We start from the raw sequence: 57671 nt of genomic DNA on the forward strand, positions 1-57671 counted from the left end.
ATATACAAGGAAACTATGGTTTAGATATTTAAAGAGAAAAACGAAGAGGCGAGGGTTCACTTCATCCCCTACCTAAAGGAAGGGGTATTCGTGACCCTCTGCGCTCCCGTTGTAATAAATAGAAGTTTAACTTTTTTCCACCAGGATTGAAGGGCAACGCTTAAAAATGATAATTGCCATCTGGATTAAGTTTGAATTGATTATTTCCCAAGGATGCAAAGATGATTACGAAGTTAATTCCCAGAAAAGTATTCTTTACAAGTGGAGCTGGTACACACCCCGAACATCTTGAATCATTTGAAGTTGCACTCCGGGACGCGGGTATTGAGAAATTTAACCTTGTAACCGTAAGTTCGATCCTGCCCCCTAACTGTGAGATCGTATCCAGAGAGGAAGGCCTCGAAGAGTTGAGTCCCGGAGAAATCGTATTTTGCGTAATGTCCAGGATCTCTTCCAATGAGCCAGGAAGGATACTCAGCGCATCGGTTGGATGTGCACTCCCGAAAAACGTAAGCAAGCACGGTTATATTTCAGAGTATCACGCCTATGGAGAAACCGCAGAGGATGTAGGGGATCATTCAGAGAAACTTGCGAAAAGCATGTACAGCACCTGGATAAATGAGGCACCTCTCAGGAGCCTGAGTTTTCCCAGGTCATCTTCCGTAGATGAACATGGAGACTGGATGACCGTAATATCTTCAGCAGTTTTTACTATCTGAATATTAACAGGTATGCCTGTAATAATTTCTGAGATTGTTTACAAGCACCAATCTGGGAATCTCAAAATCGCTCATCATGCTGTCAATTCATACTCTTTGCTCCTGATTCAAACCTGGTAAATTAGTTTTCCTTAAGAAGACTCGTCATTGTCGGATATCGTCCAGTGGAAGAGTCCGCATATATTGATATTTAATAAAAAATATATAATTACCTAGCGCTACTTGCATTTCTTACCGCTTGTTGCCGAATGCCTTCAGGTGTTAGAAATCACATGCAAAACTATCATTATCTGCTTATTAGGAGAATGGTATGCGTCTTAATGTATTCACAGATAACCCAACCGTTCCGATAGATGTAAAAGACAGGTCCGTAAGTGAATTGATGGACGGGATGCTCAAAACGGGCTTCCAGGGAAGGAAGCTGGCCGAATCCGTCCAGGCCTGGCACAACATGCTAAAAGAAAAGGATATGACCGTGCTTATGGGCCTGTCCGGAGCTATGGTTCCTGCTGGCATGCGCAGGATTATTTCCTATATGATCCGGGAGAGGATGATAGATTGCCTTGTAAGCACAGGGGCGAACCTGTTCCATGACTCACACGAAGCGCTCGGCAAGAAACACTATGTAGGCTCACATCTGGCTAACGACGAAAAACTCTTCGAGCACGGCGTGGACAGGATTTACGACGTTTTTGCAGTGGAGGAGGAGTTCAGGACCGCAGATAACCTGATTGCGGATTTTGCAGAAGAAATAGGGGAAATTTCCTGTTCATCAAGGGAGTTCATGCACCTGCTCGGAAAGGAACTGGTAAGGCGAGGAGCTGCAGAGGATTCCATAGTTGTAAGTGCATACAGGCACAATATCCCTATCTTCGTTCCTGCACTTTCGGATAGTTCCATCGGGATCGGGCTTACAATTGCAAGAAGAAGAGGACTGAAACTTGAGATCGACCAGATAAAAGACGTTGACGAGGTCACGCAAATTGTGGAAAAATCAGGAAAAACCGGCGTTGTCTACATTGGAGGCGGAGTCCCGAAGAATTTTATCCAGCAGACCGAAGTAGTAGCTTCCATCCTTGGAATGGACGTTGGAGGGCATGATTATGCAATTCAGTACACTACCGATGCTCCGCACTGGGGAGGACTTTCAGGCTGTACTTTTGACGAAGCCGTTTCCTGGGGAAAGATCGCAGCCCAGGCAAAAAAAGTGCAGGTCTTCGTGGATGCTACTATCGCTCTCCCTATTGTTGCCCATGCACTGCATGAAAAATGCCGTGAACTGAAACGGAATGCCCCGATTTTTGACTGGGAAGGGCCTGAAGGGCTTGATATCGATTACAAAAAGTAATCAAATTACAAATCTTTATTATATTTGAAAGCTTATAACGTAAGACGAGAAGGAGAGGAGTAAATGGGTAAAAGAACTCGAATAATTAACGATCCTTCCTATTTAGTACCATTACTCAGGACTTTTGGGTCAAGAACTCATAAAAAGATATTCGACGCACTTTCAAACAAATGGATGACCAGAACAGAAATCGACGAGTTTATAGGTTCAGACTCGTCAAAAAGCCTTCATATTCTGAAAAAAGCCGGACTCCTTGAGAGCCAGTGGAGAGTTCCGGAGGCAGGACAGAAACCCTCCAAAGAATACCACAGCTCCTATTCCAAAGTTCAGGTTAACTTCCAGTGTTCTTTTGAAGATCTGAGTGACATTATCATGCTGACCTTCAAACCGTACGAGGAGGTCAAAGATGCAATGGAAGAACTGGAAAGGCTGGTAGAAGAAGGCAATACATCCATGAGCAACCTCACACGGACCCTTAATAAAAACCCGTTTTATATCTGTGCTGTTGCTCGCAGATCTGAAAGGCTTTCGGTAATGGGACAGAGGTTAAAAGTAATTGAAGATGTAGAGGAGAACTACGATTGATGATCAAAATCCTCCAGACTAAAAGCGGAGTAACCAAATTTCAGGTCCTTATCGAAATTGCAGCCCACCAGCCGAATGTAAGACAAAAAGAAATTGCCGCAAAGATTGGAATAACTCCCCAGGCAGTTTCCGAATATATTAAAGAACTTGTAAACGATGGGCTCATAGTTACTGAGGGCCGGGTCCGGTACAGGATTACAAAAGAAGGCGTAGAATGGGTCCTTGAAAATGCCACCGAAATGAAGCAGTACGCCCGCTTTGTCATGGAGGATATAATCAGCCATGTTTCAACCTGGACAGCAATTGCAAAAGAGGATGTAAAGGAAGGCCAGCAGGTATACCTGAAAATGGAAAAGGGACTCCTGTACGTTAGCAGCACGGAAAAAACAGGCGCATCAGGCAATGTAATTTCCGATGCCGCGGCAGGGGAAGATGTGGGAGTAACAAGCCTGAAAGGCCTGATCGACCTGGAAAATGCCACAATTACAATCTGTAAGGTTCCGAGGATTGAGCGCGGAGGGTCAAGAAAAGTAGATATTGAACGCCTGAGGACTCTGGCAAGCTCAAAACCCTATATAGCAGCTATCGGCGTGGAAGCGCTTATCGCCCTGCGCAAGATCGGCATAACCCCGAATGTTATGTTCGGAACAAATGAATCAGTTATTGAGGCTGCATACCATGGACTGTCATCCCTTGTTGTCTCAGTGGATGAGCAGGTTCCTTCCCTTCTTAACAGGCTGGAGACCGAAAATCTTGAGTACGAACTCGTAGACCTGACACTGGAATAATCCGTGCTAATTTTTGAATAATAAACCCCAGGCCTTCGGGTTTGGGTCAAAAACTCTTATTTTTCCAGAACACAACCATTGAAGCCGTAACCGTTGAGCTGCAACCGCTGGGCCACAACCGTTGGGCCGCTTGACCACGCCGTCGCCAGGGTTTTCGCTCAAGCCTTTTTTGAAAAGGCTTGCGATCAAGCATATTTTTGAAAAGGCTTGCTGCATAGATTTATCTTTAAATGGCTTATTTTATATAATCAGGAGATTTCCCATGAAACTGATTGTGCTTTCCGATACTCATCTGAAAACCGGAGAAATTCCTCAGCAACTCCAGAAGCTCCTTGAGGAGTGTGACCTTATAGTCCATGCAGGGGATTTCAGTACTGTAGAGGCATATCAGGCCTTCAACGCCGGCGGCAAATTAAAGGCAGTCTTTGGAAACGATGATGTTTCCGAACTCAAAAAGCTCCTTCCCGAAAGGCTGAAATTCGAAGTTGAAGGGGTAAAGATCGGAGTTGTACATGAAGGAGGGCTTTCGGTTACAGATACAACTGCTCAGGGTTACCTCGCAAAAGAAATGGAGGTAGATATCCTGATTTTCGGGCACCTGCACCGGCCTTTGATAGAAAAAAGGGATATTGTGCTTGTTTGCCCTGGCTCTCCTACCAAACCCAGGATGTCAAACCCAAGTGTCGTGGAACTCGTGATCGAAAAAGGAAGTATTAACGGCAGGATAATTACTCTTGAGGGAGATAGCTGTGAATATATAAAGTTCCGCGATGCTCTGAAAAAAGGCAAGCAAGAAAAGAATCTTTGAGACGAATGAGCGCCTGGATTTAGTAGGGAGACCTGAAAAAGGAAGAACTAAAAGATACTTACCTAAATCAAGCCTCATAATATTTTTATAGTAGTTTAATACAGCTTTGAAAATGGTATCTGAAGCCTGGACTCTAACACAAGCCTAGCTAAGTGATGTATAAGGAATTCTATTTTCTGCGAGCCTTACAGGTTCACATTGTTTCCATTTTGAACATCACACCCGAACCCTGAAGGCTCAGGTATACCTTATCTCCGAACTCAAAAATTTTGTCGATATCCACATTGCTATTCCAGTCATACACGAAATCATAGGTGCCCTGCATGGACTTGAAACCCAGAGACAGCAGTCTCTGGTTGATTTCTGACGGGCGAGCCCCTTCACTGCTGAACCAGACCAGAAGATAAGTTTTCACAGGATCATCTCACATCTCAGTTTAATTATTTTATCACTAAATTTCATTCAAGCACACGTTACTCATTTTATACCATGTTTCGTTTATTTATCTATATTTTGCCTCTTCGGACTTTATGGTCGGTGAAAATAAAAAAAGTTTACTTAATGCAACAGATGTCCTGAAATTAAATAAAAGAGTTATAGAGAAAAAGGAAAAAGGAGAAAAAGAAGTAAATACCCCTGAAATTAGATAGCATAGAAATTAGATAACAGAAAGGCAAAAGAAGAGAAAGAGAGCCGAGAGAAGATGGAAAGAAGATTCCTGAGAATAAAAGCTGATTTTATGAATAAAAAAGAAATAAGGGGCATTTGACCCCGGTTTTAACTATTTTATGGTTCTCATTTTTTGATTTCATTTTTCTTCTTTGAGGGACTCAAGGGCCTTTTTGACCATTGCACGGTAGGAATCCGTATCAGTCGAGTAGTGTTCTTTTGCAAGCTTTGAGTTCGGGTCTTCCTCTGCCTCAACTGCCCTTATCCTCTCAAGAGTCTGCTTTGCGGTATCGAGCACCCAGAGGTTCCGGGTAAGTTCGTCTACCTGCTGGATGGACTCGGGGCGGATAGAAGTAAGGACGTTTCCGTCGTCTGTAGTATAGGTGCTTGTCTTGCCCACAACTGCCACAAAAGCCGGCAGTTCGCAGTCAGCGAGGAATTGAGCTGCCTCAGGCTGGTACTGTCCTGCATAGACCAGGAAGGAACCTGTTGGGTCTGAAACCCTTCCCCTCCAGTATTCGGAGTCAGTGCCGATATCTTCCTTTTCGATAAGTGTGCCAACAAGGAAGATACGGTTTACCTTAGCCCCTGTGGGAGTCAGGACATACTGCGGAGCATACTGATCACTTTCGTCCCTCGAAGTCAGGTTAGAATCCTTCAGCTCCTGGGCAAAAACCCTGCGGGAAGCTTCTCTGAAAAAGCCTGGCATTTACTGCACCTCCAGTTCGGTAAGCATTTCATCAAGCATCTCTTTATCCAGAGAAGTTCTGGGAGTAATGGAATCCACAAGAATGTAACGGTCAAGCTTGTGCCCGGTTACAGTATAATACCTGCCTACCAGTTCGTGTTTCAATTTATCCAGCACAACCCCGGGATCAAGGGCATCTGCTGCCATTGCAATTGCAGTATCAAGAGAAAGTCCTGCAAGCTCTTCAGTAAGTTCTCTGTTAATCAGGGCATCCTGAGTGGAAGTTCCGGAATCCAGAACCGCTTTTATCCTCAGGTCGTATTCCCCTTTTACTTTCCCGTGCTCTGCACAGGCACCCTTAACCAGAGCCCTCTTACACTCAGGGCAGCGTTTTATGAGGCCTGAGCCGGTCTGGATGTCCACCATTGCTCCGAAATATGTGGAAGTTGAGGACCCGACTTCGATATCTTCATCAAGCTCTTCTATGGAACTTGACCGGTTAAGCTGGATCTGGGCCTTGCCACCCCATTCATTGACAACTACATTTTTCAACATGTAGCTCTTGCCTTCTTCCATGTCCGGAAGTTCGGAACTGGCCCAGTTAGTAAATTTGATAACACCTGTGTGGTCCCCTAGAAGCCCTGCCTGCTCAATCGATTCGTGAGAGTTTTCCCAGAGCTGGACCACTTTTCCTTTGACTGTGGCCCACTGGCCTCCTGCAAGGTCGGAGATGTCCCTGAGTTCGGATTCTCTCGCAGACGGCGTGAAATCCCCTCCTCCAACCCCAATGGGTTCATCCAGCTTTTCTACTGAACTGTTCTTGTTGAGCTGAACCTGGAACCTGCCATTATACTCCCCTACGACAACGCTCCTGAAGAGGTAACTTTCTCCCTGCTCAAGCTTAGGCAGTTCAGCATTTTTCCATTCAGTAAATTTTATGATTCCTGTTTCATCCCCCAGGAGCCCTACCTGAGAGATGGACTCGTGAGTATTTTCCCAGAGCTGGACAACCTTTGCCTTAAGATTTGCCCACTGCCCGTTTTCCGAGATATCCACGATCTTCGTAAGCTGGGGCTCAGCCTGCCTCACGTAAAATTCATTCTTAGGAATAGAATATTTCTTCAAAAAATAATTGGTCACGCTGCGCTGGGCTTCGTTTGAAGGAACTTTAAATTTCGTAATCAGTTCATCAAGTCTGCTTTCGACGTCCTCTACAGGTACATCGATGCCAAGCTTCAAAAATCGATCTCGAATAGATTCTGCGGTTTGCTTCATTCTTTCTACCTCAAGCCTCTTGTTTATCTTTATTGTATAGAGAGGCGTTCTATCATACAACGCCACGGCATATAAAGTTAAGGAAAGCGGAGTGAAAGTATTCATCTCAAGGCCGTTGCCAATATGTGAGAGAGCTCGTTTTAAAGGCTGCAAAGTCCTGAAGGATTGTCCCCTGAGATCTACTCTTATGCAAGGGAATAATTACTTTTTTGAAACCGTTTTTAAATTCCCGACAGCAATAATATCTGCTTCCTGCTTGAGTTCAACTTCGAAATCATTCAATCTTTCATTACGATTTTTTTTTGATAGACATATAATTCGAATCTATACTTAAACTTATTTGTTGAGAATATCTGAAGCACGTTTTCCCACGTCTCCTTCCCCAATAATCGTTACAATGTCACCGGATTCAAGTATCAGATTACTATATGCGATAATAGATCTTTTTCCCCGCTGTACCATGACTACAAGGCTTTTTTCCGGAAAATTAATTTCCTTAATGGCCCTTCCCATGACCTTCGGATTGGTGACCTTGACTTCCATAATATTGCCTCCTCCACCCACCTCACACATGGAGAAAAGATGAGGCCTTCCTATCATATTGTCAATAACTGCTGCAGTTGTTATGGCAGGGCTCATGGCGCGGATTCCAAGATCCCAGAAGGCCTGAAGGTTCTCTGTGTGATTTACCCTGGCAACCAGCTGGTCTCCTCTAAACCCAAAACTTGCCTTTGCAATCTGGCAGAAGAGGAGATTCGTATCGTCTTTGTTTGTAGTTGCAACAATGTATTTGGTATTCTCGATCCCGGCTTTTTTTAGAGTATTTATGTCTCCTGCATCTCCCTGCACAGCCCTGACCCCCATATTCAGGCACTTATTACACGCTTCTTCGGAACTGTCTACAACCACTACGTTTTCCCCCCGTTTGTCAAAGCGTTCGGCGAGAATCCGGCCTACTTTTCCTCCTCCGATAATCAAAATTTCCATAGGAATTACCCCCAGTATCTGAGCCACTCTTTTTGACATGCTTCCTGTCAGGAAGACTGTGGTAATGACTGTCAGGAAGACCAGGCCCACAATAGTCTGCCCTCCCGGAACGCCCAGCTCATCCAGTTTGATAGCGAAGTAAGTTGCAACCGAAGTTGGAACGACTCCTCTTGGTCCTATAAATGAGATAAATAACTTTTCATTGGTGCGGAACTTTGATTTCCACATCGAGGCAAAAACAGAGATAGGACGGACGAAAAAGACCATCAGTAATACCAGAGCAACCCCTTTCCCCCCGATTCCCATAATATATTCGAATTTCAGCATTGCTGCTAACAATATGAAAAGTAGAGAGATCATTACAGTTACCAGGTCACCCTTGAACTCCTTTATGGTTTCTTTGTAGGGAAACTCGGAAGTCCCTATAATGATTCCAAAGACTGCCAGCGCAAGGATTCCAGACTCATTCCCCATAAGTTCTGACAACACGAAGCAGGCAAACACCGAAGTGAGAGTAAGCATTCTGGCAGTCTGTTTGCTGATGAGTATGCCCCTGGTAAAGAACCAGCGAAGGGTGAAACCACTTATGCTTCCTACGAATAAACCGATTCCAACCCTTTGCAGGATAAAAAAGACTGCATCCATCCCGGAAAGCTCTGCTGCAATCCACTCAAAAACTACCGCAGTAAGGATTACACTTGCAGCATCGTTCAGTACGCTCTTAAGTTCCAGAACCTTGCCAACCTTATGGCAAACCTGGATATTTCTTAGGATTGGACCGACTACCGTTGGTCCGGTTGCAGTAACCAGAGCCCCGAAAAGTGCAGCAATCTGAAGAGGAACATCTATAAGTAAATTTGTAAGTACGGTTATCCCGAGAAAAGTTATGAACACTCCGATTGTGGTCAATTTAAGGACACTTTCATGATATCCTCTCAGTTGCTTCATATCAATATGAAGCCCTCCGTCAAAAACTATCACGGATACTGCGATTGCCACTATGGCAATGAGCTCCTCGAAATAAACGGCAGGGTTTAGCAGATTGAGAACTTCGGGTCCTACTATTATTCCTTCAACTAATAGAAAGATTATAAAAGGAACTTGGAAATGGCGGCTAAGGGTCTGTGCCAGAAGTGACATGACCAGCACAGCAACAATCAGCCCCAGGAAATTTACCGAATCAATCATGAGGTTCTCTATCAACTTATGTAACTCTTTATTAAAAAGATTAGTGTGTATTCCAACTATTTTAAAAAAGAAAATTGTTAAAACATCATATGCAAAGACTATTTTACTAAAAATAGTCAAAAAAATCCAGCGAGTCTTTTAAGTAAAATTTAATAGGAAGGTAATCTCAAAAATGTGATATTGTAATAACATAAAGCTAGTTCAGGGATATGAAGTAGGTCAAAAATCGGAAAGAAGTTTTAGGAACGAAAACAACTAGCCTGCAAGAACAATCTTTATTATTTGGAAAGTAAGTGTATTCACTAGATAGAAAATCCAGTTCATTTTCTAAGATATTCCGGAGTTAACCATCGCTCTATCCTCGAGAAGGAAAAGTCAAGGAAAAGCGCTATGCCTATGACAGGCAGAACTCCTGCAAGGACTTTAGCCGTATTAAAATTCGTAAACCCTTCGAAAATCATGGATCCGAGACCTCCACCTCCTATAAGGGCCGTCAGGACTGCAATACTGTTTGCAAGAATCGCGGCAAATTTTATTCCGGCAAATATAGCAGGATATGCATTTGGAAGCTTTACATTTCTAAGTATCTGGAGATCGGTCAGTCCGATACCTTTTGAGGATTCGATAAGTGCAGGATCTACATTGAAAAGCCCGATATAAGTATTTTTGATAATCGGAAGCATTACCCTCAGCATTATGGCAATGACTGCGGGCGTAAAACCGATTCCTATAAGAGGCACAATAACAGCTACAACCGCAAAACTGGGGACTGCCTGGAAGAGGTTTGAAAATCGCATTATTATCGAAGCTAATCCTGCACTGTACAGGGAAAGGAGTATTAATGGAATTGCGACAAGAATTCCTGCGACAAGTGCAGTGTAAGTTAAAACCAGATGCTCAAGCGTGGCCTGCAAAAGCTCTGCTGTTAAGACCATCTTCCGTACCTCACCTGAAGAATATGTTCTATTGCACCCGCAGCCCCGTCAAGAAATACCGCAAGTATTCCTACCCAGGTACCTGTGACCAGGATTGTTCCCATATCGTAGAGCTGGATTCCGTTCTGAAGGGCTGCCCCAAGCCCACCTGCAGCAATTAGCCCTCCGAGGGTTACAACTCCCATTGTAAATACCACTGCGATCCTGATGCCGCCTGCAATTAGAGGCAGAGACAGAGGAAAACGGACTTTGAGCAGGATTTCCCGCCGTGTCAACCCCATAGCTTCCGCGATTTCAAGATATTGCCCGGGCACGTTAGAAAGGCCGGTATAGGTATTCCTGGCAATCGGAAGAATTGAATAGAGAATGGATGCCACAATTGTTGGCCCTTTCCCGATTCCGAAGACCGGAAGCAGGATCACAAGAAGCGCAACGTCAGGAATGGTCTCCACGACATTCAAACCGTTAAGGACAGGGTCTGCAAATCTCGGATTCCTGTAGGTCAGAACCCCAATAAGCACACCGGCAAGAACTGAGAAGAAAAGAGCAACCGCAAACATGTACAGGTGCTCAAGTGTGCGCAGGGTGAGCAACTGAGAAGTCCAGACTCGCAGGATTTCCGCAAAAATCTCATTAAAGCTCCAGGTTGTCAATTGATCACCTTTCAAGGCTTAAGACCGACTCAGACCAGATTCTGGAGAATCCTGTCCGAAAATAGAATATTCTCAGGCTTATCACCTTCAAGGACAAGCCCCATAGATTCCCCCTCGGCCTTGAGCCGTATAAGGGCTTCAAGAAGTGAAGTTTCAGGAGAAAATAACGGCAGGGGTTTTAAAGCTTCTTCAAGGCTTTTTCCCGAGGATGCTGCTTTCACGACATCGGTTAAGCGTACATACCCCGCACTTTCCGGGCTTTTAAAAACGAGTGCGATTTCAAGCCCTTCCGCGGACATATAGTCAAGAGCCGATGCTGCAGACACGCCGGGATCGAGAATATACCGTTTATCAAGGGGCTGCGCCAGATCCTTCACTTTCAGAGCATCGATATGCCTGTACTTTCTTTTTGAATCGACAATCTCGGCAACCAGTTCATTGGCTGGAGAAAAAATTAACTCCTGAGGTGTTCCCACCTGGACAAGTTCAGCGTTATCTATGATCGCAATCCTGTCGCCAAGCCTGAAAGCCTCGTTGATATCATGCGTGACAAATACAATGGTCCTTCCAAGCTCCCTTTTGATCCTGTAGAATTCATCCTGTAGCTGCGCCCGAAGGAGCGAGTCAAGCGCCCCGAAGGGTTCATCCATCAGAAAGAGAGGCGGATTCATTATCATAGCTCTTGCAAGCCCGACTCTCTGCTGCTGGCCTCCACTCAGCTCGTGAGGATAGCGGTCCATAAAAATCTGCGGAGGGAGAGAAACAAAGTTTAGCAAATCCCGCACCGCCTCGCGGATTCTTTCATCCTTCCAGCCTTCCAATTTCGGAATGAGCCCTATATTCCCGGAAACCCGCAGGTGGGGAAGAAGCCCGATATTCTGGATCACATAGCCGATGTTCCGCCTGAGCATGATCGGGTCAAACTTACTGATATCTACCCCGTTTATCGAGATGCTGCCAGAATCAGGTTCTACCAAACGGTTCATCATCCTGAGGGCAGTCGTCTTTCCGGAACCGCTTTTCCCTATAAGGATTAGGACCTCTCCTCCCTTAATTTCAAGGTTCAGGTTTCTGACGGCAAAGTTTTCTCCATACCTTTTTGTGACATTTTCAAGCCGGAGGAATTCAATCCGCTCAAAAATCTTTCTGGATATCATATTCAGGCGCCATATCAGCCTGGAAAAGCTCAGGCTGAAATCAAACTTTCATTTACCAGGAAATCGTGAGCAATATCTCTTGCTTCCCTGCCGCTTATATCGTATTCTGAATTAAGGCCCCTCATGGTTTCCTGATCAATCCTGCCGTCAAGCTGTTTCAGAGCTTCAAAAGCTTGCGGGTTTTTCTGCGCAAAGTCTCTGGAAACAAGAATTACGGTATCATAGGGAGGAAGTGCGTTCTTATCGTCCTCGAGCACCTTTAGCCCGTACAGGTCATTGCGGGTGTCTGTGGTATAGGCACTGATCGCATCGACTTCTTTATTTTTGAAGGCTTCATACATAATGCCTGGAGCCATAGAATTATAGCTTTTAAACGTGAATCCGTAAACCCGGGCGATCTGCGGAAGCCCGTCCTCTCTTGTAGCGAATTCGGGGTCAGTTCCCATTATCAGATCAGGCGCATAAGGAGCAAGATCACTGATCCTGGAGATTCCATTAGCCTCAGCCCAGTTCCTGTCAACAGCTATGGCATAAGCATCCTCAAAGCCCAGGCGAGCCGCAATTACAATCCCATCGCTGTTAAGCATACCCTGCTCGGATTCATTGTATACTACAGCGGGATCCCACTCTTCAAGAGGCGGTTTTTTTAAAATCTGACTGTATATGGTTCCTGTGTACTCAACATAAGACTGAATATCCCCTTTTTTCAGGGCTTCGTAATTTACAAGCGTGCCACCGAGATTTTCTTTTACCTCAGTTTCGTACCCTTCCTCTTCAAGCAAAAGCGAAATCATGTGGGCGGTAATATAGGATTCCTGAAAAAGTTTAGTTCCAATTACAACTGTTTCCTGAGCCTGAGTGGAATTTTGTTCATTCGGAGCATTTTCCGTACAGCCGCCTACCAGAAGCGAGGTTGCAAGCAGCAAAAATACCATAGCACGAAACTTCGTTTCAATCCCTCCGGAATAATCCTGACCCCTTTTACCAGTTAATATCCTTTTTGATGCATTGCCTAAATTTTACTGTCGATACTAGTTATAACTTATTATTTTTCAACTTTTTATAAAGACAAAGGGGAACAAAAGAAGAGTAAATGTTTAAACGTGTTATAGCAACCCAGTGTTTTTACAGGGCTTTGCGGAAGAAATCGAATGCATGAATGCAAACTTTCAAGGCTGGACGTAAAAATTTCATTTCAGAGCCGATTGTAATTGCGGCAGAATGAAAATAAGTGAGTAAAAAGGCGTCCAGGAATTACCGGTGTACTGACAATCCGTAAACCTGAACTTGCACGATAATTCTCAAAGTATAATTCTCTCATTGCCAAAGACAATTATTTTCATTGCCAAAGCACAATTATTCTTGGAGTACGATTTTCATATTAAAATGTTTGCTTATAGATACGTTAATACTATTTAAATTCCTTTGTTTTGTGGCATTATAGAAAACTATAGAGTGCTTAGAAAAATTCTAAGAATTACACCAGTGTTTCCTGGTAGTCGCCGTAACTATTTATTAAATGTGTAAGATATGATGAAAATATTTATATAAGTCAAGCTTCAAGAATTGCCCTAACTCTCAAGCCTTAAGAAGCATAAGGCATAAAAAGCAGGAAATACATATCTGAGTTATGAAATAAATATTTTTCTGCACTTTCAAAAAGATAAAATACGTTGTAAAAGCTAAAATCTGGAGGGAATTCCTTCAAAATTCTCAGATTTATGTTCCGGAGGTTGTTTATCCTGTATGGAGAACTTATTTAGTAATAATAAAGGGATTACTTTTTTATTGTTAGCTGTCTCTTATACAGGTATAACACTCTAGATATATTTAGACAAAGGGATTTTGTTTAAAACTTTCAAAGGTAATGTATAAATTCTAAAAAAGGTTCATTAAATCTATGAAAGCTATTATCCTTGCAGCAGGAGAAGGGCTGCGCTGCAGGCCTCTTACTCTTACTCGTTCAAAAGTAATGCTTCCTATCGCCAACAGGCCTATTCTGGAGCATGTAATAGATTCGCTTGAAAAAAATGGAATAACTGATATTATATTGATTGTCGGATATAAAAAAGAACGCATAATGGACTATTTTGAAGACGGGCTGAACTTCGGAGTAAAAATAAAGTACATCGAACAGAAAGCCCAGCTTGGTACTGCACATGCAATCGAGCAGGCAAAAAATTTGATCGGCCCCGAAGACTCGGAATTTCTTGTTCTCAATGGAGACAACCTGGTGGAACCTAAGACCATAGCGGATCTTCTCAATAACTATGAAGGGGATGCAACCCTTCTGACTGTAAGGATGGAAGAGACCGCAGGCTATGGGGTGGTTCTAAAAGAAAGAAAGAGAGTTACAAGGATCCTGGAGAAAAGGCCTGGAGATCTGAGCCGTATCGTAAATACGGGAATTTATGTATTTACGCCGCAGGTCTTTGAAACCATCGAAAAGACTCCGATATCCGAAAATGGGGAATATGCAATAACCGATACCCTCCAGCTTATGATTGATGAAGGGAAAATCATTACTTCCGTTCCTACCGAATCAAAATGGCTTGATGCTGTCCATGCCTGGGATTTATTGAAAGCAAATGCCATAGTCTTAAATTCTGCCAGGAACTTCAAGCTTGAAGGAGAAGTGGAAGAGGGAGTTGTCATCAGGGGAAAAGTAGCAATAGGAAAGAATACCAGGATTCGTTCCGGAACTTACATTGTAGGCCCTGTTGTCATAGGAGAGAATTGTGATATCGGCCCCAATGTAGTTATTCTCCCCTCCACAACAATAGGAGACAATGTATCGATCCGGTCATTTACCGAAATCCAGAATAGTATAATAATGAACGACTGCAGGATATATTCGCACGGGCAGATCTCGAATTCCATATTTGGAAGTAACAATACAATTGGTTCGGGTTTCTTTGTTGAGGAAAAAGAAGGCCTGTCGATCATTATGAACGGAACCATTCATCGAGCCCCCAAACTCGGTACCATCTTTGGAGATGACAACCGGATTGGGAACAGCGTACTTGTGAAGGCCGGAGTAACGATAGCTGTTGACTGCCAGGTTGAATCTGGAAATACCATATACAAGGACCTGTCCCGTCATTCGGTGGTTCTTTAATCCCAGGAAGGTGAAAAAATGTGTGGAATCGTAGGATATGCAGGGGAAAATTCTGCTGCATCTGTCATTATAGAATCCCTCAAAAAACTCGAGTACCGCGGATATGATTCTGCTGGGATTTCGATTCTGGGCAGCGGAGTCGATACTTACAAATCGGTAGGCAAAATCGTAAACCTTGAAGCCACAGTCCCAAACAAAATAAATGGCAGTATAGGAATAGGGCATACCCGCTGGGCAACCCACGGGCGCCCCAGTACAGTAAATGCTCATCCGCATAATTCCGGAAACCCGTGTAAGATCTCAGTTGTGCATAACGGAATCATAGAGAACTACATGGCATTGAAAGAGCGGCTGACTTCAGAAGGATACGAGTTTAAATCGGAAACCGATACAGAAGTGATCGCACATCTCCTGCACAAACACATATACAGGGAGCCCGATGGAAAAGAAGCAAAGTGCGAACTCCTTACAGGACTCCGGGAGGCACTAAAAGAGATTGAAGGTTCTTATGCCCTTGCGATTCTCTGTGCTGACGAACAGGGAAAACTCGTACTTGCCCGGAAAGACAGCCCACTTGTTATAGGGCTTGGCAGAGGGGAGAACTTTGCCGCATCGGATGTAACTGCTTTTTTGAATTATACAAGGGATGTCATTTTCGTAAATGATTTTGAAACCGCAGTTCTGACTCCTACCAGTGTAGAGATTTTTGATAGAGAAGGAAAAATCCGGGAAAAGAAGATAGAAAAGATCGAATGGGACTTTGAAGCTGCTGAAAAAGCCGGTTACGAACACTTTATGCTGAAAGAGATTCACGAGCAGGTGAGTGCGATTCATAACACGCTTGCAGGTAAGGTCTCGGAGCTTGAAGGAACCATATATCTCAAAGAACTTAATATGAGCGAGGACGAGATAAAAAAGCTTTCGAGAGTTCAGATTCTGGCGTGCGGAACCTCCTGGCACGCAGGGCTGCTTGGAAAGTACCTCTTTGAGCAGCTGGCAGGAATCCATTGCGATATAGATATTTGCTCGGAATACAGGTACAGAAGCCCGGTTATGAATGACGGGACTCTTGCCATTGCAATTACGCAGTCTGGAGAGACTGCAGATACCCTCGCAGCCGTGAGGGAAGTAATGTCCTATAACTGCCCTACGCTTGCGATTACAAACGTTGTAGGAAGCACCATTACAAGAGAAGCTAACAGTGTGCTCTACACCAGAGCAGGGCCTGAAATAGGAGTTGCCGCGACCAAGACTTTCAGTACCCAGCTCACACTGCTTTATCTGCTCGCCGTAAAGTTTGCCCTCTCAAGAGGCAAGCTAAGTCCGAATTATGTTAAAGGGTTCATCACGGATCTCAGAAAAGTACCTGGCCAGATTCAGCAGATTCTTAACCAGAAAGAGACAGTAAAAGAATGTGCAGAGGTTTTCGCTCATGCAAAGAGCTATTTCTTCCTCGGCAGGCACCTTAACTATCCGATTGCCCTTGAAGGAGCTCTCAAACTAAAAGAAATTTCATACTTGCATGCTGAAGGTTTTGCAGCAGGCGAGCTTAAGCACGGGCCAATTGCCCTGCTTGAGAAAGGAACTCCTGTAGTTACCATTGCAACAAGAGGGCAGACCTATGATAAAGTACTGAGTAATATAAAAGAAGTAAAAGCCAGGGATGCGACGGTTATCGCGGTGGCCGATAATAAAGATACCGAGATCGGAAAATATGCAGATGTCGTGCTTACGATTCCTCAGAGTAGCGAACTGCTTTCTCCGCTGCTCAGTGTTGTAGTTCTCCAGTTGCTTGCTTATTATACTGCACTTGCTCGGGGATGCTCGATTGACAAACCGCGCAATCTTGCAAAAAGTGTCACCGTTGAATAATGGAAAGACTGAAAATTTAAAAACTAAAAATCAAAAGAATTAAAGAAAATACACTTCAGAAAACTTCGGAGTGGGACATATGAAACTCTTCGGATCTTCAGGAATAAGAGGGATAGCAAACAAAGAAATCACGCCCGAACTTGCACTTAGTGTAGGGCTTGTATTGGGAAGCCGGAAAAAGACCGCAGTTATCGGGAGGGATCCCAGAGTTTCGGCCCCTATGATCGAACATGCCCTGATTGCAGGAATGACTGCGGCAGGTTGTGCTGTAACAGAGATCGGCCTTGTTACTACCCCAACCCTGGCATATGCAGCCAGAGAATACGAATGCGGTGTAATGGTTACAGCCTCCCACAACCCTTCTGAGTATGTGGGGATCAAACTCTGGAATCCTGACGGCATGGCTTTTGACTCGGCGCAGCAGGACGAAATTGAAAAAGCTATTGAAGATGCGGACTTTTCAAGGGTTCCCTGGAACCTGATAGGCAAATTCGAAGAAGACGGAAATGCTATTCGGGCCCATATGAATATGATCAAAAAGCTCGTCGGAAGTTCCAGCCTGAAGGTAGTACTGGACTGCGGATGCGGAGCAGGAGGGACAATCAGCCCCTATCTCCTTCAGGAACTGGGGTGTGAAGTAATAACCCTGAATGCCCAGCCTGACGGCCACTTCCCCGCGAGAAACCCGGAACCGAACGATGAAAATCTTTCCATGCTCAAAAAAGCTGTTGTGGATTTCGGAGCCGATCTTGGAATCGCGCATGACGGCGACGCAGACCGGATGATGGCAGTTGATGAGAAAGGCAATTTTGTTTCGGGAGACGAGCTGCTTGCAATTTTCGGGCGTTTTGAATGCAACGGCAGAAAAGGTACAGTCGTTGTGCCTGTGGACACTTCAATGATGGTCGACGATTCCCTTAAAGATTCGGAAATCGTGAGGACAAGAGTGGGGGATGTCTATGTCGCAGAGGGCATAAAACAGTGCGGTGCTATTTACGGAGGCGAACCGTCAGGAAGCTGGATTTTCCCGAAGATTTCCTACTGCCCTGACGGGATTTACGCAGCCGCAAGACTTGTGGAGATTGTAAACGAAAAGAAATTAAGCGAGCTTCGAGAAGAGCTTCCCAGATATGCCACAAAAAGAGGAGCAGTCCCATGCGCAAACGAGAAGAAAGCAGAGTTTATGGAAAAAGTAAAGGTTAAACTCGAGCCCCTGGGAAAAGTCCTTGATATTGACGGCATTCGCGTTGAAATGGACAACGGATGGGTACTTGTCCGCCCCTCAGGGACGGAAGCAAAAGTGAGGATCACGGCTGAAGCCCGGGAAAACGTAGATGAGATTTTCGAGATGGCTGAAAAGATGGTAAAGGAGGCGCTTAAATGAAAGCTGTTGTCCTTGTGGCAGGCAAAGGCACAAGGATGGAACCTCTGACTTCCGACTGTCCTAAAGTAATGCTCCAGGTTGCAAATAAGCCCATCCTTGAGCATATACTTAATTCAGCTATAGAAGCAGGCATTGAAGGCTTTGTCTTCATTACCGGTTATCTCGAAGAGCAGATAAGGGAGCACTTCGGGGACGGAAGCAGATGGGGAGTAAGCATAGAGTACGTGCGGCAGAAAGAGCAGTTAGGGACTGCAAATGCGATAGGCTGTGCAAAAGGGTATGTTAATGGGGCTTTCCTTGTACTCAACGGGGATATGCTCATAGGACAGGAGGACTTAAAAGCTCTGGTTTCAAGGACAGAAGAAGCTGTCATTTGCGTAAAAGAAGTTGAAAACCCGTCGGATTTCGGAGTGCTTGAGACTGAGAATAATAAAGTTATCAGGATAATAGAAAAACCTAAAAATCCTCCCACTAACCTTGCAAATGCCGGAATATATCTTTTCAGGGAATCTATTTTTGATTTTATTGATAGAACCCGGGCGTCAGTGAGAAACGAATTCGAGATTACGGACTCACTCCAGATGCTGATCGATAGTGGATCGGCTGTGGGCTACAGTCCCCTCCAGGGCAGATGGATAGATATAGGGTATCCCTGGGACCTCCTGAAAGCAAATGAATACCTCCTGAAAGACCTTAAGGGCAGGTGCGAAGGGATCGTGGAACCGAATGCAACCATAAAGGGGGAGGTTGTAATCGGGAAAGGCACTCTTATCAGGAACGGTTCTTATATCGAAGGCCCTGTGATAATGGGGGAGAACTGTGATATCGGGCCTAACTGTTTTATCCGCCCTTTCACTGCAATCGGGAACCATGTCAGGGTAGGAAACGCCGTCGAAATAAAGAATACGATTATCATGGAAAATACCCATGTGGGTCACCTGAGTTATACAGGAGATAGCATTATCGGACGGCGCTGCAACTTTGGGGCGGGTACGAAGGTTGCAAATCTCCGGCATGACGGGAAAAATATAAAAGTAATGACGAAAGGTAGGATTCTTGATTCGGGCAGGAGAAAACTCGGAGTGATTATGGGAGATGATGTGCATACCGGTATCAATACAAGTATAAATATCGGCGTGATGATGGAAAAAGGAAGGTATACGTATCCCGGAGAGATTGTCAAACATTAACCTGTAACAAAATTCGGAAAATAGAACCAGGAATTCAGAAAGTAGAACTGGAACCATAATCCTGAACGCTAAAATTCTGAAAGACAGAATCAGGAATTATTCTGAAAACAAAACCAGGCATTCTGAGAATAAAATTGGAGCCCTTTTCCCGGAAAGGGATATTTCAAATTAATTTTTTGTCGGGCTCGGGAAAAGCTGTTTTTATTTATAAAATTTTTTTAAAGTCCAGAGCACTGTGCCTCGGAAGTATCCTTCGGTTTCCACCTTTAAAGAGCCGTCATTCATGCTTTTTACGGCTTCCTTCAAGGGCTCCTTCGAATCAAGCGCTTTTCTTACAGTGTTTTCATCGGTTTCCACTGTTATGGAAGGCCCGAACTTTGAGTTAGGGTCATTAGGAGTCTCATACATGTAAAAATCTCCTATTTCTCCTCCTCTCATCAGTATAGTCACATAAAGCATCTCGCCGCTCTCAAGCTTAATTTTCCCGGCAATTTCCTCACTGGCTACAAATCTTTTAAGGACTTCGGGAACTTCATCGGAATTGTTATTATAAAGTTCGGCTTTTGTACTCAGTTCTGCAAAGAGCTCGTTTTCTATAGTAGAATTCTCAGGTGCTTTATAAGGCTCGGCTTTTTTGATATCGCCTGCACTTGAGGCTGCGCCTGCTATCGGGGCAAACAAAAGCATAATAAGAAGGAAAATACTCAAAATTCTGGTTTTACTGCGAGAAAACATAATTGAAAATAAGAGGCAGGGATATAAAAAAGTTATCGATATAAGTTAAACCTGAAACGGGACAAAAGAATTAGAAGTTCAGGTATAAAATCTGCAAGTAACGAAGTATATAGATAGTTAACGGTGAAGTTAGTGAAAGAGATAGGTAGAGAAAAATAAGGTAATGAAAAATACGGTAACGAAAATACAGGTAATGAAAATACAAGTAATAATAATACAAGTAATAATAATACAATTAATGAAAAATAGGGTAACGAAAATATAGGTAATGAAAAGTATATGTGATTGAAAGTCTAATTGGAATTTAAGTAATAAAATAAAAAAGAATAAAATAAAAATTTACCGACCTTGCGTTTACTAACGGTAAACCCATTACGGCAAATTTTTAAAGTTTGAGAGAGGGCCTGAACACCTCGGAACAGTATTTGTCGAAGACCTGGTCTTCAACCTGTTCGAATAACTTTTTGTAATCTTTCGATTTCGGATCGTGCTTGCTCATCGTTTTCTTGACTTCAGAATTCATCTTATCAAGAGTTTTCTGGTCGAAACCTTCCGTATTCTCCATAGTAAACATAAAAATCATACTCTGAAATTACCTTATTAGGCACTAAATTTTTAAGTCGCTAGTCTGCGGTATTACCGACACAATATTACTGTATAATCTTAAGAAGTATACATAAATATATTAGTCAGGTAATTTACTCAACGTTTTTGATAAATTTTCAAATCTGTTTGAAGATAACTTTTGATCAATAATTAAAAGTTTTATATTATTTATCTAATATATTAGCTTTCTCTTTTAAATAAGACTTTCACGCGCGCTGCAAAGGTCCGCAATCTCAAAATTCTAACATGAGAATCTCTGGAAAGCCTGTTACTTACATTAACCTTTGATTCAAGTCTCTTTCAAATGACAAATCACTTATTTGTTTACTCATATAAATATTTTACACTCAGGTAATGTCCCAAAGGACATATACATTGTTACATTGAAGACCGGAATATATAATGATTACCTGAATCTCCTGAGAACAGACCTGGCAGATAGTTATCCCACAAGCTTTTTTTAAAGCTTGATCAAAAATTAGCCTGAGAGCAGAACTGGTAGATAGTTACCCGGGAGCGGCTTAAAGACAGGATTTTCAGAAGATTGTTTCTCAGCTCCACGAAGAAGGTGAGCCTTTCGCAGTCGAATATTCTCCGTAATTTAGGGGTTAATTTTATTAGCTCTTCGGATTACTATAGAGGTATAGAAAAGTATTCGAGTTGATAACAAAGTGCGACCAGTCTCACAAAGAGTGAACGCGAAAAAGACTCATGAAAACAACACCGAGTTTGGAAAATCTACCTCCGAGCTTCTTATCCTGAAGCCTGAAGGTTATCCGTTAAGCGGCATGATGGACGAATATCCTGTTATTGAAAATCGGGATGTTTTCGAATTCTATGCCCGGGAACAGTGGAATGGATATGTTGCCCGCAAGGGAGATTATCTCTTTGACCGGCGGATGTTCCCGGATTTTGCTTACCGCATTATAGATGTGGAACCTGCAGAATCCATAATCGGAAGTTCAACCTCAATTATCGTAACTGAAGAAGAAAACGGTCTTCCCTCCTCGGCAGAAATAAAGAGTAGCGTTAAATTTGAAGATGTAATCGGGCAGGAACTTGCAAAGCAAAAGTGCAGGCTGATCGAACGCTTCCTTGAAGAGCCCGAACGCTTCGGGAAATGGGCGCCAAGAAATATCCTCTTTTTCGGGCCCTCAGGCACCGGAAAAACCATGCTTGCAAAGGCTCTTGCAAATAAAACTGATGTGCCCATCATTCCCGTCAAGGCTACCCAGCTGATAGGAGAATATGTGGGAGACGGATCCCGCCAGATCCACCAGCTCTATGACAGGGCAGAAGAAATGGCTCCCTGTATAATCTTTATCGACGAACTTGATGCCATAGCCCTGGACCGAAAGTTCCAGGAGTTGAGAGGAGACGTAAGTGAAATTGTAAATGCTCTACTTACCGAAATGGATGGTATAGTGGAACGCGATGGAGTATGTACCATCTGCTCCACAAACAGGATTCATACCCTGGACTCAGCTATAAGAAGCAGGTTCGAAGAAGAGATCGAATTCGTGCTACCCGGAGAAGAAGAAGTCCTCAGGATATTCGAATCGAATGTAAAAACCTTCCCCCTGCAGGTAGAGGACTGTAACTTCCGGGCTCTTGCAAAGAAATCAAATGGGCTATCAGGCAGGGATCTTGTAGAAAAGGTTTTAAAGACTGCTCTTCACCAGGCAATAATAGAAGACAGGGAAATCGTAACAAAGAAGGATTTTGAAAACGCACTTGCAAAACTTGGCAGAAAAGACCTCCCTCAGGGTCCGTCTGAACTCTATATTTAAGCTGAAGACAGGTAAGTTACTGTTAAATTATGGTATTTTTAGGTACTTAAAATAAGTACCTGTTTTAAATTACCATACTTCTTGATGACTCATTTTTGAGGATCATTAATTTTAAAGTAATCTTTTTACTTGCTTCAGTAGAGCATTTTACCTGGCTTTAGTGGAACGTTTTTACTTGCTTCGGTATAATGTTTTTATTTTCTTCGGTATAATGTTTTTACTTTCTTCTGTATAAATGTTTTTACCTGCTTTTCTTCTGCCCGGAAAAGCAGGAATAATTTTATGTATAAAAATCGTTATTTTCTAACAGGAATGATTTAAATAAAGTCTTAACCAGACATCAAATAAAAAAATAAAGGGATCCCCATGAATCAAATACGTGAAGTCGACAGGTTTGAGTGCAGAGTTGTAAACATTATTCAGAACTTGATGTGGAAAGGTGTCACCGTCGAAGAAAAAGGTACAAAAGGCAGGGTATACTTCAGCAGAGTGAACGGTGAGCTCAATATTAATTATGGCGATACTCTTTATTTAGGTATCAAGCCGGTTTATGAAGTCGAAGACAAAACCATGCAGGTCACACTTTACGATGCTGAAAACAAAAAACTGGATTGGACTCTCGTCTGAGTTATTCTGATCCTGTTTCGATGCAGATTATATCTGCTACAACTTCTTTTCCGCTCAGATGCCCGGATACAAAAACTCAAAACTTTTTAATCTTTCTTTAAAGAACGTTTCTAGTTTATTAAAGATTAAGACTAGATTTTAAAGATCATTTCTGGTTTTTAAAGGGCACTTCGAATTTCTATATTGTATTCTACGCCACTTCTCAGAATAATCTATATTTTATTTTGAATATAAATTCCCCTAAATAAAAAAATTAAGCCTTATTCCGACCTGTAAGGGATTTCGATTTCCATCAGGTCTTCGGCTATAAGCACGTTTTCAAACACTTTTTTTGAATCGCTAAGGAGAGGTGCAGCATCATCGGTATATCGGGAGCTTATATGGGTAAGGATCAGCTTCCTGACCCCCGCCTTCTTTGCAAGGGCTGCAACTTCCCCTGCTGTCGAATGTTTGGACTCTTCCGCCCAATCTGCCATCTCATCCGCAAAACTGCCATCATGGATCAGTACATCTGCACCCCTGCTGGCTTCGAGAATGGGCTCACAGGGCCTGGTATCTCCACTGTAAATAATGGTCCTTCCGGGTCTCAACGCCCCCATTACATCTTCAGGTTTTACGAGCTTTCCATTGACTTCTACCGGATTTCCTTTTTGCAATTTTGCGAAAAGAGGGCCAGGAGGAATACCCAGTTCAACTGCCTTTTCCCTGTTGAAACGCCCCGGACGGGGATTTTCTATAAGGGCATATCCGAGGCTTGGGATACTGTGTTCGGTTTTTAAAGCCCGGATAACATATTCCCCCTTTTCCACAATATCTCCGGGTTTCAACTGGATGCCGCGTACTTCATATTTAAGATTGAAATAGCCAAGGGCTTTAAAAAGCTCAGTAAATTCCCTGGTGCCCTCGGGGCCGTAAATCAGGAGAGGCTCTTTTCTTCCCATGAAAGACATGGTCTGGATCAGGCCAGGGATTCCCAGAAAGTGATCTGCATGAAAGTGACTGACAAAAATAGAGGACAGACTCATCATCCCTGTCTTTGCCCGCATCATTTGCTGCTGGGTGCCCTCTCCGCAGTCAAACAGGATAAGCTCCCCTTCCCGATTGACCATTACTGCGGATGGATTTCTGTTGCGGGTAGGCAGAGAGCCTCCAGTACCAAGAAAGATTATGCGAAGCATATCGAACCCACTAAGTACTTAAGAGGTATTTATTGATTACCACTTAAAGGTATCAGAGGAACCTATAATAAAGTCAAGCTTTTTAAGCTGAAACCCCGCCTTCAGAAATATCTCTATATTAGCGTATTTATTGGATTTCCACCGTCCAGATTCTTCCGTAATTGCCTGGAATATTAAGCTGGACTTCCCTGCTTGCAGAAACCCCCATTAAATTTTCCAGTCCGTGAAGCTCTTCCAGGTAATTGCCACTAAACGGGAATGTGAAAGGCACTACCTGATCATGAATTCCAAAGTTTAAAGCTATCAGGCTAAAAACTCCTTCGTAACTCCGGGAAAACAGCATAATATTCCGGGACTGATAGAGGACAAAATCATTATAAAAGAAATGTTCTCCCCTGGAAAACTGAGGGTTATTTCTCCGAAGCTTGACGAGTTTTCTGACGAGCTGAATCAGGGACCTGCCTTCAGAAGTATAGAAGTATTCCCAGCGTACAGGTCTGTACAAAAGCACTCTTCCCCACCCCTCCTGAGGAAGGAAGTAGTTCTCTCCAAACTCCTGCCCCTGCCATAACATGGGGATTCCTTTTGCCGTAAACAGACCTATAAGATAGGGCTGGACTCTGTACCAGAGCGTACGGTCACCCTCCTTCAGAAGTTCATTATCACTGACAACTGTTCCAAAGTTACAGATAAAACGGGAGTGATCGTGATTTTCCAGATACTGGAGGGCAGTTTTTCGGATACTATCGCCGTTGTTCTGAACTTCTGCAGGATAACCTGAGAGCCCGAAGAGGAAGCCCAGGCTGGTCAATTGATCGGAATTTCCGGCCGCTTCCCTTGCCGCATGCAGAGTTCCGTTTTGCCAGGTACAGTTACTGAAAGTTTTTTCCAGGATCTCTAACGGTTTTTGCAATTGCTCTGCGCACTGGATAAGGTTTACGGAGCCTTCATTGAAAAATCGCTGCCAGTGGTCGGAAGAGCCCTTTTTTTCTTTGACCAGCTCGTAAGTCTCCTGTACCAGTTTCGCATAGCCGTTTTCCGAATTCTCAAGCCAGTATCCTGGCACATAATCATACCTGAAACCATCTACATGATAAGAGTCGAGCCAGTGATGGTTAACTGTCAAAAAGAAATCCCTGGTAAATTTGCGGTTGAAGTCCGTACTCATTCCAAATACATCTTCAGCAAAAGGGCCCATGAAAGGATTTTTATCAATACCCCAGCCAAGTTCATTATAAACATAGAAATAAGGAAAAAGGTGACTCGTGTGCGCATAGACAGAGTCAACTATAACTGCGATGCCTTTCCGGTGAGCCAGATCGATTAATTTTTGCATATCTTTTCTGTTTCCGAAGCGCTCATCCACGCCAAAATAGCCGATTGGCATAAATCCCCAGTCCACTCGTTTCTCAACATTGGAAAGAGGCATCAGTTCTATGCAGTTTACCCCAAGGTCTGCCAGATAACCCAGTTGATCAGTTACCCCCTGTATGTCATCTGCAAACTCATTTATCATTAATTCATACAGAATAATATCATTTATCGAAGGTGTTTTCCATACCAGTTCGTGTTTGTCCCATTCATATTGTTCGTACCCGAGCGTGAATGCGGATAACTTGCCGACTCCAAACTCTCTGGCAAAAGGATCGATAATCCAGTCAATGGGACTCTGTTTATCCGGGTTTTCGAGACAATACCGATAGACATACTTTCCCGGAGTTCCCCAGGCAGAATAGGGTTCTGGCTTATCTCCGGATACGATATTTATTGTTGCAGACCAGTAATCCCCATATTCTAAGTCCTCTGAATGTTCCACTTCAAATTTCATAGGCAGTATATCCTGAAGGAACTGGTCCTTTTCATGAATTACCCTCACCCATAGCTTATTGCCTTCATCTGCCGACACTCCCGGTAAAAAGAGCCCGAAGCTAATAACTCCGGAGTTCTATTTATCCTCCCTGGCTCCAAGCTTATGAAGCGGCAGAAACGCAAATTTATTCTGCAAATTACTCACACCCCGCACCTGTTTAGAAATTAGGAAAAAGTAGTCCGTATTTATTCTTTGAAATTTTTTTATTGAAAGGGACACTACAAGTAGAAAACAATAGCTGTTAATCTATACCGAAGTAGCTTTAACGTAGAATTAAATGAATGTTTAATGTAGAATTAAATTCAAGAATCAATATAGTTTTGGAAATTCAATTTCTAAAAAATGATTCTGAGTTATTACTTTCCGAGGTTTGACTTTTTCTTTACAGAGATAAGGATAGGTGAAGCTTTTAAGTCAAGGAAAAAAACGAAATGGTTCTGTATAAGAAGAAAAACAAAATATATTAATTCGGTCTGAATTTTCAGAAATTACTGCCTTAATTTTCAGGATATTATATATTCTAAAAACTCGTTAACCTTCTCCAGATTACACATTTCTACCCAAAAATGATAAAGGAACCGTCATCACATGTCAGGAAATTACGGAAAAGTTTATCTTGTAGGTTCGGGTCCCGGAGACCCTGAGCTTCTTACCCTGAAAGCCCGCCGTCTGATTGACAGTGCTGAAGTAATTATCTATGACCAGCTTCCTGGAAAAGCTATTCTGGACTCAATGCCTGAAAATGCGGAAAAAATCGATGTCGGGAAATATGCCGGCAACCACACCATGACCCAGGCTGAGATTAATGAGGTGCTTGTGCAGAAGGCAAAAGAAGGAAAGATGGTGATAAGGCTTAAAGGAGGCGACCCCTATGTATTCGGGAGAGGGGGAGAAGAAGCCGAGGTACTTGCAGCCGAGGGAATTGAGTTTGAAGTCGTGCCAGGGATTACGTCTGCAATTGCAGTGCCTGCTTATGCCGGAATTCCGGTAACCCACAGGGAAAGCACCTCGATGGTCACTTTCATAACCGGGCACGAGGATCCCACAAAGCCGGAGAGCTGGCTTGACTGGGAAACCCTGGCAAAATTCGGGGGAACAATTGTAATCCTAATGGGCGTGAAAATGCTTGGCAGGAATGCAGAAGAGCTAATGAAGCATGGCAAAGCCCCTGAAACCCCTGTTGCAGTCATTGAGAGAGGAACCAGGGCCGACCAGAGAGTTACTGTAGGAACCCTCTCAAATATCTCAGAACTTGCAAAGGAACGTAAAGTGAAGGCTCCTGCCATTACAGTTATAGGAGACGTGGTCAAACTTCATGAGGTCCTTGGAGAACAGCGCACAGGGATGGAATTTTAACAGACGCAAAGGGATCAGGATATGACAGGAGAACAGGAGAAGGCAAAAATACCGGTCCTCGCAATTATGAGGCCGGAAAGCTACAGGGAAAAGTCCGAGGCCCTTGCCAGGGACTACGGCTTTAAGCCGATATATGCCCCTATGATAAAGCTTGAAGGCGTAAAAGATGAGGGTTTTGAGCCCTTTTTACAGAGAGTCCTTGCCGGAGTTTCTGACTACGTGGTCTTTACCAGTGCAAACGGGATAACCTTTACCCTCGAAAAGCTCTCTGAAACCGAAAAGGAAAATTTTATTACGGCACTTAAAAAAACAAGGGTAATTGCAATCGGGCCTAATACGGAAAAGGAACTTATAAAAATAGGAATTGACAACTCTTTCCTGCCAGTAGATTATAGTTCAGAGGGAATTGTAGAAGCTCTTTGCCCTGAGGTAAAAGGAAAAAAGGTTGACCTTGCGAGGAGTGTGTTTGGGGCTAAAGCCTTAATAGAAGGGCTCGAAAAGTGCGGAGCTACGGTTTATGAGACCCATGTATACACCCTCAGCATTCCTGAAGGAACAATTCAGAAAGAGCTGATCGAGCGCACGCTTGCAGGGGAAGTGGATGCTTTTGCTTTTACAAGCTCGATGATGGTTAAAGGCTTTATGAAGCATGCGAAAGGGCTGGGAGCAGAGGAAACCATAAAAGAGACTCTTAACAGGGTCGTGGTAGGAGCTATAGGAACGCCTACAGGAAATACCCTGAAGAAGTATGGAATTAACACAAACGTAATTCCCGACGAGTTCACCTTTGAAGCACTTTTAAAGGCTATAAAAAACCAGGTTTGAGATTTTGAAGGATCGACATGATAGGCATTTCAAAACTTTACTGCGGAACCGTGGAACCTTCCGATGCCCTTCGCTATGGAAGGGAATCAAAGAAGCTTCCCTCTCACCTGCTGCAGTTTTCAAAAGATAAAAAGCCAGTCGTGGTCTGGAACATGACCCGCCGCTGCAACCTGAAGTGCGTCCATTGTTATGCCCAAGCAAAGGATATCGAATTTGAAAACGAGCTTTCGACTGAAGAAGGTAAAGCTCTTATCGATGACCTTGCAAGTTTCGGAAGTCCGGTAATTCTTTTTTCCGGAGGGGAACCAACCCTGAGAAAAGACCTGCCCGAACTTGCGGCCTATGCCCGTGAGAAAGGGATGAGGGCCGTGATTTCCACAAACGGGTCGCTGATAGACAGTAATATGGCAAAAAAGCTAAAGGATGTCGGGCTCTCTTACGTAGGAGTTTCCCTGGATGGAACAAGAGAGACAAATGACAAATTCAGGGGGATGAAGGGAGCATTCGATGCGGCACTCAGGGGGCTTCACAATTGCCAGGAGGAGGGCATAAAGGTGGGCCTTCGTTTTACCATCAACAAGCAAAACGTTATGGATATTCCTGCAATCTTTGACCTGCTTGAAGAAGAAAAAATTCCAAGAATATGTTTCTATCATCTGGTTTACGCAGGCCGGGGCTCGGAAATGGTGAACGAAGACCTTTCCCTCGAGGAATCCAGGCAGGCTGTAGACCTTATACTCGATAGAACAAGAAGGCTGCACGAGAAAGGTTTTCCTGCCGAAGTCCTGACCGTGGACAACCACTGCGACGGTCCCTACCTGTACATGAAACTCCTCAAAGAAAATCCGGAAAGGGCCGCCGAGGTATTTGAACTCCTTTCCATGAACCAGGGCAATTCCTCAGGAATAGGTATAGGATGCGTATCCTGGGACGGTTCGGTACATGCTGACCAGTTCTGGAGACATTATTCATTTGGGAATGTGCGGGAACGCCCATTCAGTGAAATCTGGAATGACCTGAGCGATGAACTCATGGCCGGGCTCAAAAACCGGAAACCCCTGATAAAAGCCAACGGGGACCGCTGTTCCCGGTGTAAATGGCTAGAGGTCTGCAATGGGAATTTCAGAGTGCGGGCTGAAGCCGTATACGGGAATGTCTGGGCCGATGACCCTGCCTGCTACCTGACAAAGGAAGAAATCGGATACGAGGAGGCCTGAAACTTCTCAGGCTTTATTAAATTTCAGATTTTCTTAACTTCTATTATTTTCTTAAATTTTTCAGATCATTATTTTTTAAATTTGTTTCTCTGTAAACTTGTCACCTCACTGGCGTTTTTCCTTCAGGTTATAGCTTTGTGATTACTCATTCAACCGGGTTTGAGATATACCATTTTGGGATGAATGTTTCAAATCCGTCATACCATTCCAAAACATTTTCGGCTTGTCTGAGCATGGTACTGACCTCTTCGTGTCCGAATTTAATTGCCCAGGGAATTGATGAAAGCTGATTACTTGCAATATATAGAGCCATTAACCTGAAAAATAAAACTGGCACATTATGTTGAAAATATCCGTTTATGCGTCCTGACGCGAATGAGGCGCTTATATATGCACACCAGGTAATGCGATTAAATTCTTCCCAGGGGTCACCGTAATCAAGCCTGTTAAAGTCAATGATTCCTAGCTCTCCAGACTTTGTAACAATCATATTTCCGGCATGATAGTCCCCATGTTGAAAAGACTGAGGGCGATTTTCCAATAGATATCGATTTTGTTCGATAGATTCAATTATTTTATCTGCTCCCTCCAGGCGAATCCTGCAAGCTTCATAATCGGTAATATTTCTGTTTATTTTTTGATTGAAACGCTCCGACCATGATACTTGATTTTTTGCCGCAGGAACCTTATGCAGAGTTCTTAATATTTCCCCCGCTTTAACACCAAGCCTGTATTGCTCTTTGCTGTTCAGTTCCGGAAGGAGGTATTCTGCATCCCTCCCTGTAATCCAGGTTAGTAAAGAATATACGGATTGACCGTTATTACAAATTCCGAAATCGACTGGACGCGATATCAAAATATCAAGGTTATCAAGCCGTTTTATTGCTTCAAAATCCCGTTTCTTGTTCTTATATTGGGAGATGTCCGATATTCTTAACAATAATTCTCTGCCATCTGCAGTTCGAATATAATATTTCTGATCATTTGACCATCCTTTATTAATTGGCTCAACTATTTGTCATTTACAAGCATCAGGGATTTCATTACAGAGTTTAATCACGCTAACAGCTCTATAAAAATCGAAATATGGATATTGCCGTTTATTCAGTCACAACTTTAGAGTTTTCTTTTATAAAGAATCATTTATTCGTATTGAATGCATATTTTCAAGAAAGAACATGTAAGAAAAGTGGTTGAGGGAGGAAAGCAAATACATGAAACCGATCCATTTGTTCCTGATCTTTTTTAGTGTTTTTATCACTGTTTCAGGTTGTGTCTCCGAAAGGGGAGAGCCAGGAACCTATGACAACGAGACTGAAAATCTTTCCTACGAGGGGGAATCGTTAACCCCAATCGCACAGCAGCGAAACAATGCCATAAGGGGAACTCAGTATATTGACAGGGAAAGCTACAGGCTGCAGGTTGACGGGCTGGTAGAGAATCCTTTAAACCTTAATTATGAAGAAATAACCGGATTGCCTCAGACTTCGAAAGTTGTGGACCTGAACTGCGTGGAAGGCTGGAGCTTTACTGCGAAATGGACAGGAGTGAGAATTGAGGACCTTTTTGAAAAAGCCGGAGCTATGGAAAATGCGACTACAGTTATTTTTTACAGCGCGGATGGATACTCTACCTCTCTTGATAAGGATTACCTCTTAGAAAACGATATAATCCTAGCATACAGGCTCAACGATGTAACCCTGCCTCCTGACCGGGGTTTTCCTCTTCAGCTCGTAGCCGAAAACAAATACGGGTACAAATGGGCGAAATGGATCGTAAGAATAGAACTCAGCGACTCGCCTTACAGGGGATACTGGGAGGAAAGAGGATACAATAACACGGCTGATGTCGGGGGGCCTGAACTTGAGAGAAGGGAATAAACCCCTTACCGTTAAACACCAATAACAATATAATATATCCAAACTATAGTATACTGTTGCCAGCATTGCAGAATCAAAACGTAAAACTGGCAACTTCTTTATCACAAAATTAACTTTGAGATGAGAGTATACTGTGGGGAAAATATACAACCTGGGAAGTATTTCCGGAAAAGTGGGGGTAATTTAAGATGGCATCTCGCCATGTTAATACTTTAAGCCCTGGGGACCCTTTCAGGGACTGGCTTGTTGAAGAAGTTGTCGGGCACAGGCTCCGGAATAAAACGTGTTCTGTTAATGTTTTTAAATACAATTCCTCCCATACCGTCTGCAGGTATCAGTTCAGGGGTGAGAACTTCAGCGTAATGGCAAAGTTTTTTGCCGAACCTACCGGCCGGCTGAAAGATTATAACCCTCATAAAGGCATGATGAATGAATATCGTAACCTTAGAAAGGCTGCTTCCGTAATAAATGTTGCAAAGCCTCTTGCAGTCAATAAGAAGTTCAATTGCGTCCTTGTAACCGAACATATACCTGGAAAATCTCTAGCCTGGTACTTCAGCCATGAAGAAAAACTTTACGAGAAGCTTGCTGCAGTTGCACACATGCTCCGACAGCTTCACGAGAACACAAAATCTTCTTATAATAAGGAAAACGAATTCAGAAATTACCATGACGTGCTGGACCATCTGAAACTGGATCACGATACCAGAGAGAGTTTTAATAAATTGCTCGGACAATGGTGGTACAGTCCCCTGCTCAACAGGGAGCACGGTTGTATGGTTCACAGGGATGTTACGCCCTCTAATTACATTTTTTGCAAAGGTAAACCCTATGCCCTCGACTTTGAAAGTTCCTGGTTCCAGGCGCATCCTGTTAGAGATCTCGGGATTCTTAGCGCAGAACTTAAAAATGAATTCGAACTGCACAAAGGAAGTGGCTGGAAAGCCGAACCTTACATAGGTAACTTTCTCTGGGAATACAGCAGCGATGAAAAGGATTTTAAATATATTACCGGAGTTTTGCCTTTCTTCATGAGCATAGGACTCCTCCGCTCGGCCAGGCTGCATCAGGACAACTATAGAGATTATTTGATTAAAGAAGCACGTGAGTGTTTAAAAGCAATTAATTAACTGGGATATGGGGAGGTAAGAGTATTTCTGAAAAATATGAATCTGAGGCAGGTGAAGATGAAGTTACACTTCTAAATGATCTTGCCGGAAAAGGTGAAGAGGTATTTAAAAGCTGTCAGATAAAAGGAGTTATTTTTGACTGCTACCAGACCCTCATAGATATCGATACTGATGAACACAGGTTGGAAACATATGAGGTTGTAAGCAGGTGGCTTGCCTACCAGGGAGTAAAAATAAAGCCGGAAAAATTGTGGGACACTTATATGTTTAAAGTAAAAGAAAGAATGGAAGATTCCAGGGAAATATATCCTGAAATCAGGGTAGAAGAAATCTTTGCCGAGATCTGCAGGGAAAATTCGGTCTGGAAAATCGATGAGAAACATCTTGGAGTTGAAACTTCAAGAGTCTTTCGGGCAGCTTCTATCCAGAAACTTCGCCCATTTCCCCAAAGCATAGAATTAATAGAACAGTGTATTAACATTCCAAAGTGCATAATCTCCAACGGGCAGAGAGTGTTCTCCGAACTGGAACTGCGGTTCCTGGGGCTCTTCGATTATTTCGACTTTGTTATTTTCTCATCGGATGTTGGGTACAAGAAACCGGACCTCAGACTTTTTATGTCTGCGCTCAAAAAGATGGGCCTTGAACTCGAACCCAACTGTGTCATGTCAATAGGAGACTCTTACGAAAACGAGATATTACCTGCAAGAAAACTGGGGATGCGCGCTATGCGTATTGAAGAAGCCTGGAAACATTTCGATTTGACAGACTGATTTTCATAAAATGAATTTTTCTTCTTTTTTCGCTTTTAATAAACGCAAATCCAGAACATTTACATTATTAATAGGAAGAAGCGTAAAATCCCCAGGTATTTAGCCAAGCGGTAGTTCACTTTAGCAAATTTAGAATACTTTTATTCTTTTTAAGATTCTGTTTCCAATCTCTGTATTTTCTGGAATAATCAAAATCTGTGATTTTTTCAGTTATGGTCGATATTAGAAGAATTATACATAGAAATGGAAACTATATACTAGTATTTACGAACAATATAGATATTTGCATAAAACCTATATAACAAGAGATCAATCTCAATAGTAATTGCAGAATAGTATAGCAAAAATCAAAAATTCATAAAGACTTCGAAAAATAAAAGGAGGACCCCTATGCTCCAAAACGGAAAAATTAAAGGCTTAATCTTTGATTGTTATAAAACTCTTATTGATATCAAAACTGATGAAGGAAGTAAAGAAACAAACGAAAGGGTAAGCAGATGGCTACTTTATCAGGGAGTGAGGATAGAACCCAACCGGCTCAGGGAAGAATACAGGTGGAAGGTTATAGGCAGGTTGGGCAATTCAGGCCAGCAGCACCCGGATATCCGTATAGAAGAAATTTTTGCAGAGATCTGTGCCGAAAATGCGTTTAGAGAAATCGATCCTTATTGGCTCGGAATTGAAACGGCCAAGGTATTCAGAACCGCATCTTTAAGAAAACTCGAGGCCTACCCTCAGAGCCTGCGCCTGCTTGAAAAATATAGACATATTCCGAAGTGCGTTGTCTCCAATGCCCAGAGAGTCTTTACTGAACAGGAACTTCGCTTCCTGAACCTATATGATCGCTTCAATTTCGTAATTATATCTTCGGACCACCGTATCAAGAAACCTGACACCCGACTCTTCAGGATGGCTCTTGACGGCCTGGGGCTTGAACCCTGGGAAGTGCTCTCAATCGGCGACACGCCAGAAAACGATATTCACCCACCCCAGAGTCTCGGAATGAATGCCATGCATATCCGTGAAGCATGGAAGTATGCATAACTGGAACAGATAATAAAAAGGAAAGAATTCAGAACGTAACACAAAGGAAACTAACTTCTTTAAGCTGAATCCAAACTGAATTTGAGCTGAAACCAGGCTTAACTTCATCTTATACGTTTTTAGCTCGCAACTATTTCTTCCCCTCTTTTCTGCCACTTTAAAAGTTTTCAGAATTTCTCTTGAGAACTATCATTTTCTGATAGCATTACTATATTCTGATTTCCTTACTGTTCAGTAAACTGTGAGGTACCACTAAACTGATTATAGATATTTTCCTTCCTATGAATTGGTTTTTTAGATGAAAATGCAATGATGAAACTCAAATGTGTTATTTCTGACAAATATTGAATAATTACTGAATAGTAAAAAATTTTTACTTCATCCAAAACCAGATATATTTAAATAATCGCAAGCACTCTAAAACCCCAAGAAATTCTTACACTATTTCCCAATCATGGAGTGTCTTTATGACAGAATCAGAAATTCCGAAAGAATATAACGCAAACGAGGTTGAGGAAAAGTGGATGGAGAAGTGGAACCTCTCCATGTACCATTTCAACTGGGGAGAGGATACCCGTCCCCAATATATTATTGACACCCCACCTCCCTATCCTACAGGCAATTTCCATATCGGAAACGCGCTTAACTGGTGCTATATAGACTTTGTTGCCCGATACAAACGTATGCGCGGGTACAATGTGATGTTTCCCCAGGGCTGGGACTGCCACGGCCTGCCAACCGAAGTCAAGGTTGAAGAGATTCACGGGATAACGAAAAACCAGGTTCCTCGTGCAGAATTTCGCAGAATGTGCAGGGAACTGACTGCAGGAAACATCGACAAGATGCGCAAAACAATGTTGCGCCTGGGCTTTTCCGTGGATTGGAGCAACGAATTCGTTACCATGGAACCCTCATACTTTGTAAAAACGCAGAAATCCTTTGTCAGGATGTACGATGATGGACACATCTATCACGAAGAACACCCTGTCAACTGGTGCCCCCGATGTGAAACTGCCATTGCTTTTGCAGAAGTAGAGTATGAAACAAGGCAAACAAAGCTTAATTTCGTCCATTTCGACAAGGTAGATATTGCAACCACCAGGCCGGAACTTATGGCAGCCTGTGTCGCAGTTGCGGTTAACCCTGAAGATAAGCGTTACAGCCAGTATATCGGCCAGGAGATCACAGTACCAATCTTTGGGCAGAAAGTGACTTTGATTGCCGATGAGGATGTTGAGCCTGAATTTGGTACAGGCGCTGTAATGATCTGTACTTTCGGGGACAAGCAGGACGTTCGCTGGTGGGTGAAATATGGGCTGCCGCTTATAAAAGCCATCGACAAGCAGGGCAGGATGACAAAAGCTGCAGGCAAGTATGAAGGCATGAACATTGCCGAATGCAGGGAAGCTGTCATTGCTGACCTGAAAGCCGCAGATTTTCTCTATGACCAGAAACCCCTGGAACAGAATGTCGGGCTCTGCTGGCGCTGCGACACCCCTATCGAAATCCTTTCGGAGCCCCAGTGGTTCGTAAAGATCGACAACGACGGCATCCTGAAAGCTGCAGATGAGATCAACTGGTATCCCGAGTACATGAAAGTCAGGCTCCAGAACTGGACAGGCACTATGGAATGGGACTGGTGCATTTCCAGGCAAAGAGTCTTTGCGACTCCGATCCCGATCTGGTATTGCAAAGAGTGCGGGGAGGTAATGATTGCAGAAGAGAGCTGGCTCCCGATTGACCCGAATGAAGCAGCCCCGAAGAAAGCCTGCGCCTGCGGTTCAACCGAATTTGAGCCTGAAACCGATGTGCTGGACACATGGATGGACTCCTCGATTACGGCACTACATGTCACGGGCTGGGAAAGCGAGCATGAGCTCCGCCTGCCTGCACAGATCCGTCCTCAGGGCCATGATATCATCAGAACCTGGGCCTTTTACACGATCCTGCGGAGCCTTGCCCTTGAAGGAAAAAGGCCCTGGGACTCCATAGTTGTTAACGGCATGGTGCTCGGGCCTGACGGACATAAGATGAGCAAGTCCCTTGGAAATGTTATTTCCCCTGAGGAAGTAACCTCACAGTACAGTGCCGATGCTTTCAGGCAGTGGGGTGCAGTTGGCGGCTCCACAGGCTCGGATGTAATGTTCCGCTGGAAAGATGTGGTCTCAGCTTCTCGCTTCCTTCAGAAGATGTGGAGTATCTACCGTTTCTCAATGTCTCACCTGAAGGACTTTGGGCCGGAAGATGCCGGGAACTTCCCCACGGATTCCCTGCTTATAATTGATAGGTGGCTGCTGAGTAAACTTAACAGGCTTGTAGACACTGCCACAAAAGAGCTTGACGCATACCAGTTTGATTCCACTTTCAAGGCAATCAGAGGTTTTGCCTGGGAAATCCTTGCTGATAACTATCTGGAGCTCGTAAAAGGCAGGCTTTATGGCGATGAGCCTGAGGGCAGGAGAGCAGCCCAGTATGTGCTTTACAGGACGATGAAAACTCTCTCGCTTCTACTTGCACCCTTTATACCCTTCTTTGCGGAAGAGCTGTATTCCAGGTTTAGCGATGAAAGTGTTCACACGCAGGCCTGGCCGGCAGTCGATGAAACCTTCATAAATGAAGAAGCCGAAGCCGCAGGGGAATTGATCAAAGATATCACAGGTGAGGCCCGCAGATACAAGTCCGACCTGGGAATGGCGCTTAATGCCCCCCTGAAAAAGCTTGAGATCTACAATGCAAATATCGATACAGGGGATATTGCAGGTGCCACAAACTCGGAAGTCGAGTTGATGGAAGGTGCCCCTTCATTTGAATATATGCCAGTGGAAGTTAAGCCCAATATGGGTATCCTGGGCCCCCGATTCAGAAAAGACGCAGGTGCTGTCGTGAAAGCTCTCAAGGCAGAGGACCCTGCTGCGGTTGAAGCCCAGGCAGCTTCGGGAAAGATAACCATTACTGTAAACGGCGAATCGATCGAACTCGAACCCGAAGCCGTAGAGATAAGGAAAGAAGTGATCTCAGGCGGCAGGGAAGTCGATGTGCTTGAAGTAAGAGGTGCGATTGTTGTAATTGTAAGGTAAGCTTTTCGGCTTACCTTTTTTCAGAAAAGATATCCGTTATGATTCAAACAATGCTTATTTTTCCAGCTTTTTAAGAACATCTGAAAGCAGGATATCCTGCTTTCAGATTCCATAAATTCAAATTTTGATTTTAATTCAAATTCCGATCTTAATTAAACTCCGGATTTAATCCTGCGCAAAAGGTGTAAAACCGATTTTCTGATATTACTTTTCCGATTATTACCGGAGTGTTATTTTTTAGGCCTCAAGACTAAACTCTTAGTTTACAACATGAACAAAAATTTATAAATTGCTCAGCTTAGGTTAAGGATTCCTGCGAAGTCGAAATCTCGAAAACCGAGCATTTAGAATTAGCCTCTCACTTTAAAAGATTTTTGGCGTCATAAAAGCTCAGGATAAATGGGGAGTCGTAAAGTGACTATCTAACTTTACATTGCGATGGAATTAGTTAATCAGATGTAAGTATCCGGACTTTGCCGATTTCCCCAAAGATAGGTAGAATTATTTAAATAAAGTGAAAAAATATGAACTCCCCTTTCCAATGTGAAAGTTTATATACATCTAGGTAATCTGTTTCAGAAATGTATTATTTAGACCTGGAGTTCTTATGACAAAAGTAGAAAAGGTACTACTGCTGCTCAAAAATATGGTGTACGAAAGCACCAGCCCGCAGGAAACCCTCAAATTTGCGAAGTATTACCGGAGTAAGGGGCTCGATGTGCTGGTTATTCTATGGGGACCTATGGGAGTGTTACTCGCAAAGAAAGATAAAACAAGAGGATCGCCCAAATACGATGCCACTGTTAAGGAGTGTATCGATCTGGGAGTTGAGTTCCGATGCTGCCAGCTTGCCTCAGATATGATCGGGCTTAAGGAGGAAGAATTGATTCCAGGGATCGAATTCATCTGCTCAAAAGATGTGGCCGAACTCTTTCTGAGATACACCGAAGAAAACCAGCTAATCATTAGTTTCTGAGCCTGAAAGATTTCTAAAAATTAAATCAGGTAGTTAAGGAATAATGGTTTTAAGCAATAGATATGTTTTACTGTAGCTCTTTCTTAAGTAAGGTTTTCTTCAATCTAATTATATCCTGCCCAACTGGTCCTTCAACCAGGGGATACGTGCCTGAAATCGGCCTGTAGAATGTTTGATCTGCATCTCAACCCAATTTTAGCTATTTTAAATCCTGTTTGCTCTTTTACCTGTCTCGGCAGAGTTGCGGCTCTGCAGTGCGCCCCGAATTGCGCCTCGCCCGAATTGCGCCTCGCCCGAATTGCGCCTCGGGAGTACGCGGCCCTTTTCGCTCACTTCGTTCGCTCAAGAGGGCTAATTTGTAATAAATATACTGAAGTGAGCTCAAAAGGGCTGATTTATCCGCATTTATAAAATTGTAGTTATTCTGTCTGAAATCCACCTGGAAATCACAGGAATTCGGGGAATTTTCTGGGAGAGGGTTAATTCGCAAAGTTTCGGCTTTTCCGGGTTGCAGGTTGGTTCCGTGGTTTGTGTTATCTATATTGGATTTTCTGTGCCCGTTATAAAATGAAAGTTGTACTGAAAAGTGTACCGAAAATCGTACTTAACTCATTAGTTGACTGCAGGCTTGACTGAACTGCAAGTTTGACTGAGCTATTAAGCTGGGTCTGAGAATCTTCCTGTAAATCTTAAGTGTCATGAAGAGAGATCTGCAAATATTCTTTGCAATGTTTGTGTGAACCGATAGAGCTTTTTAGATTTGGTGCCTATTTTTAGACAGTTTGGAAATAACAGAAAGTATCACATTAAGGAATGAATTATATGTCAATATGCACATAATTAGGATAAAAATGGATTTAATATAAAAATACAACTTTAAAATAATGAATTAATCCTGAATATTTCAGCCCTTCGGTTAATTGATTTAAAGGTATGGAAAGAAAATAATTTAAGCAGGTGATTTCATGTTTTTACAGGATTATGAGTTAAGTGAGGAAGAGAAAATTCTCTTACAAAAGGTTCTGGATGGGGATGTGGCGCTTCGCAAGATTGAGGAGTTTGCAGACCCGATAACTTCAGTAAAACTTAGACGGCTTGCAATACAGGAGTTTGCAAAACTCGAGTTCGAGCACATCCAGAATTTTTCCCTTGATGTGGAAGCCGTATCGAAAAAGAATATAGAAAATATGATAGGCGCAGTTCAGATTCCGCTCGGGGTTGCCGGGCTTCTGAAGGTAAACGGAGAATATGCAAATTCCGAGTACTATATCCCGCTTGCTACAACCGAAGGAGCTCTTGTTGCCAGTGTAAATCGCGGCTGTTCGGTTATCACGAAATCGGGAGGAGCAAACGTCAGGGTTTTTGAAGATGAGATGACCAGAGCGCCTGTTTTTAAGCTTGAGAGTCTTGAGAGAGCCAAAAAATTTTATGAGTGGGTAAAATGCCCTGAGATTTTCGAACAGATGAAAGAAGTTGCCGAAAAAACAACTCGTTTTGGAAAATTGCTTTCCGTAAAACCCTTTGTGACCGGCACATACGTATACCTGAGGTTCTCGTACGATACAAAAGATGCTATGGGCATGAACATGGTGACTATAGCTACTGATGCAGTTATGCACCTGATAGAAGACGAATTCGGCGCACACCCCGTTACACTTTCAGGAAATATGTGTACCGACAAAAAGCCGGCTTCCATAAGCACAATTCTGGGAAGAGGAAAAACAGTTGTAGCCGAGGTTACCATTCCAAAAGAGCTTGTCAAAGAGACTCTGAAATGTACGCCTGAATCCATGTTTGAGGTAAATTACAGCAAAAACCTGCTTGGCTCGGCGAGAGCAGGATCACTTGGTTTCAATGCCCATGCTGCAAATATTATTGCTGCGATGTACCTGGCATGTGGACAGGATGCTGCCCACGTTGTCGAGGGAAGCACTGCGATTACGAGCATGGAGCTCACAAAATATGAGGAAATTAACTGTTCTGTTACTCTGCCTGCCCTGCCTGTGGGAACCGTTGGGGGGGGCACTGGCCTTGGAACCCAGAGAGATTGCCTGAATATCCTTGGCGTTACAGGCGCAGGTGATGTTCCAGGGATAAACTCCAGGAAATTTGCAGAAATCGTAGCTTCTGCCGTGCTTGCAGGAGAAGTTTCCCTTATCGGAGCCCAGGCTGCAGGACACCTGGCCCGTGCTCATGCCCAGCTTGGCCGTGGAAAGTTCTAACGCAAGCCTTTTCAAAAAAGGCTTGAGCGAAAACGAAAACGGCGCAAAGTTTGTGGTCAAGCGGCGCAATGCAAGCCTTTTCAAAAAAGGCTTGAGCGAAAACGAAAATGGCGTGGTCGGGGTGGTCACAAGCCTTTTCAAAAAAGGCTTGTGGAGATCTTACGAGCAAATTATGAATTAAGAATTTGTTAGTAAAACTGAATTTCCTCTGAAGGGTTTTCACTTCAGGCAAGAGATTTCCGTTCTTGATGCAGAAATGAGTCTAAGGAACTATACTTCTGACTTACCTTTTACCGGAAGCTTATGTTTCTTATTTTTTATTGGGAGATTTGTATCTTATTTCTGCCAAAGAACGGTGTTTCGTATCTTTTATGTAAAACTTGTATTTTCTTTTTACAGAGTTTAACATTACTGAAGTTCAGGCAAAATGGAAAGTTATATTGCCAGATTTTTATACAACTGTCAAATAAATTAGAAATCCTTATTAGAATGTAAATTTGTAAACTTAACATAGAGATGGCATGAGCAATCCTGTAGATCTCCTGGCCTGTGCGATTACCTCACTGCTTTGCTTTTTAATAGTATATACTGTGTTGCAGGCAGATATATTGATACTCGGAATTGCTCTCGTAGGTTGTATTCTTTTTGGGAAGATTCTATATTTATTTTAAAAATCTTTCAGTTTCCGGATTTGTTCAGGCGGTAAAACAGAGTAGTGTACTTAAAGTACCGGTATCCTAAGTGCCTTTTTTGATAGTATTTTTTAATTTCATTTTAATAGTATTCCCTTTTTGCGAATTTTCCATTATGGAGAAGAAGCAAGATTATTTAAGGTTTAATAATAATATTTCCTCGGGGAATTCAAAAGAAGGGAAGGCTAACAGGGTCAGTGCCAATGGGATAAAGAAAATTGGCCAATAAAGTTTCTATTTTGCTGTTATTGTTTAAACAGCTTGCAAGCTTAATTTTAAAGCATTCCATCCATCGTAGAATGCTCATACGATACTCACACAATAAAACTCGTACAGTTAAGACTAACTCGTACAGTTAAGACTGATACAATTAAGACACATGCATTAGGCTTATACATAACTCTCACAGGATAAGATGAGGTTAACTGAGCAAGCAGATGAGGTTAAACTGAGCAAGCTAGAAAAGCTGAAGATAAATAGAAAATTAAGAAAAATATTGGGGGTTAGGTTTCTGGACTATACGCTTCGAATAGGAGGAGAGGCCGGACAGGGGCTGCAGACAATAGGAGGAGCTCTTGCAAAGGTCTTTTCTCGAATTGGATATCATGTATTTTCGCACCAGGACTACATGTCCAGGATACGAGGGGGGCATAACTTTTACCAGATCCGGCTTTCCGACCAGAAAATATCGGCCTCTAAAGAGATGCTCGATATTCTTCTGGCTCTTGACCTGAATACCATTGAAATCCACAGGAAAAGTGTGAAAGACGGAGGATTTATTCTCTATGATTCCGAAATTGCCAAGAAGAAATTTGAAGAGCCGGAGTTCATAGATATCCCTTTCCGAAAGATAGCACTGGATGTCGGAAAGAATAGCGTTATGGCAAATACCGTAGCAACCGGGGCCGCGCTTGGACTGCTTGATCTGGGGCTTGAAGCCCTTAAAGAGATTCTGAGAGAAACTTTCAGGAGAAAAGGGGAAGAAGTAGTCCAGAATAATATAGCCTGTGCAGAAGCGGGGTATAAATATGCCCTTACAAATTGCCCCAGGTGCGAAGCCTTCGGAATCCGTGAGCCTGATAACAAAAGACTCATGCTCATAACCGGGCTGCAGGCAGTCGCGATGGGAGCAATCATGTCCGGATGTAAGTTTTATTCGGCATATCCTATGTCGCCTTCAACAGGAATTATGGAATACCTTGCTTCAAGGGCAAAAGAGTATCATCTTGTAGTTGAGCAGGCTGAAGACGAAATTGCAGCTATAAATATGGCGATAGGAGCTTCTTTTGCAGGTGTAAGGGCTATGACCGGAACGTCCGGAGGAGGATTCGCCCTTATGGTAGAAGGCCTTTCCCTCGCAGGAATGACCGAAACTCCTCTTGTGATTGCAGAAATGCAGCGCCCCGGACCCGCTACAGGCTTTCCCACACGCACCGAACAGGGCGACCTGCTTTTTATTCTTCACTCAGGCCACGGAGAGTTCCCAAGAGTTATTTTCGAGCCAGGAACTCCAAAACAGGCTTTTTACCTGACTAACAGGGCTTTCGAACTTGCAGAAAAATACCAGATTCCTGTGTTCATCCAGTCCGACCAGTATCTTGCAGAATCCGAGTGGACCTTTGAGAGCCTCGATTTAGAGAACCTGATTTATAACGATTACCGGATGAGGGAAGAGGATCTTAAAGGCATTGAGGAGTATAAACGTTACAAATATTCCAGTACAGGAATCTCCCTGCTTGCAATTCCGGGAGAAGCCGGAAAACACCTTGTCGTAGCGGATAGCGATGAACATGACGAGGAAGGGCATATCGTGGAAGATTCCGAGACCCGTATTAAAATGGTTCAGAAAAGGTTGCTAAACAAAATGCCGCTTATAAAGAAAGAAATCGAAGCTCCGTTTTTATATGGGGACCCCTCTCCGAAAATAGTGCTTGTAGGGCATGGATCTACTTACGGTGTAATAAAAGAAGTGGTTGATACCGTTTCTAAAGATAAGAAAGTCGCAATGCTGCACTTCAGCCAGATCTACCCTCTTTCCGAGCGGGACAGGTTCGATTATATTGAACTTCTTGAGAATGCCGATCTTACAATTTGCATAGAAAACAACGCCACCGGCCAGTTTGCAAAACTCATAAGGGCAGAGACAGGATTTGAATTCTCCCACCAGGTTAGCAAATATGATGGGAGACCTTTTACAATCGAAAACCTGAAGGAGGAGTTGCATGCCTACATCTGAAGATTATAAAGGCCAGGTTCCGGCCTGGTGCCCTGGGTGTGGAAATTTCCAGATTCTTTCGACTATTAAACAGGCACTTGTCGAACTTGGTATTGAACCCTGGGAAGTCCTTGTGGTTTCCGGGATAGGGCAGGCTGGAAAGGTGCCCCATTATATTAAATGCCATACGTTCAATGGGCTGCATGGAAGAACCCTGCCTGTAGCTACGGCTGCAAAGCTTGCCAACCATTCTCTCCACATAATTGCAATTGCGGGAGATGGTGACTGCTACGGGGAAGGAGGAAACCACTTTCTTCATGCAATCCGCCGGAATCCGAATATTTCCCTGTTCGTGCATAATAACCAGGTTTACGGACTGACCAAGGGGCAGGCGTCTCCTACTACAGCCCAGGGAACCTACACAACAATTCAGCCTTACGGTGTCCTTCAGGAATCAATGAATGCTCTTGCCATGGCGATTTCCCTGAACTGCAGCTTCGTAGCCAGGGGTTTTGCAGGAGATCAGGAGCATCTTAAAGAGCTTATGAAAGCTGCCGTAACACACAGGGGCTTTGCCCTGCTTGATATTCTTCAACCCTGTGTTACCTTTAACAAGATAAATACATTCAAATGGTACAGGGATAGGGTTTACAAGCTTGGCGATGACTATGACCCTTCTGACCGTATGAAGGCATTCGAAAAGTCTCTGGAATGGGGAGATAAAATCCCGAACGGGATATTTTATAAGCACGAGAGAGAAGTTTTTGAGGACAGAGTCCCGGCAATTCAGGAGAAGCCGCTTGTAAGGCAAAAGTTTTCTCTTGAGGAAGTAAAGCACGAGATTGAAAAATTTTATTAAAATCTCACCTTTTCTATTTTATTTAAACCGATTTTATGAAACGTCGGCTTTGTTCAAATGATATCGAACCCAAGAATTGCTCTCATAACTAAAGCTTATTTCTCATGAGATTTTTGTTTGTGAGATGTATTTTGTAAGACTTTTTTATTTACAAGATCTATTATAAGATTCGTTTTTAAGATTCGTTTTTATTGTAGATCCATTTGAGAGGATCATCCAGGAAGTTCATTTCAAAAATTAATTTTGAGATTTATTTGTTAAATTAATTTTTATTTTCTAAAAAGATAATACTGGTTCTAACTTTTCTATATTTTATGTGTTTTTGAAGCAATTATAGTTTTTTAAAAATATTACTATAATAAATTAAGAATTTAGCAGGAAAAGTTAATAAATTAAGAGAGGGTAATTCTGTTTTAAAATTATTATTGTGTTGAGAGACTAATGAGAACTATACAAGATGAGTAATGAATACAGAACCTTCTACAGAACCACGCAAATAAGTTCCTGCGCGTTATCTCCCACAATAAACTTTTTCCAGAGCTGAGAGAAATCTTGGCGATAAAATCTTCTCACCTACTGATGCTTTCATTCAAAATAAAAAAGGAGTAAGATAGAATGAAAGGAATTTCTAGTATTTTTAAAAAAGGCGAAATTGCCTTCACTGCACTTGAATCTGCAATAGTGCTGACTACTTTTATAGTGATGGCTGCAGTATTTTCTTACGTGATTATTGGGGCAGAATATGCTACTTCCGATACAATTACCTCAATTTACGAGGGTGCGGAACGGACAGGTTCTTCCATTGAACTTGCGGGAGGCGTGATAGCAAAAGCAAGTGGCAGTAAAGTAAACAATATCATTCTGACCCTTCAACTCGCGAGAGATCAGCCGCCAGTAAGCGTGGGAGCCGATAGCAGTCAAGGAAGGATGATAATATCCTATTCAGACCGCGCTACATATATAGCAAGTACAGACTGGACCAGGAATTTTGTAGGGGAGAACGATGGGGATGGATTGCTTGAACAATACGAAAAAGTAGAGGTCAATATTACCGCACCACCCGACTCAACATTGCAGAGCACGGAAGCAGAGGATGTGGTTAACAGTGAATTCAGGCTTGAGATAAAGCCGGAGATCGGTCCAATCACGCCTGTATCAAGAATTATACCTCCGCAGATTGACGCTGTTATGAACCTGAAGTAAGCCTCAATGAGTTAAGCCGGTTTTTCCTTACCTTGAAGACCTAAAGCGATACAGATAGTACTCAAATAAAAAGTCGAAAGAATTCCTGGTCTGAGCGAAGGCCTGGAAGCCTGATTCACAAACAAAAAAGAAAAACAAAAGATAGTGACGGGGAAAAGCCCGACACAGGAATATAAAACACCATTTCTTAAAATTTAGCTCTTACATTTTTCCACGGAGATGGAAAAGCCCTTCTTTTGCCTTGTTAAGGTGTTCGTTGGATTCCTCAATTTTATTGGCAGCTTCAAAAATATCCTCAGAAGCTTCGAGAAAACCATCTTTTTTGGCTTTCTGAGCCCATTCCCTGAAGCTCTGTATGTGGCTTTCGTTATGCTCGATCCAGTGTTCAATCAAATTCGTAAGGTTTTCATGACTGATTTCTTCAGTAATAGCTGTCCCTCCTGTTCAAATATATGCGATTCATGGTATAAATGCTCGCTGGATATAATTAAAATTCTTCTAATGTAAGTCGAAAAGATAGAAAATAAATAAAAAGGTAGAAGTGGATAAAAAGGTAGAAAGTAGATAAAAAGGTAAAGTAGATAAAAAAATAGAAAGTAGATAAAGAGATATAAAATAGATAAATATTAGATAAAAATATGGAAGTAGATAGACCGACGGGGATAAGATAATTTGATAAGCAGATAGTTTAAAACCCTTAGGATAAGGATCAGATTTCAAACTATCCCTTTTAAAAGCTCTCATTAAATTATCTGGCCGTAGTTTCTCAGATTCAAACTCTCCTTGGATCAGTGATTTCACCTGATAGTGCCGAGGCTGCTGCGGTTGCAGGGGATGCAAGGTAGATAAAACCGCCTTTTCCCATCCTGCCTTTGAAGTTTCGGTTTGCGGTTGAAATACAGACTTCTCCTTCCCCGAGCACTCCCTGGTGGGCACCAAGACAGGGCCCGCATCCAGGAGTTGCAAGCGTGACGCCTGCTTTGAGCAGGGTTTGCATTGTTCCGTTCTCAATCGCTGCAAGGAGAGTCGTGCGGGATGCAGGAATTACAATAGTCCTGACCGAAACTTTTTTTCCTTTAAGAATTGCTGCTGCAACCTCAAGATCTTCAAGTCTCCCATTCGTGCACGTCCCTATAAACGCCTGGTCTATAGGGGTACCTTCAACCTCTCCCACAGGCTTTACGTTGTCCACCTGATGCGGGCAGGCTACCTGAGGCTCGATATCCTCAGCAGAGTAAGTTAATTCTTTTGCATAGGCTGCGTCCTGGTCGGCGTAAACCGGCTCATAGGGAGCAGCAGCCCTATTATTCAGGAAATCGAAAGTCTTCTTGTCCGGCGGAACAATCCCGGTTTTTGCCCCCATTTCGATTGCCATATTGCAGAGAGTCATCCTGCCGGAAACCGACAGTTCGGAAATCGCCTGTCCGTAAAACTCTACAGCCTTATAAGTGGCACCGTCAATTCCGGTCTTCCCGATCAGGTAAAGAGTCAGATCTTTTGCGTAAACTCCTTCTTCAGGCCTTCCTTCAACCGTGAGCCTGAAGCTCTCAGGCACCTTAAACCAGAGCTTGCCTGTGGCGAAAATCTCAGCCATGTCCGTAGCTCCCACGCCTGTTGCAAAAGCCCCGAAAGCCCCATAGGTACAGGAATGCGAATCGGCCCCCACAACCAGTTTACCAGGGAGGGCGAATCCGTTCTCAGGAAGCACCTGATGGCAGATTCCTTCTCCCAGCTCATAGAAGTTCGGAATGCCCTGCTCCTTTACCCATTCCCTGATTTCTTTTTGCAGGGTGGCTGACGTCTCATTGTTTGCAGGCGCGATATGGTCGAAAGGGATTATGATCCTTGAGGGGTTCCAGACTTTTTTCACTTCCATTTCCTTAAAAGCATTAACTGTAAGTACCGAGGTGCCGTCGTGCGCCATTGCATAATCAATATCTGCCATGACAAAATCGTTTGCCTTTGCCTCTGTTCCCGCTGCCCGGGAGAAAATCTTTTCGCTAATTGTTCCCAAAAGTAAGTCTCCTGTCCGATAATCGAGTAATAATGAAGTGTGAAGAAAAATTAAGATTTGTGAACTCACTATAACGAAATATATATACTTAATGGATTTTAAGCTAAAAGCCTTTTTAAAAGAAGAATTTTGAAAGAAATTTACGAAAAAGATGGATAAATAAGAGGAAATACTGACTCTTCTGAAGCAGGCAGTTCCAATATCTGGTTTTAAAAACAGACTTTAACCAGAAAAACACAGATAATTATTGAACTTATGGGAAAATAATAACTTGAGAAATTTGGAGAAATAAAAAGAATTTTCTTTCCCTATTTTTATATTTTATTATATTTTTTGGTTTAAAAATTATATTTAAAACTATCTTTATCTTTTTCTAAAATTGATAGACTTTAACTAAATTATTAATTTTGAGTTAATAATAAGTAATATTATACAATTTATTTTCAAATCATTAGTATTTATATACAGATTACGCTACATAAGATGAAGGCAAACTATTAAATTTAATATAGGAGGATTTTAGACGAGATTAAAATATTGTTTAGTTCTTTGTTGTTTTATATTTTTATTACTGTATACAGGTACAGCTTTATCAACTTCCGTAGCCCCCGATGTAGAGTGGAGCAGGACATATGGCAAGGAAGGAACTGCGGTAGGAAGATATTACTATACAATATGGGCATGTCAGGAAGTAGAGGATGGTGGGTATATTCTTGCTGGTGATGTCATTAACGATGACCAGTCAGATAAATATGTAGATTTTGTACTAATTAAGACCGACTCTGCAGGAAATGAGGAATGGAATAAGACCTTTGGAGGAGCAGAACTTCAAAGCGCATATTCAGCAAGACAAACCCGAGACGGAGGATATATTCTGGCAGGATATAGCGAAACCAATGGTATGAATGGATGGGTGGTAAAAACTGACTCAGAAGGAGAAGAGGAATGGAACAAAACCTTCGGAGGGCAGCGGATAGACGACTTAAGATATGTACAGGAAACCAGTGATGGAGGATATATATTTGCAGGAAGAACTGATTCTTTCGGTGCAGGTAAATCTGATGCATGGCTGATAAAAACCGATTCAAACGGGAATGAAGAGTGGAACAGGACATTTGGAGGAATATCCAATGAGCGTGCATACTCTGTTCAAGAAACCACGAATGGGGGATATGTACTCGTGTGCGGGACTCCCACATACGTTTCCAGCATAGATACCCATACAGCTTTTTTAATAAAAACGGATTCAAGCGGAAATGAAGAATGGAACAGGTCTTTTGAGAATATGGGCTATGACTATATCTCTTCTGCCAAAGAAACAACGGATGGAGGATATATACTGGCAGGAATTACCCACCCAAGTGACGATTATGGGGCTGGAGGATCCTGGCTGATTAAGATTAACTCAAATGGAGAGGAAGAATGGCGCAGAACTTTTGAGACTATGGCCTATGGCATAGGCTTAGATTCTATCCAGCAAACCAATGATGGAGGATATATATTTGCAATCCATTCATCTTTAATAAAGACAGATCCTAATGGATACGAAGAATGGAATAAAACGTTTGAAAACACTGGTGACATTAGTTTCATAAATTCTATTCAGAAAACAAGAGATAAAGGGTATATACTTGCAGGAACAAGGGAAGATGATAGTTGTGCGTGTTTGATTAAACTCGCAGGAGAAAAAGCCCCAGAAGATCCACTCAGTGAGGTCAAAGAACTCAAAGACTGTGTATCCAACCTTGAAAACGTGGACGAGAGCACTAAAAATATCCTCACCGTAAAACTGGAAAATACAATCCGCAATCTGGAAAAAGGAGAAACTGAGAAGGCGGTCAGCAAACTTGATCAGTTTACTAATTCGGTTAATAAGCTGAACCTTCAGACCAAGATAAATGCTGACCAGGCTAACATTTTAATCCAGAAGTCACAGAGAATTATCGAACTTATAAACTGACAAACTTGAAGAGTTTTGAAAAATAAAGCAAAATAGATTGGGAAAAATTTAATTTGACATTGAAAAACGGCAACTTTTTATTTATTTATCTATTTATCTATTTATTTATTTAATTATTTTTTTATATAAGCTCCCAAAATGTAAAAAAGGTGACAGGCTCAACTCAAAGCCTGAATTTTTAAACTATTCCTTTCTTTTCCAGAAATTCCTCAAGAGGCACGGAATGAGTCTGGAAGCCACATACTTTGTATGGGTGAGCCCCCATGGAAAGGGCTACGAACTGGGCAATATTCATATGAACCATATCATACTTTACGCCAAACTCTTTTTCAATAACCGGCTGGTAGCGGTCATACTGGATATGGCAGTTCGGGCACATATGGATCATAAGCTCCACGCCTGCCTTCTGGAGGCTGTCGAGTTTTGCCTTTGTAACCTGAAGCGAGGTATCTTTGTTAAGGTGGAGCTGGGAAAAGCCCATCCCACAGGTGAGAGTGCGGTCTTCGTACCAGCGCACCGGCTCGGCTCCGCAGGCTGCAGCTATGGTATCTATCAACTGGGGATTTTCAGGATTTCCAAGGACATCGAGATACTTAACTTTATAGTAATGGCAGGCATGATGGGCTGCAGCTTTGACCCCTGAAAAGTCAAACTTCTTCTGCTTCTGGATCTCGTTAACCTTGCTTAAGAGAATCTCTACTGCATGGTAGAAATTTGTCCTTGGATTCATATCGTCTTTTTCGTAAACAAGATTTTCAAGGCCCTGTTCCCGAAAGATAGAGTTGACTTTTTCCCGGAGCTCGGTATTGGTATTAAGGACTTCACAGGCTTCCTTGTTTATGGCATAACAGGTTGAACAGAGGCAGGTTATATTGGGATAGCCGCATCTTCTTGCGACTGCAAAGTTCCGGGCTGCAATAGCTGTTGTTGTCAGTCCTTCAAAGATGTCAGTATAATGTCCTATTCCGGTGCAGCAGGACTGCTCATCATTTATATAGTAATCTACTCCCAGCCTATCAAATACGTAGCGAGTGGAGGTTTCCACTCCAGGGTACTCCTGCCCGACCATGCAGCTTTTAAATAGTAAAAGCTGGCTGTCCGGGATATTCTCTATCGCTTTCAAAGCCGAAATCTCCGCTTTTGTTTTCTTTCTTAATACACTGGTCCTTCAGGAGTTGATGCAAACGTTTCTCCTGTATTTTTGCTTTGAGCCATTTTTCCCTTTCAAAATAGCCTGTGGCCTCAAGAATGGTCTGAACTTCCCCATGGGTATTTCTGATATCCCTGGCACTGAGCCCCAGTTCAGCACGGGTTGATTCAAGGTTTTTTTTGAACCTGATCCAGCGTTCTCCCAGGTCTCTTTCCATATTCTTAACTCCAGGGCCCGGTATCTTGCTAGCCCCGTTTTCTGCAAGATATTCTCCTATCTCAAGGAAGTAGGCGAGCTTTTCAACCCCTATACCCTCGTTAATAGCCATCTGCCTGAGCACCTGCACAATTGTTACAGGGCTGTTATTCCTGGGACAGCGCAGGTTGCAGGAGTAGCAGTAGAAACAGGACCAGATCATTTCAGACTCAAGCACACTGCGGTCGTTTTCCAGCACCTTTTTCACAATCTGGCGCGGGCTGTAATCTGTAAAGCGGGCTGCCGGACAGGAAGCCGTGCAGGCTCCGCACTGAATGCAACGGTCAAGCCCCAGAGAGGCAGGTGTCCGGATGCTTTTCTTTGCGGTTTCTGCAAGGGTTTTACATTCCGGGGTATCGTATTCGTTTACATGTGGAATCATTTGATCATCTCTCCTTCCCGGGCAAGGCTGGTAAAAGTGCCCGCGAGCCCTTTTGTATTTGGAACATAGGCTTTTTTGAAATAGAGTCTGTTTCCTGAATCTCCAATTTCTGTTTTCAGTTTCTCGAAATGGCTGACAGTTAGAGGATATATAATCTCGGCTTTCGGGCTGTCAGGGGGATCTTCTATAAAAAGGACCGAATATGCCCCGCGTTTGAAGGCATGAAGCAGCAGGTCTTTATCTATCACCAGGTTTGTGGGTACCTTGATTAACTTGACATTTGATGGATAGGTCAGTGCGCTATTTCCGATATTGTCGCAGGTTAAGGACGCAATTCCGCTGTTTACAAAACCCAGCAGGTCTCCTTCTTTGACCACTCCTTCGATTTCGGCTTTTAGCTGGCTTTTTGTAAAGCCTGCGATCTGGATAGCCCCATTTTGACAGAGCTCGGTGCAGTATCCGCACCCCGTACAGACAAGCGGATCTACAGAAATATTTCCACTCTCATTTAGGGAAAAAGCCTCGAATGGACACCTGAGGCATTCCTCACACTGCGTACAGAGGAGTGGATTGATAGTCGGGATTTCGTTTACCAGGGCTTTTGGGCTGTCCGCAATAAAGGCCCCTCCCCTTACAGCTGCAAGCCCTGCCTGGGAAATCGTATCCGTAACATCCTTAGGGCTCTGGGCAGTGCCGCATACAAAAATCCCGTCCAGTGAGCTGTCTACGGGCCTCAATTTGGAATGCCTTTCCTTGATAAAGCCGCTTTCGTCCTGGCTGATATTGAGTATACTGGCAATTTTTCGGGTTCCTTTAGAAGGAACCATGGCTGCAGAGAGTACAACGAGATCGGCAGGAAGCTCTCTTATCTTCTGGGTAAGAGTATCTTCGAGTCTGACGACAAGGCTTTTATCCGGCTTCTCTACGATTTCGGCTGGTCTTCCTCTCACAAATTTTACCCCCATATCCTGAACCGCCCGATAGTAGTTCTCGTAAAAGCCAAGGGCCCGCATATCGACATAGCAGATCGTGATTTCCGTACCAGGATATTTCTTCATTATCAGGTTAGAGTGCTTCAAGGCTGCCATGCAGCAATATCTGGAACAGTAGCGGTTTCCGCCTTCTTTTTCATCCCTTGAGCCCACACACTGGATCATAACTATCCTTTCAGGTGTTCCCGGGCCATTATTATCAGAAGAATTCCCAGAGGAGTTTTCACTTCCACAGTTGCCTGTTGAGCTGACAGGGTCAGGGTCCTGGCTGAAATCCGAAGGCCTGAGCAGTGCGCCTTTTGTAGGGCCGTTGATCCCAAGCATTCTGGCAAGTTCCATCTGGGTCATTACATTTTTGAAAATCCCATACCCATACTGAGGTTTCTGGGATGCGTCATACTCCTCAAACCCGGTAGCAACAACAACTGCACCGACATTGAGCTCAATAATCTCTTCCTTCTGCGAAAAATCGATTGCTCCGGATTTGCAGACTTCTGCACACTTTCCGCAGGTTTCACCATTTAACTGCAGACAGTTATCAGCATCTATGCAGTAGGTTTTTGGAATGGATTGCGAAAAACGCAGGGAAATTGCCTTTTTGTCCATATGTCCGCAGTTGAACTCATTTTCAACTAGAACAGGACAGGCCCGGCTGCATCGGCCACAGCCCGTACAGTTGTCATGGACATATCTCGGTTTTTTCCTTAGCCTGACTGTGAAGTTACCGGAACTTCCGCTTAAGCGTTCTACCTCAGTCCAGGTTAGAAGGGTTATTTTAGGGTTAGCTGCTACCTCATTCATCAGCGGGCTTAATGAGCACATTGCGCACTCTTCCGCAAGCTTGTCAGGAGAAAAAACCTTGCCTATTTTTGCCATATTCCCACCTATACTGGAATCCTTCTCAACAAGGTAGGTGGAAATTCCGTTATCCGCAAGGTTCACAGCCGCAGTTATCCCTGCAATCCCTCCGCCAATAACAAGGGCTTGTGGAACGATATTTACTTTTATTTCTTCAAGGGGCTCGAGATTTTCCAGGCGTCTGAGTTTGCCCCGAAGAAGTGAGAGAGCTTTTTCAGTCGCTCCGGCTCTGTCCGGATGTACCCAGGCACAGTGTTCCCTCAGGTTTGCAATTTCGAGCATCGCACGGTTCAAGCCCGCTTCCTGAATGCACTTTTTAAAGAGAGTGCCGTGTTTGGAAGGAGTACACGAACCTATTACTATCCGGTCGAGGTTCCCTTCAGAAATCTTATTTTTGATCAGGGTCTGTCCCTCTCTCGAACAGAGATACTCGTAATCGAAGACCGGGATCCCTTCTGCCTTAAGGGTTTTCTTAATAGAATTAATATCAATACGTTCGGAAATGTTTCCACTGCAATGGCAGATAAATACAGCGGTTTTGTCCAGGGCAGCGTTCATTATACTAAACTTTCAGCGATTTGTATTTAAGATTTGCCAGAATAGTAGGGAGGAATGACCCAAAACGGATAGAATAGAGACAGTGACTGCAAAACAAGGACAATTTCTGAGCGAAAAATGGACTTTACTTTCCATTTGCTCTATTCTTACTATAATTATATTTCTTCAGCAAAGGAAAACTACGTTAAGAAATGTATTTATCCTATATAATATAAACGAATGTCTTCAAGAGTTCGGATTTATAACCTGTTTCTCATCCCGAAAACTCCAGACTTTCCGTGTATAAGAGTGTAAGATGTGCTATTGTCAGGAAGTTTTTATAGGCATATAATTATATATATGGAGAAAGTATTATTATTTAAATTAACTGAGAAAAACAGATTTTGTGAGATACTCCCACAGATCCGAAACTCATATAAATAGAAATATATTTAATAAATGCAATAAAAGATAGTAAGAAAATAACATATCTAAAATAATATGTTAATATATCTAAAATAATATGTTTCTATTGATCTGATAATACTGGATGAAAAATGATATCGGAAGCGATCACAAGCTGCTCTTTCGGTATAAACGGTAGATGATAGTTGTGGCAGATAATGAGTTTACATCAGAGGACAACGACTTCAAGATGGGAGAGGTCGAATACGAGATGGTGGAGCTTTTGAGAAGGCTAAATATCAACAGGCCAGTAGCTCTCACCCTTGCATGCCTCTCCAAAGGAGAGGAAATTTCTTCCCAGTGTATCGAGATGGTATCAGGTTTGAGACAGCCGGAAGTTAGCATTGCAATGCGCTATCTTCGCGAAAACGACTGGGTAGACATGCGGGAAGAAAAGAAGAATCAGGGCAAAGGCAGACCGGTCAAGTTGTATAAACTGACAGTCCGTATGGAAACGATTATCAATACAATAGAGGAAAACGTACTGGCTGAAAGCAAGGCCGTGCTCCAGAACATAGAACGCCTCAAGAGTCTTTCCTGAAATCAATTAAAAAGCTAAACTATTACAAATGTTTCCGGTAAATCTTTCGAAATCTTCAAAAATCTAATAATGATATTGAAATCTGGGTTTTATAACCCGGATAAGACTTCTTATAGATTATACTAGAGGTAGAATCGTTTAACGGCCTTTCAGCACTCTCTTAGAGTTATATTACTCTTTTTCCATTCTTATAACAGCTTTTTTTCATCCCTGCAGTATCTTTTCTCCATCCGGGTCTGAATTTCGAAATCGTAGAGGAGCAGGAATCTTTCGAATGCCGGGTATAAAATACGTGGTACACCAGGAAGAAACATCCCAATAGAGATAGAAAGGGCATCTAGCAAACTTGATAAACTTTTGCTTTATGAGTGTACTATAACTTCTTTTCACAGCCTGATAACTTTAGAGAATTGGAGGGCAGAAAGTGCCGAAACTCGTCTCAAGCCTTCCTGAATGTAAAATCTTTCTTTTTTTAATGTTAGACTCCGGCCTGACTGATTTTTTAAACAAGTCGATGCCTTACCATGTAAACCGTAGCCTGAGTTTAAAACAGGTATTAAAGCTGAAACAACTTTTGAATTCAAAAGCGAGTCCGAATTTAATATAGGGCCCGGATCTAAAAGAGAGTGAGGGTTTAAAACGAAAATCGAATTTAAAAAAGAGTCTTAGTTAGATAGAATTTCAATTTAAATAAGGCCTGAAACTGGAATAAATCTTAGTTGAGAAGGAATATTACTGAAGCTTTTAAAATATTTAACCTACGAAGATAAAAGTTGCTAATCTGCGCCGAAAAGAATAAACAGAATCACCTAACCGCTTTTAGAATGAGTTAAAGTTAAAAACACTCTAAAACATGAGTATAAATCGATAAATATTAAAAAGAAAACATAAGTAAATATTTATATTAATTGACTCTATAATGGTTCTTAGGGTGATTAAATGATAGATGAAAATGGTCCAGTTATGGATATATCTAACACAAAGGATGAGATCCCGGTAGCTATGGGATCAAGCGAATACGAAATGATAGAATTATTTAGAAGAATTAATGTCAGCAGGCCGATTGCTCTTACGCTTGCATGCCTTGCAAAAGGAAGGGAGATCTCGTCCCAGAGCATTGAAATGATATCAGGCCTGAGACAGCCGGAGGTCAGTGTCGCAATGCGTTATCTCCGCGAAAACAACTGGATCGATATCCGGGAAGAAAAGAAATCAAGAGGTAAAGGCAGACCGGTCAAATTATACAGGCTGACAGTCCCAATGGATTGCATTGTCAGCAAGATCGAAGAAGAAATCATAGCCGAAAGCAGAATCGTGCTCAGAAATATCGAACGCCTGAAACATATTGCCTGAAATTCTTCAAGGGGATTTACCCCCACTCTAACTCTTCCTGATTGTCAACTCTTTTGCTACATTCGATGCTCAATAAATATACTTTATTGAGATTTTCCTGTTACACGCCTTATTTTAAGATACATTTCTGTCTGATTTATTTTTCTTTCCGAATTTATTTTTATTTTAAAAAGCGGAATGAAAAGGCTCAAAAATAGGATAAAAACTTAGAAAATAGAATAAAACATAAAAAAATTGAATAAAAATTTAAAAAACGGAACAAATAGATCCAAAAAGCAAAATAAGAGTGCTAAAAAAGGGATAAAACCAGAATAAAAATTCAAAAAAATTATGTGGTGGGCCCGCTGCGATTCGAACGCAGGACCTCACGGTTATCAGCCGTGCGCTCCACCAGGCTAAGCTACGGGCCCGAATGTCAGGTTTTTTAGAATTATCGAACTTGAAAGACTTTTTTCGGGAAAGCATCCCAATCCGACAACACTTCTAATACTCAATTTACTACTTATAGTTTTTGCTTGAAGATTTTAAGTTTATAAGTTTCAAAAGTTTATTTACAGGATGCCGAGCCGGTATGGCGACAGGTTTATATAAGATACCGAGTGTATGAGGGTTGCTGACAAAGCAAAGCCTGACATGGGCCGGTAGATCAGGGGAAGATCGCTACCTTGGCATGGTAGAGGCCTCGGGTTCAATTCCCGACCGGTCCACTTAAAAATATTTAATAATCCTGCGCAGTACTTTTTTAAACATTTCTTTAAATCCCATTTTTATTACATTTTTACATTTTACTTTTTTGTTTACATTTTTCTTCACATATGCTATTTATATTCCGAAGTAGAGGCTTTTCAAAATATGTCATACATAATAAGTTATTTGAAAACGTAATATTAGATATCTAACTATTTTACCAAAGATGGTTAACGGATCCATCGGCAGCTAGCGTTTATGTAAAAATTAGAGTGAGCCAAAAAATTAGATTAGAAGGAAAAGCAGGTTTTATAGGAAAACACCTGTAGTCACTGGGTTTCTGAAGTGGTATATTCGGTGGCTTCAACAAAAGAGGCTTTTGCAAGGGCTGATTCCGTAAGTTCCTTTTTTCCAAGCTCGTTTTCTATACTGCAAACGCTGAACACCGCATGGGGAATCAGGCACTGCCTGGTACAGTCAAGGGCACATTCCTTTGTGCAGTTAAGAGAGCAGCCCATTTTCCCTTCCATTTCCAGAATCAGATTACTCTGATCCTCGGGCAATTTATAAAGGGCAAATTCCAGGCAATCGGATTTCCTGAATCTTTCACAGGGAGTGTCGATCTGTACAATAATCCTGTCTCCTTCAACCCTTCCCGCTATCGTATGGTTTGAATCGCAGATGCAGGAAGATACACTTATCTTTGTCATTTTTAATCCCGCCATTTTTATTTTTTAATTTCCCGTCAGTAAACTCCGCCAGTAAGGCTGCCCACCTGAAGTCCGTCTACGTCCAGAGTGATATCTTCTTGAAGTCTATTGCTTTTATCGGACAGGCT

Annotated in this window: 48 protein-coding genes and 2 tRNA genes; 29 read left to right on the top strand and 21 right to left on the bottom strand. The window is 42.8% G+C overall.

Going from position 1 to position 57671, the window contains the following annotated elements; all coding sequences use genetic code 11:
- Positions 1-221: 221 nt before the first annotated feature.
- The 5 genes from ACPK8D_RS02270 to ACPK8D_RS02290 all read left to right on the top strand — a co-directional run bounded on the left by ACPK8D_RS02270 (position 222) and on the right by ACPK8D_RS02290 (position 4248).
- The gene (locus ACPK8D_RS02270; protein ID WP_424716222.1) at positions 222-719 is read left to right on the top strand and encodes a pyruvoyl-dependent arginine decarboxylase; all 498 of its coding nucleotides are present in this window, start codon (positions 222-224) and stop codon (positions 717-719) included.
- Between the two features lie 310 nt (positions 720-1029).
- Positions 1030-2067, top strand: coding sequence for a deoxyhypusine synthase (locus ACPK8D_RS02275; protein WP_424716223.1), 1038 nt, complete (start codon positions 1030-1032; stop codon positions 2065-2067).
- A 63-nt stretch (positions 2068-2130) separates the two neighbouring features.
- Positions 2131-2652 (top strand): ArsR family transcriptional regulator, encoded by a 522-nt coding sequence (locus ACPK8D_RS02280; protein ID WP_424716224.1) that lies wholly within the window; start codon positions 2131-2133, stop codon positions 2650-2652.
- Complete coding sequence (locus ACPK8D_RS02285) at positions 2652-3440, top strand: MarR family transcriptional regulator (protein WP_424716225.1); 789 nt, start codon at positions 2652-2654, stop codon at positions 3438-3440. The genes ACPK8D_RS02280 and ACPK8D_RS02285 overlap by 1 nt, the downstream gene beginning before the upstream one ends.
- 262 nt (positions 3441-3702) lie before the next feature.
- Positions 3703-4248, top strand: coding sequence for a metallophosphoesterase (locus tag ACPK8D_RS02290; protein ID WP_424716226.1), 546 nt, complete (start codon positions 3703-3705; stop codon positions 4246-4248).
- Between the two features lie 193 nt (positions 4249-4441).
- Here the strand turns inward: ACPK8D_RS02290 and ACPK8D_RS02295 are convergent, their stop codons facing one another.
- From ACPK8D_RS02295 to ACPK8D_RS02330, 8 genes are all read right to left on the bottom strand, one after another.
- Complete coding sequence (locus ACPK8D_RS02295) at positions 4442-4663, bottom strand: hypothetical protein (protein ID WP_424716227.1); 222 nt, start codon at positions 4661-4663, stop codon at positions 4442-4444.
- 393 nt (positions 4664-5056) lie between these two features.
- Positions 5057-5626: an RPA family protein gene (locus ACPK8D_RS02300; RefSeq protein WP_424716228.1), complete on the bottom strand. Its 570-nt coding sequence runs from the start codon at positions 5624-5626 to the stop codon at positions 5057-5059.
- Entirely contained in the window at positions 5627-6880 is a 1254-nt protein-coding gene (locus ACPK8D_RS02305; protein ID WP_424716335.1) for a replication protein A, read from the bottom strand.
- Positions 6881-7216: 336 nt separating this feature from the next.
- A complete protein-coding gene (locus ACPK8D_RS02310) occupies positions 7217-9055 on the bottom strand; it encodes a cation:proton antiporter (protein ID WP_424716229.1) in 1839 nt (612 codons plus the stop codon).
- A 320-nt stretch (positions 9056-9375) separates the two neighbouring features.
- Positions 9376-9990 (bottom strand): ABC transporter permease, encoded by a 615-nt coding sequence (locus ACPK8D_RS02315; RefSeq protein ID WP_424716230.1) that lies wholly within the window; start codon positions 9988-9990, stop codon positions 9376-9378.
- Positions 9981-10643: an ABC transporter permease gene (locus tag ACPK8D_RS02320; protein ID WP_424716231.1), complete on the bottom strand. Its 663-nt coding sequence runs from the start codon at positions 10641-10643 to the stop codon at positions 9981-9983. The genes ACPK8D_RS02315 and ACPK8D_RS02320 overlap by 10 nt, the downstream gene beginning before the upstream one ends.
- A 29-nt stretch (positions 10644-10672) precedes the next feature.
- The gene (locus ACPK8D_RS02325; protein WP_424716232.1) at positions 10673-11800 is read right to left on the bottom strand and encodes an ABC transporter ATP-binding protein; all 1128 of its coding nucleotides are present in this window, start codon (positions 11798-11800) and stop codon (positions 10673-10675) included.
- A gap of 29 nt (positions 11801-11829) precedes the next feature.
- Complete coding sequence (locus ACPK8D_RS02330) at positions 11830-12735, bottom strand: glycine betaine ABC transporter substrate-binding protein (protein ID WP_424716233.1); 906 nt, start codon at positions 12733-12735, stop codon at positions 11830-11832.
- 965 nt (positions 12736-13700) lie between these two features.
- Here ACPK8D_RS02330 and glmU (ACPK8D_RS02335) point away from each other — a divergent pair.
- The 4 genes from glmU (ACPK8D_RS02335) (at position 13701) to glmU (ACPK8D_RS02350) (ending at position 19364) form a co-directional block, all read left to right on the top strand.
- Positions 13701-14918, top strand: a complete 1218-nt coding sequence (gene glmU / locus ACPK8D_RS02335) for a bifunctional sugar-1-phosphate nucleotidylyltransferase/acetyltransferase (protein WP_424716234.1) — start codon at positions 13701-13703, stop codon at positions 14916-14918.
- A gap of 18 nt (positions 14919-14936) precedes the next feature.
- Positions 14937-16790: a glutamine--fructose-6-phosphate transaminase (isomerizing) gene (gene glmS / locus ACPK8D_RS02340; protein ID WP_424716235.1), complete on the top strand. Its 1854-nt coding sequence runs from the start codon at positions 14937-14939 to the stop codon at positions 16788-16790.
- Between the two features lie 79 nt (positions 16791-16869).
- Positions 16870-18174 (top strand): phosphoglucosamine mutase, encoded by a 1305-nt coding sequence (gene glmM, locus ACPK8D_RS02345; protein WP_424716236.1) that lies wholly within the window; start codon positions 16870-16872, stop codon positions 18172-18174.
- Positions 18171-19364, top strand: a complete 1194-nt coding sequence (gene glmU / locus ACPK8D_RS02350) for a bifunctional sugar-1-phosphate nucleotidylyltransferase/acetyltransferase (RefSeq protein WP_424716237.1) — start codon at positions 18171-18173, stop codon at positions 19362-19364. Before glmM ends, glmU (ACPK8D_RS02350) begins: the two co-directional genes overlap by 4 nt.
- Before the next feature lie 201 nt (positions 19365-19565).
- Here glmU (ACPK8D_RS02350) and ACPK8D_RS02355 read toward each other — a convergent pair whose 3' ends face one another.
- Both ACPK8D_RS02355 and ACPK8D_RS02360 read right to left on the bottom strand, forming a co-directional pair.
- Complete coding sequence (locus tag ACPK8D_RS02355; protein WP_424716238.1) at positions 19566-20099, bottom strand: hypothetical protein; 534 nt, start codon at positions 20097-20099, stop codon at positions 19566-19568.
- Positions 20100-20484: 385 nt separating this feature from the next.
- Complete coding sequence (locus ACPK8D_RS02360; RefSeq protein ID WP_424716239.1) at positions 20485-20673, bottom strand: hypothetical protein; 189 nt, start codon at positions 20671-20673, stop codon at positions 20485-20487.
- 703 nt (positions 20674-21376) lie between these two features.
- Between ACPK8D_RS02360 and ACPK8D_RS02365 the strand changes: the two genes are divergently transcribed.
- Positions 21377-22495 (top strand): AAA family ATPase, encoded by a 1119-nt coding sequence (locus ACPK8D_RS02365; RefSeq protein WP_424716240.1) that lies wholly within the window; start codon positions 21377-21379, stop codon positions 22493-22495.
- Between the two features lie 366 nt (positions 22496-22861).
- Positions 22862-23122: a hypothetical protein gene (locus ACPK8D_RS02370; protein WP_424716241.1), complete on the top strand. Its 261-nt coding sequence runs from the start codon at positions 22862-22864 to the stop codon at positions 23120-23122.
- A 260-nt stretch (positions 23123-23382) separates the two neighbouring features.
- On the opposite strand, the gene ACPK8D_RS02375 is transcribed toward ACPK8D_RS02370, so the two are convergent.
- Positions 23383-24300 (bottom strand): ribonuclease Z, encoded by a 918-nt coding sequence (locus ACPK8D_RS02375; RefSeq protein ID WP_424716242.1) that lies wholly within the window; start codon positions 24298-24300, stop codon positions 23383-23385.
- Between the two features lie 127 nt (positions 24301-24427).
- Positions 24428-26206 (bottom strand): alpha-amylase family glycosyl hydrolase, encoded by a 1779-nt coding sequence (locus ACPK8D_RS02380; RefSeq protein ID WP_424716243.1) that lies wholly within the window; start codon positions 26204-26206, stop codon positions 24428-24430.
- A 552-nt stretch (positions 26207-26758) separates the two neighbouring features.
- On the opposite strand from ACPK8D_RS02380, the gene cobA reads away from it, so the two are divergent.
- The 3 genes from cobA to ahbC are packed head-to-tail and all read left to right on the top strand — an operon-like array spanning position 26759 to position 29568.
- Entirely contained in the window at positions 26759-27526 is a 768-nt protein-coding gene (cobA, locus tag ACPK8D_RS02385) for a uroporphyrinogen-III C-methyltransferase (RefSeq protein WP_424716244.1), read from the top strand.
- A 21-nt stretch (positions 27527-27547) separates the two neighbouring features.
- Positions 27548-28351, top strand: a complete 804-nt coding sequence (locus ACPK8D_RS02390; RefSeq protein ID WP_424716245.1) for a uroporphyrinogen-III synthase — start codon at positions 27548-27550, stop codon at positions 28349-28351.
- 17 nt (positions 28352-28368) lie between these two features.
- Positions 28369-29568, top strand: a complete 1200-nt coding sequence (ahbC, locus tag ACPK8D_RS02395; protein WP_424716246.1) for a 12,18-didecarboxysiroheme deacetylase — start codon at positions 28369-28371, stop codon at positions 29566-29568.
- A gap of 145 nt (positions 29569-29713) precedes the next feature.
- Here the strand turns inward: ahbC and ACPK8D_RS02400 are convergent, their stop codons facing one another.
- Positions 29714-30583, bottom strand: a complete 870-nt coding sequence (locus tag ACPK8D_RS02400; RefSeq protein WP_424716336.1) for an aminoglycoside phosphotransferase family protein — start codon at positions 30581-30583, stop codon at positions 29714-29716.
- Between the two features lie 199 nt (positions 30584-30782).
- Between ACPK8D_RS02400 and ACPK8D_RS02405 the strand changes: the two genes are divergently transcribed.
- The 6 genes from ACPK8D_RS02405 (at position 30783) to ACPK8D_RS02430 (ending at position 38448) form a co-directional block, all read left to right on the top strand.
- Entirely contained in the window at positions 30783-31448 is a 666-nt protein-coding gene (locus ACPK8D_RS02405) for a molybdopterin-dependent oxidoreductase (RefSeq protein WP_424716247.1), read from the top strand.
- Between the two features lie 188 nt (positions 31449-31636).
- Complete coding sequence (locus ACPK8D_RS02410) at positions 31637-32578, top strand: phosphotransferase (protein WP_424716248.1); 942 nt, start codon at positions 31637-31639, stop codon at positions 32576-32578.
- A gap of 5 nt (positions 32579-32583) precedes the next feature.
- The gene (locus tag ACPK8D_RS02415) at positions 32584-33351 is read left to right on the top strand and encodes an HAD family hydrolase (protein WP_424716337.1); all 768 of its coding nucleotides are present in this window, start codon (positions 32584-32586) and stop codon (positions 33349-33351) included.
- Positions 33352-33741: 390 nt separating this feature from the next.
- Positions 33742-34395, top strand: a complete 654-nt coding sequence (locus tag ACPK8D_RS02420) for an HAD family hydrolase (RefSeq protein ID WP_424716249.1) — start codon at positions 33742-33744, stop codon at positions 34393-34395.
- Positions 34396-34862: 467 nt separating this feature from the next.
- Positions 34863-37472: a valine--tRNA ligase gene (locus ACPK8D_RS02425; protein ID WP_424716250.1), complete on the top strand. Its 2610-nt coding sequence runs from the start codon at positions 34863-34865 to the stop codon at positions 37470-37472.
- A gap of 607 nt (positions 37473-38079) precedes the next feature.
- Positions 38080-38448: a DsrE family protein gene (locus tag ACPK8D_RS02430; protein WP_424716251.1), complete on the top strand. Its 369-nt coding sequence runs from the start codon at positions 38080-38082 to the stop codon at positions 38446-38448.
- Between the two features lie 204 nt (positions 38449-38652).
- Here ACPK8D_RS02430 and ACPK8D_RS02435 read toward each other — a convergent pair whose 3' ends face one another.
- The gene (locus tag ACPK8D_RS02435) at positions 38653-38781 is read right to left on the bottom strand and encodes a hypothetical protein (protein ID WP_424716252.1); all 129 of its coding nucleotides are present in this window, start codon (positions 38779-38781) and stop codon (positions 38653-38655) included.
- A 632-nt stretch (positions 38782-39413) separates the two neighbouring features.
- Here ACPK8D_RS02435 and hmgA point away from each other — a divergent pair.
- From hmgA to ACPK8D_RS02460, 5 genes are all read left to right on the top strand, one after another.
- A complete protein-coding gene (hmgA, locus tag ACPK8D_RS02440) occupies positions 39414-40670 on the top strand; it encodes a hydroxymethylglutaryl-CoA reductase (NADPH) (RefSeq protein ID WP_424716253.1) in 1257 nt (418 codons plus the stop codon).
- Between the two features lie 22 nt (positions 40671-40692).
- Positions 40693-40851: a hypothetical protein gene (locus ACPK8D_RS02445; RefSeq protein ID WP_424716254.1), complete on the top strand. Its 159-nt coding sequence runs from the start codon at positions 40693-40695 to the stop codon at positions 40849-40851.
- 1007 nt (positions 40852-41858) lie between these two features.
- A complete protein-coding gene (locus ACPK8D_RS02450; RefSeq protein WP_424716255.1) occupies positions 41859-43598 on the top strand; it encodes a 2-oxoacid:acceptor oxidoreductase subunit alpha in 1740 nt (579 codons plus the stop codon).
- Positions 43585-44436 carry a 2-oxoacid:ferredoxin oxidoreductase subunit beta gene (locus tag ACPK8D_RS02455; protein WP_424716256.1) on the top strand — a complete coding sequence of 284 codons (852 nt, stop codon included), beginning with the start codon at positions 43585-43587 and terminating at the stop codon, positions 44434-44436. Before ACPK8D_RS02450 ends, ACPK8D_RS02455 begins: the two co-directional genes overlap by 14 nt.
- A 615-nt stretch (positions 44437-45051) precedes the next feature.
- Positions 45052-45639: a flagellin gene (locus ACPK8D_RS02460; protein ID WP_424716257.1), complete on the top strand. Its 588-nt coding sequence runs from the start codon at positions 45052-45054 to the stop codon at positions 45637-45639.
- 201 nt (positions 45640-45840) lie between these two features.
- Here the strand turns inward: ACPK8D_RS02460 and ACPK8D_RS02465 are convergent, their stop codons facing one another.
- A complete protein-coding gene (locus ACPK8D_RS02465; protein WP_424716258.1) occupies positions 45841-46032 on the bottom strand; it encodes a hypothetical protein in 192 nt (63 codons plus the stop codon).
- 379 nt (positions 46033-46411) lie between these two features.
- Positions 46412-47644 (bottom strand): homoaconitase large subunit, encoded by a 1233-nt coding sequence (gene hacA / locus ACPK8D_RS02470; protein WP_424716338.1) that lies wholly within the window; start codon positions 47642-47644, stop codon positions 46412-46414.
- Between the two features lie 910 nt (positions 47645-48554).
- On the opposite strand from hacA, the gene ACPK8D_RS02475 reads away from it, so the two are divergent.
- Positions 48555-49613, top strand: a complete 1059-nt coding sequence (locus ACPK8D_RS02475; RefSeq protein WP_424716259.1) for an FIMAH domain-containing protein — start codon at positions 48555-48557, stop codon at positions 49611-49613.
- Positions 49614-49791: 178 nt separating this feature from the next.
- Here ACPK8D_RS02475 and hdrB read toward each other — a convergent pair whose 3' ends face one another.
- Genes hdrB through hdrA form a run of 3 tightly spaced genes read right to left on the bottom strand, consistent with a single transcriptional unit; the run spans position 49792 to position 53808 of the window.
- Positions 49792-50736 (bottom strand): ferredoxin:CoB-CoM heterodisulfide reductase subunit HdrB, encoded by a 945-nt coding sequence (gene hdrB, locus ACPK8D_RS02480; RefSeq protein WP_424716260.1) that lies wholly within the window; start codon positions 50734-50736, stop codon positions 49792-49794.
- Positions 50690-51400 carry a ferredoxin:CoB-CoM heterodisulfide reductase subunit HdrC gene (gene hdrC, locus ACPK8D_RS02485; RefSeq protein ID WP_424716261.1) on the bottom strand — a complete coding sequence of 237 codons (711 nt, stop codon included), beginning with the start codon at positions 51398-51400 and terminating at the stop codon, positions 50690-50692. Before hdrC ends, hdrB begins: the two co-directional genes overlap by 47 nt.
- The gene (gene hdrA / locus ACPK8D_RS02490) at positions 51397-53808 is read right to left on the bottom strand and encodes a ferredoxin:CoB-CoM heterodisulfide reductase subunit HdrA (protein ID WP_424716262.1); all 2412 of its coding nucleotides are present in this window, start codon (positions 53806-53808) and stop codon (positions 51397-51399) included. Before hdrA ends, hdrC begins: the two co-directional genes overlap by 4 nt.
- A 583-nt stretch (positions 53809-54391) precedes the next feature.
- Between hdrA and ACPK8D_RS02495 the strand changes: the two genes are divergently transcribed.
- Together ACPK8D_RS02495 and ACPK8D_RS02500 are read left to right on the top strand one after the other, a co-directional pair.
- Positions 54392-54793 carry a transcriptional regulator gene (locus ACPK8D_RS02495; protein ID WP_424716263.1) on the top strand — a complete coding sequence of 134 codons (402 nt, stop codon included), beginning with the start codon at positions 54392-54394 and terminating at the stop codon, positions 54791-54793.
- Between the two features lie 939 nt (positions 54794-55732).
- Complete coding sequence (locus ACPK8D_RS02500; RefSeq protein WP_424716264.1) at positions 55733-56146, top strand: transcriptional regulator; 414 nt, start codon at positions 55733-55735, stop codon at positions 56144-56146.
- A gap of 333 nt (positions 56147-56479) precedes the next feature.
- Here the strand turns inward: ACPK8D_RS02500 and ACPK8D_RS02505 are convergent.
- A tRNA-Ile gene (locus ACPK8D_RS02505) sits at positions 56480-56556 on the bottom strand.
- A gap of 225 nt (positions 56557-56781) precedes the next feature.
- Here ACPK8D_RS02505 and ACPK8D_RS02510 point away from each other — a divergent pair.
- Positions 56782-56853, top strand: a tRNA-Ala gene (locus ACPK8D_RS02510).
- A 309-nt stretch (positions 56854-57162) separates the two neighbouring features.
- On the opposite strand, the gene ACPK8D_RS02515 is transcribed toward ACPK8D_RS02510, so the two are convergent.
- On the bottom strand, positions 57163-57543 hold the full coding sequence (locus ACPK8D_RS02515; protein ID WP_424716265.1) for a hypothetical protein: 381 nt from the start codon (positions 57541-57543) through the stop codon (positions 57163-57165).
- Positions 57544-57671 lie beyond the last annotated feature (128 nt).

Source organism: Methanosarcina sp. (genome assembly GCF_049706645.1).
Lineage (GTDB): Archaea > Halobacteriota > Methanosarcinia > Methanosarcinales > Methanosarcinaceae > Methanosarcina.

What these genes read in the sequence shown, in the direction of transcription:
- ACPK8D_RS02270 (WP_424716222.1), top strand. Translation starts at nt 222, where the DNA reads ATGATTACGAAGTTAATTCCCAGAAAAGTATTCTTTACAAGTGGAGCT.
- ACPK8D_RS02275 (WP_424716223.1), top strand. Translation starts at nt 1,030, where the DNA reads ATGCGTCTTAATGTATTCACAGATAACCCAACCGTTCCGATAGATGTA.
- ACPK8D_RS02280 (WP_424716224.1), top strand. Translation starts at nt 2,131, where the DNA reads ATGGGTAAAAGAACTCGAATAATTAACGATCCTTCCTATTTAGTACCA.
- ACPK8D_RS02285 (WP_424716225.1), top strand. Translation starts at nt 2,652, where the DNA reads ATGATCAAAATCCTCCAGACTAAAAGCGGAGTAACCAAATTTCAGGTC.
- ACPK8D_RS02290 (WP_424716226.1), top strand. Translation starts at nt 3,703, where the DNA reads ATGAAACTGATTGTGCTTTCCGATACTCATCTGAAAACCGGAGAAATT.
- ACPK8D_RS02300 (WP_424716228.1), bottom strand. Translation starts at nt 5,626, where the DNA reads ATGCCAGGCTTTTTCAGAGAAGCTTCCCGCAGGGTTTTTGCCCAGGAG.
- ACPK8D_RS02305 (WP_424716335.1), bottom strand. Translation starts at nt 6,880, where the DNA reads ATGAAGCAAACCGCAGAATCTATTCGAGATCGATTTTTGAAGCTTGGC.
- ACPK8D_RS02310 (WP_424716229.1), bottom strand. Translation starts at nt 9,055, where the DNA reads ATGATTGATTCGGTAAATTTCCTGGGGCTGATTGTTGCTGTGCTGGTC.
- ACPK8D_RS02315 (WP_424716230.1), bottom strand. Translation starts at nt 9,990, where the DNA reads ATGGTCTTAACAGCAGAGCTTTTGCAGGCCACGCTTGAGCATCTGGTT.
- ACPK8D_RS02325 (WP_424716232.1), bottom strand. Translation starts at nt 11,800, where the DNA reads ATGATATCCAGAAAGATTTTTGAGCGGATTGAATTCCTCCGGCTTGAA.
- ACPK8D_RS02330 (WP_424716233.1), bottom strand. Translation starts at nt 12,735, where the DNA reads ATGGTATTTTTGCTGCTTGCAACCTCGCTTCTGGTAGGCGGCTGTACG.
- glmU (WP_424716234.1), top strand. Translation starts at nt 13,701, where the DNA reads ATGAAAGCTATTATCCTTGCAGCAGGAGAAGGGCTGCGCTGCAGGCCT.
- glmS (WP_424716235.1), top strand. Translation starts at nt 14,937, where the DNA reads ATGTGTGGAATCGTAGGATATGCAGGGGAAAATTCTGCTGCATCTGTC.
- glmM (WP_424716236.1), top strand. Translation starts at nt 16,870, where the DNA reads ATGAAACTCTTCGGATCTTCAGGAATAAGAGGGATAGCAAACAAAGAA.
- glmU (WP_424716237.1), top strand. Translation starts at nt 18,171, where the DNA reads ATGAAAGCTGTTGTCCTTGTGGCAGGCAAAGGCACAAGGATGGAACCT.
- ACPK8D_RS02355 (WP_424716238.1), bottom strand. Translation starts at nt 20,099, where the DNA reads ATGTTTTCTCGCAGTAAAACCAGAATTTTGAGTATTTTCCTTCTTATT.
- ACPK8D_RS02360 (WP_424716239.1), bottom strand. Translation starts at nt 20,673, where the DNA reads ATGTTTACTATGGAGAATACGGAAGGTTTCGACCAGAAAACTCTTGAT.
- ACPK8D_RS02370 (WP_424716241.1), top strand. Translation starts at nt 22,862, where the DNA reads ATGAATCAAATACGTGAAGTCGACAGGTTTGAGTGCAGAGTTGTAAAC.
- ACPK8D_RS02375 (WP_424716242.1), bottom strand. Translation starts at nt 24,300, where the DNA reads ATGCTTCGCATAATCTTTCTTGGTACTGGAGGCTCTCTGCCTACCCGC.
- cobA (WP_424716244.1), top strand. Translation starts at nt 26,759, where the DNA reads ATGTCAGGAAATTACGGAAAAGTTTATCTTGTAGGTTCGGGTCCCGGA.
- ACPK8D_RS02390 (WP_424716245.1), top strand. Translation starts at nt 27,548, where the DNA reads ATGACAGGAGAACAGGAGAAGGCAAAAATACCGGTCCTCGCAATTATG.
- ahbC (WP_424716246.1), top strand. Translation starts at nt 28,369, where the DNA reads ATGATAGGCATTTCAAAACTTTACTGCGGAACCGTGGAACCTTCCGAT.
- ACPK8D_RS02405 (WP_424716247.1), top strand. Translation starts at nt 30,783, where the DNA reads ATGAAACCGATCCATTTGTTCCTGATCTTTTTTAGTGTTTTTATCACT.
- ACPK8D_RS02410 (WP_424716248.1), top strand. Translation starts at nt 31,637, where the DNA reads ATGGCATCTCGCCATGTTAATACTTTAAGCCCTGGGGACCCTTTCAGG.
- ACPK8D_RS02420 (WP_424716249.1), top strand. Translation starts at nt 33,742, where the DNA reads ATGCTCCAAAACGGAAAAATTAAAGGCTTAATCTTTGATTGTTATAAA.
- ACPK8D_RS02425 (WP_424716250.1), top strand. Translation starts at nt 34,863, where the DNA reads ATGACAGAATCAGAAATTCCGAAAGAATATAACGCAAACGAGGTTGAG.
- ACPK8D_RS02430 (WP_424716251.1), top strand. Translation starts at nt 38,080, where the DNA reads ATGACAAAAGTAGAAAAGGTACTACTGCTGCTCAAAAATATGGTGTAC.
- hmgA (WP_424716253.1), top strand. Translation starts at nt 39,414, where the DNA reads ATGTTTTTACAGGATTATGAGTTAAGTGAGGAAGAGAAAATTCTCTTA.
- ACPK8D_RS02455 (WP_424716256.1), top strand. Translation starts at nt 43,585, where the DNA reads ATGCCTACATCTGAAGATTATAAAGGCCAGGTTCCGGCCTGGTGCCCT.
- ACPK8D_RS02460 (WP_424716257.1), top strand. Translation starts at nt 45,052, where the DNA reads ATGAAAGGAATTTCTAGTATTTTTAAAAAAGGCGAAATTGCCTTCACT.
- ACPK8D_RS02475 (WP_424716259.1), top strand. Translation starts at nt 48,555, where the DNA reads ATGAATGGATGGGTGGTAAAAACTGACTCAGAAGGAGAAGAGGAATGG.
- hdrC (WP_424716261.1), bottom strand. Translation starts at nt 51,400, where the DNA reads ATGATTCCACATGTAAACGAATACGATACCCCGGAATGTAAAACCCTT.
- hdrA (WP_424716262.1), bottom strand. Translation starts at nt 53,808, where the DNA reads ATGAACGCTGCCCTGGACAAAACCGCTGTATTTATCTGCCATTGCAGT.
- ACPK8D_RS02495 (WP_424716263.1), top strand. Translation starts at nt 54,392, where the DNA reads ATGATAGTTGTGGCAGATAATGAGTTTACATCAGAGGACAACGACTTC.
- ACPK8D_RS02500 (WP_424716264.1), top strand. Translation starts at nt 55,733, where the DNA reads ATGATAGATGAAAATGGTCCAGTTATGGATATATCTAACACAAAGGAT.
- ACPK8D_RS02515 (WP_424716265.1), bottom strand. Translation starts at nt 57,543, where the DNA reads ATGACAAAGATAAGTGTATCTTCCTGCATCTGCGATTCAAACCATACG.